Here is a 55,562-nt window from a genome sequence, read left to right on the forward strand (position 1 = left end):
CATCGAAGAGACGCGCAAACTCGCGCCGTATCAGAACGCTACCGGCCTGCAGGTGACCTCCGCCGTGCTCGGCGGCATGGTGTGGGCGCTGGAAAACCCGAACGAAGGCATCGTCGAAGCCGACGAGATGGATTTCGATCGTCTGCTGGAAATCCAGCTGCCATATCTCGGCCCGGTGAAGGGTTTCTACACCGACTGGACGCCGCTGACGGATCGTCCGGGATTATTCCCGGAAGATATCGACACGAGCGATCCCTGGCAGTTCCGGAATGTCCTGGTGCGTTGACCTCTCAGCGCTTCCGGTTGATAGCGATGCCCGGCCTTGTGCCGGGCATTTCCTTTTGCCGACCTATTTCGCCAAGTAATCGAACGCCACGCTGCCGAGCCCGAGCGTCAGGTCCGCTTTGAAATGCAGCGCGGAGACCACCTCGCGCACCGGCAGGCGGGCGACGTCGCAGAGTGCGTGGGGAAACAGGCCGAGCGCGGCAGGGCCGGTCCAAGCTTCCTTCAGCACGACGTCATCGAGATGAAACCGCACCAGCTCGCAGATCCGCGGGCTGCCGTCGACATGCGGGATGATCTTCAGGATGAAGTTCGGCGCCGCCAGCGACTTCAGCACTGTGTCGTGGTCGACCTTGCGGTGCTTGTAACCCATCGTGGCCGAGGCGCAGAGGACCGAGCCGTAATGCAGCGAGCCGACCAGGACGTCGCTCTCGATCTCGATCTTGGGCCTTGCGAGCTTCTTCGGAAAGCCCCACAGCTCGCGGCCGCCGGCGATCGGGGCCTCGTCGTCCAGATACATCGCGTGGGTGTAGCCGCCCTCCTCGCCCTTGAAGCGGACCGGGATCACCTGCCCGGTTTCGGTGTAGTCGCCGAATCCGGTCGAGTCGGGCATGCGGATGAATTCGTATTTCACCACCGGCTCGGCCACCTCAAGCGGCTCGGGCACGATGGCGGCGAGGGCTTCGGGATCGGTCCTGTAGGTGATGATGAAATATTCGCGGTCGAAGAAGCGATATGGCCCCGGCGGGAATGACGGGTTGGTGAGCGGCATCGAATAAGCGGTGCGGCGGACGTCTTCGATCTTCATGGGAGGCCCCATCTGTCGTTGGCGCGACAGATTATGGAACGGGCCGTCTGCCGAGGCGAGATCAAATGCGCGTCACAATACGCCGGCTGGCGGGCTACTTCTCCTTGATCGGCGGCGCGATCTTCTCCGCGGGCGCCGCCGGCAGTGCCGGCTTGGTCGCCGCACCCTGCGTCTGCGGGTCGGGGCGCGCGGGCTCGGGGGCCGGCGTGGTCGGCCGGTCGCCGCCGGGCTTGGCTTCCGCGGGCGTCTTGTCCTGATCGTTGGACGGCGTGCCCTGAAGCGGTTGCGTCGCCTGCGCCGTTTGCGTCCGGCTCTCGGCCCGGATCTGCGCCAGCGATAGACCTGACACCACGGCGCCTGCTGCGAACAGCGAGCAGGCGATCATCAGGTCGCGTTTCAGTCTGCGCTTGTCATTTGGGCCGGGCATGTCGATCACCGCCTTTATCCGCGGGATCAACGAACTTGCCCGACTGCGGTTCCGTGCCGGACGAGGCGGGAACCGTGCCTTCGCACGCCAAAACGCCGCGCTCAGTCTGAGGTGTTAACCTCCCAGGTGGCGTGGCGCACGCCCGGCAGGTGCTGGAGATCGGTCGCCACCGCGTTCAGCTCGTTCGGATCGACCGCGGTCGCGACCAGCTTTGCGACAATCTCGATCAGGTCATCCCCAGTCTCAACCACGTCGATATCGGCCACCGGATATTTCGCGGCCTCCAGCTTGTCGACGAGCCGGTCGCGCATGTCGGGCAGGGCGTCGGCCGCGACGGCGAGCTTGAAATAGTAGGTCGCCTCCGAGGTCTTCTCGTTCAGCGGAATGCGGTTGATGGCGTTGACCAGTGGGCGCAGCATGGTGTTGCCGGCGATGACGAACACGGTCAGCGCGGCCGCCTGTGCGACCATGTCGGCGCCGGCGCAGGAGCCGACCGCGGCCGAAGCCCACAGCGTCGCCGCGGTGTTGAGCCCGCGGACGTCCATGCCCTGCTTCATGATGACGCCGGCGCCGAGGAAGCCGATGCCCGAGACGACATAGGAGATCACGCGGACCGCGCCGTCGGCGCCGGTCAGATGCATCGCGAGATCGACGAAAGCGGCGGCGCCGACCGCGACCAGCACGTTGGTGCGCAGGCCGGCGGTGCGCTGGCGGTACTGCCGCTCGGCGCCGATCAGCGTGCCCAGCACGAAGGCCGTGAACAGGCTGACCAGCGTGTCCGCGAAGTCAGCAATCTGGAAGGTCGTCAAAAACCGCATGGTCCCTCGCACGGGTTGGCAAACGATCTATGCGAGAGTGCCGACGAGGTCAATTTGAACGGGCACCGGCTGTGGAAGCCGATGCCCGGTCGTCTTGTTTTCTCCGCTTTAGTGGGCGGCCGCGAGCAACGTCTGCTGGGGCGGCGTATAGCTCAGCACTGTGCCGCCATTGCCGTCCGCCGAGAGCGCGAAGGACGAGGCCGAGTATTGCGCCAGCAGAGCCCATGAGTAGCTCTGGCCGCCGTCGGTCGTGACCGTCAGATTGTTCGCGCCGTCGACATCGAGGCTGCTGATCACGGTGTTGCGGAAGTCGATGGTGTCATCGGCGCCGAAATTGGCGATCGAGCCGGCCAGGCCCGCCGGCGTGTCCAGCACCAGCGTTGCGCCGTCGGAGCCGCCGAAATCGACGTTCTGGAGCAGGCCGCCAGCGTAGACATGCTCGCTGCCGCCATCCAGATGCGCGTTCGAGACGTTGCCGCCCGCCCCCACATCCTGCTCGCCACCGCCGCTGACGGTCGTTGCGGTCGCAGCACCTGCGACGAACTGATAGCCGCCATTGATCGTCGCGCTGCCGTCGGTAGCGCCGGCGTCCACGTACTGGAAGCCGCCGGCTGCGATCGTCGTGCCCGTTGTCGCCCCACCGGAGCCGACATATTGCCGCCCACCGGCATTGATGACGGTGCCGGCAGCGTGGCCATTGCCGAGCACCTGCTGATTGCCGTCGAGCACGGTGTCGGTGACGGTACCTTGATAAACATCCTGGTAGCCACCCGCCGCGACCGTCGTTCCGGCGGCGCTACCGCCCTGATAGACGTGCTGGGAGCCGCCACTCGCGACGAGGACGCCATTCGCCGTGCCGTAATCGTATTGATTGCCGCCGGCGCCCACCGTCGTGCCCGTCGCCGTTCCGCTCAGATATTGCGTTCCGCCGTCGATCGTCGAGTTGACATCGCGGCCGCCGGCGGCAACGGACTGCTGTCCACCAGCCTTGATCGTGGTGTGGGCCGAGGTGCCGTTGGCGTAGACCTGCCCGAAACCATACAACAGGGTATCTGTCGCACGCCCACCGGCGCGGATGTCCTGATAGCCGCCGGCTTCGATCATCGCGCCGGTCGTGCCGGTGCCAAAAACATGCTGCTGGCCGCCGTTCTTGACCACCGACCCGGTCGAGATGCCGTAGTCTTCTTCGATTCCGTTGCGCAAAACGGTCGCCCCGACCGAGGTGCCGCGGACAACAAGGCTCGGGTTGAAGGACGAGGAGGCCGCCGCGACGATCGCGTTCTCAAGTGAGGCGCCGCTCGCTAGCGTGTAGCCAAAGGCGAGAGGGATCGATTGCGACACGCCGGTATTGCCGGCGGCGTCGCGCAGACGGGCCGTCACATAGGAAAGTCCGGTTGCCGGAGACAGATTGTCCAGCCGCCAGGTGCCGTCGGCGGCGCTGGTGACTGCGTGATCCGTTGGACCAAACGACAAGGTGAGCGCGGAGGTCGCGTCAGCCAGGTCGAGCGTGCCCCGGACGGTGATCGAAAAGGGCGTTGCATCGGAATTTTCGATGCTCGTGATCGCGAGGACGGGGGCGGTCGCATCGACCGTAAAGGTGAATGCGGGCCCGGGGTTGCTATGGTTGCCCAGGCTATCCGTGGCGGTCGCGGCGTAGCTGTAGGTCGAGCCGTCCTGGAGGCCGGACACGCCGAGGCTCCAGCTGCCGTCGCTGCCAACCGTGGTGACGCCAACGACGGAATTGTCGCCGGCATTCGTGACCGTGACGGTGTCTCCGGCATTGCCGGAGCCGGACAGGGTCGTCATCCCGCCATGGAAGTGCGCCGCGTTGATGTAATTGTTGCCGTCCGCACCCGGCGTCACGTCCGCATCGACGATCGTCAGGGCCGGAGGCGTGCGGCTGATCGTATATTGCGTGGTGGTCGAATTCGGCGCGGTGAGGAAAACATCCTCGCCGGTCGAGGAGTTGCTCGTTGTCCACTCCACCACCACGTCGGCTTTTCCGTCTCCATTGAGGTCACCGACGGTGATTCCGTTGGCGCCCGAAGCGAGCGGCAACGTCACCGCCGGGCCGAACGTGCCGTCACCGCGACTGTAGAAGGTCGAAAGCGTATTGTTGCTGCTAGCGACCACGGCGAGGTCCGTTTTACCGTCGCCATTGAAGTCCGCGGCCGCCAAGTTCCAGATGGGCGCCGGTGTCAGGAAGGTCTGTGGCGACGCGAAGGTGCCGTCGCCGTTGCCGAGCAGGATCGCAATCGAGTTGTTGGTTCCGAGTGCAAGATCAAGCTTGCCGTCGCCGTTGAAGTCGCCGCTGATCGTTCTGGATGAGGTGCCGGCCGTGATCGGGGATTGGAACGTGCCATCCCCGTTGCCAAGCCGCACGGCAACCGGCGAACTTGACGAGTCCTGCACAAGCAGATCGATCTTTCCATCGCCGTTGAAATCTCCGCTCGCGAAGGCGTTGGAGGCATTCGTGGCAATGGGCGATCCGAAAGAACCATCGCCGTTACCGAGCAGCAGCGACGTGCCGATGTTGTTCGACATGATCACGTCGGCCCTGCCGTCGCCGTTGAAGTCGGCAAACGCTTTGATATTGCCGCCAGTGCTGCCACCCGTCGCATACTTCGTCGCCGCCGCGAACGTGCCGTCGCCATTGCCCAGCCTGACGTCCAGGGTCCCGGTGAAGATGTTGCCCATCAGGACGTCCAGCTTGCCGTCGCCGTTGACGTCGCCGAGTCGAATCGACGATTCCAGCTCCGAGGCGCCGGTCAGCGAGGTTTGCGTGAACTGGCCCGTGCCGTCATTGGTCCTGACATCAAGAAAGTATGCGGAAGCGCTGACGGTTCGGATGTACACCATATCCTGCTTGCCATCGCCGTTGACGTCGCCGACCGCCGCCGTGTTGATGATGCTGAAGCGCGGACCGCTCATCTGCGTTTCGGACTGGAACGGCCCGACATAATAGCCGCTGGAATCGTGCACATTGGTGCCGGTCAGTTGCAGCCCCAGCGAACCGCTGCCCGAGCCGGTGTTGACCGTGACCGTGTAGCTCGCGCCGTTGCTGCCAGCCACCGGCGTGATGTCCGTGATGCCGGCACCATTGATGCTCCCCGTCGTGGCGAGGGTGAACTGATCGACCGTGACGCCGGACACCGGCTTCGAAAAGGTGACGGTGTAGTGCACGACGGACGCGTCGGTCGACGACGGATCGGTGCCTGTGATGCTGACGAGCGTCGGAAGAACGGGGATGAGTGGCATGGGGATTCCCTGGCGTGGCGCTTGATGCGAGGATTCGAATTGCACGCCGGCTCCGGACAGGCCGACGCCAAGCGCAACTGATCGCGCGGCAGCAATTCGAAATTGCATGCCGCGCTCTCTACATCTGCGACCCTACAGGGACTGCTTGTCGGTTATGTTACATATTAACGATAAACAACATAACGCAGGGAGCCTGTGCCTCGCAGAAACCGGTCCCTCGCAAGATCGACAGACGATCCATGCGAGAGTTGCGCCGCGGTCAATTTGAACGGGCATCGGCGCTATGGAAGCCAATGCCCGTCCGTCTTGGTTTTGCCTGCCTTAGTGAGCGGCCGCGAGCAAGGTCTGCTGTGGCGGCACATAGCTCAGCATCGTTCCGCCGTTGCCGTCGGCCGCGAGCACGAAGGACGAAGCTGCGTACTGCGCCAGCAGCGCCCAGGAGTAGCTCTGGCCGCCGTCGGTCGTGACCGTCAGATTGTTCGCGCTGTCGACATCGACACTACTGACCACCGTGTTGCGGAAGTCGATGGTGTCGTCAGCGCCGAAATTGGCGATCGCGCCAGACAGGCCCGTCGGCGCGTCGAGCACCAGCGTTGCGCCGTTCGAGCCGCCGAAATCGACGTTCTGGAGCAGGCCCCCGGCGTAGACATGCTCGCTACCGCCGTCGAGATGCGAATTCGCAGCGATGCCGGTTGCGCCGACTTCCTGCTCGCCGCCGCCGCTGACGGTGGCGCCGGTCGCCGTGCCCGCCACGAACTGGTAGCCGCCGCTGATCGTGGCACTGCCGTCGGTGGCGCCGGAGTCCACATACTGGAAGCCGCCGGTCTCGATGGTCGTGGCGGTGGTTGCGCCGCCCGAACCGACATATTGCCGCCCGCCGGCATTGATGGTGGTGCCGGTGGCATGGCCGTCCGTGAGCACCTGCTGCTCACCGTCGAGCACGGTGTTGGTGACTGTCCCCTGGGAAACGTCCTGATAGCCGCCCGCCGCAACGGTCGTGCCATCCGCACTGCCGCCCTGATAGACATGCTGGATGCCGCCGCTCTCGACAAGAACCGCGATAGACGTCCCGTAGTCGTACTGAACGCCGCCTGCGCCAACGGTCGCGCTCGTCGTTGACCCGACGATGTACTGCCGGCCACCAGCGATGGTCGCACCGCTGTCGGTGGCGCCGGCGTCGACATACTGGAAGCCGCCGATCGCGATGGTCGTATTGGTGGTCGCGCCACCGGAGCCAACATATTGCCGGCCACCGGCATTGATGACGGTGCTGGCAGCCTGGCCACCGGCAAGCACCTGCTGATTGCCGGCGAGCACGGTGTTGGTGGCCGTCCCCTGGTAGACGTCCTGATAGCCGCCCGCAGCAACGGTGGTGCCGCTGGCACTGCCGCCCTGATAGACGTGTTGGGAGCCGCCGCTCTGGACCATTGCGCCGGTCGCTGTGCCGTAATCGTATTGATTGCCACCCGAGCCGATCATAGCATTCGCGCTGCTGCCCGTCACATATTGCGTACCGAAGACAGTCGCATCGTGGTCGGCGCCGGCCGTGCTTTGGGTGCCAAGAGCCTCGATGACGGTGCCGTAGGTGCTGCCGTTAACGTAGATGTTCTGGAGTCCGCCCGACTTGATCGTGGTGTGGATCGCCGTGTTGCCGACCGTTTGCGTGCCATAAAGCACCGTGTCCTTGGCGGTCCCCTGGAAGCTCACGAGCTGAGTGGCGCCAGCCTGCACCAGGGTCCCGGTCGCCGTGCCGTATTCGAGCCCTTGGCTCCCACCATTGTATATCGTTGCCCCGGTCGAGGTCCCGCGGACGATTTCGCCCGCGCCAGAGAGAACGATCGCGCCGGTCTCCGCGGCGTTGGAATCCACGGTGAAGAAACTGTCGACAACCACCGCGTTGGCGAGCTGCGTGCTGGAGACAAGCGTATAGTTGCCCCTGATGAGCGTATAAGTCGGCGAGGCGCCGACATTGCCTGCGGCATCCGAGAATCTAGCCACGATCGTCGTCAATCCGTATGGCACGACCTGGCTATTGAACTGCCACGATCCGGTCGCGCTGGAGACGATCACGTCGGTCCCTCCGATCGAGACGGTCACCTGCGCCGGCACGTCGGTCGTCCCCTGCAGGGTGACCTTCGGGTTTGACACCGACGAGTCGGCCGACAAATTGATGCCCGTGATCCCGAGCGATGCGGTCGCATCGACCGTGAAGGTGAACGCCGGGCCGACGCTGCTGTTGCCGTGGGAGTCGGTCGCAGCCGCGACATAGCTGTAAGTGGTGCCGTCCTGCAGGCCGGACACGCCGAGGCTCCACGTGCCGTTCTGGCCGACCGTGGCCGTGCCGACGACTGCGTGAGTCATGGCGTCGGTGACCGAGATGGTGTCGCCGGCATTGCCGGTGCCGGCCAACGTCGTCGCCCCACCATGGAAATGCGCCGCGTTGATGTAATTGTTGCCGTCGGCGCCGAGGGTGACGTCCCCGTCGGTGATGGTCAGAGCCGGCGACGTCCGTACGATCGTGTACGCCGGTCCCGTCTCGCTGGATGAACCGGTCAGCAGGATATCGGTGCCCGAACTTTGAGTGAAAGGATTGGTGCCGAATTGATATCCGACCAGAACGTCGGCCTTGCCGTCGCCGTTCAGGTCACCGGCGCCGATCTGCCCGGCGGTCTTGTCGAGCGGCGAGATCCTCACTTGCCCGAACGTGCCGTCGCCGTGACCGAAGAAGGTCGAGAGCGTGTTGTTGGTTCCGACGACCACGAGATCAGCCACGCCATCGCCGTTGATGTCGGCGACCGCGCCGGATCCGATCGTACCCGCCGCCTGAAGAGTCGTCCCGGACGAGGTGAAAGTGCCGTCGCCGTTGCCGAGCAGGATCGAGATTGTGGCGCTGCTGACGGCCGCCATGTCGAGCTTGCCGTCACCGTTGAAATCGCCGGTGAGGACAGATGTCGCCGTCCCGACCGGGGACGACGGAGCCTGGAACGTGCCGTCACCATTGCCGAAGCTCAGCGCTATTGCCAGATTGGTCGAATTCCTCGTCACGAGGTCGAGCTTGCCGTCTCTATTGAAGTCGCCATAGGCGATGGAGCCGACGCCGAGATTCGTGGTGATGGCAGTCCCAAACGTACCGTTGCCATTTCCTGGCAGGACCGTGCTGCCGACGACGATGTCGAGCACGCCATCGCCGGTCACGTCGATCACTTTAGGTGTTTGATAGACGCCGCTGCCGGCGGAATAGCTCGTGTTGGCCCCGAACGTGCCGTTACCGTTGCCGAGACGAACAGTCACGGTACCGTCGAGGGTGACCTGTGCGATGTCCAGCTTGCCGTCGCCATTCAGATCGGCAAGCGCCAGCAAGGGCAATAGGCCTGGGCTCGAGGTGTTCGAGGCTGAGGAGAAGTGACCGGTGCCGTCGTTCAGCGCCACGCTGACGTAGCTCGGGTTGACGAAAAAGTTTGTCCCCATCACGACGTCCAGCTTCCCGTCTCCGTTGACGTCGCCGATCGCGAAGGACGTCGGGCTGTTTACGGTCAGCTTCGATTCGGATTGGTACGGTCCGACATAGTAACCATTGGTATCGTGGACGTTGCTTCCCGTGAACTGGAGCGCCACCGAGCCGGAGCCGAATCCGGTATTCACCGTGACCGTATAGCTCGAAAGATTGCTGCCGGCGACCGGTGTCACGTCGGTGATGCCCGCGCCGCCGATGCTGCCACTCGTTGCAAGGCTGAACTGATCAATCGTGACGCCAAGAACAAGCTTCGAGAACGTGACGGTGTAGTGCACCGTTCCGGCGTCGGTCTGGGTCGGATCGGTCGCTGTGATGCTGGTGATGGTCGGAAGATCGGGGATGACGGGCATCTGAATTCCCTGCGGTGGCGCGTGTTGATGCGAGGATTCGAAATGCACACTGGCCCCGGACAAACCGGCGCCAGGCACATTCGATCGCGCGGCAGCAATTCGAAATTGCACGCCGTGCTCTCTACATCTGCGACCCTACAGAGGCTGCTTGTCGGTTATGTTACACGATAACAAAAATAACATAACAGGGAGAGGCTGTGGATAGTCGGCCTCATAGCTCCAGTAGACCGCCGTCCCCATTTTCGTCGGCGAAGGCCAGCAGCGTGCCCTTGGCGTTCCAGGCAATCGCGGCGACCGGAGGCGTGCCATTGCGGCGAACGAGGATCTCGGCGCCGTCCTCGAGCCGTACCATCAGCACGGTGCCGTCGCTGTAACCGGCGGCGAGGATGTCGTTCTTCGGATGGCAGGCGACCACCGACACGCGCGCCTGCAGCGGCGCGAGCATCGCGGGCTCCTTGCCCATCGGGCCGTCCTTGCTGCCGAACGGCCAGATGATGACTGTGTCGGCACCCGAAGTCGCCAACCCTTTGCCGCCCGCGCTCCATGACATCGAGCGGACGCGACCGGGATAGCCGGTCATGCGCATGTGCCTGTTGTCGGCAAGCCGCCAGCCGTGCAGCGCCGCCTCGTGCATCGTGGTGACCAGGAATTTGTTGTCGGGGCTGAAGGTGACGCCGAGATGCGAGCCGGCCCAGGGCAGGAATTCGGCTGAGCCTTCCATGTTTGGAAACCACAGCGTCGCGCCGTTGTAATGGGCGATCGCGAGCCGCAGGCCCTTCGGCGCGAACGCGAGACCGCCGACGGTCGAGGGCACCTCGAGCGACTTCTCCTCGGTCTTGCCGCTCTTGACGGTGGCCGTCTTGCCGGCCGACCAGGCATAGGCCCCGTCGGGATGCAGCGCCACCGCGTCGATCCAGCGCCGCTTGGGGTCGGTGGCGAGCAGCGTCACCTCGCCCTTGGCGTCGAGCGACACGACCTTGCCGTCGTCGCCGCCCATGATGAGGCGCTTGCCATCGGAGGCGGTCGACAGAATGCCGCCGCTATGCGCGGCGACCGTCGTGATCTCGCCCTTGGCGTCGACGAACGCGACATTCTCCTCGCCGCCGACGAAGGCGGCGCGGGGCCCAAGGAAATACACCGAGGTCACGCCCATCCCGAGCGTAACAGGCTTGACGCGATCGGTGACGGAGACGATCGAGGCGGAATCGGGGGCCGGCGTAAACTCTTTCATCACGAGACGATGCAGCTCTCAAAGCCCTCGCGAATGGCCTTTTCCGGCAATTCGCGACCGATGAAGACGAGGCGGCTCTCGCGCGGCTCGCCGTCCTTCCACTTCCGCTGGTGGTTTCCCTCCAGCATCATGTGGACGCCCTGGAAGACATAGCGGTCATCATCGTCGTGGAAGGCGAGGATGCCCTTGGAGCGCAGGATCTTGCCGCCCTCCACCTGCACCAGGTTCTGGAGCCAGGGCATGAACATGTTCGGATCAAGCGGCTTGTCGGTCTTGAGCGAGAGCGACTGCATGTCCTCGTCGTGATAGTGCTTCAGGCCGTGGCCGTGATCATGGTGGTGATGGTCGTGGCCGTGATGATCATGGTCGTGGTCATGATCATCGGCATTTAAAAAGTCCGGCTCGATGTCGAGGATGCGGTCGAGGTCGAAGGCGCCGCGGTCGAGCACGTCCGCCAGGGCGACCGAGCAGCGCTCGGTGCGATGCAACTTGGCATAGGGGTTGATGGCGCGGATGCGGGCCTCGACCTCGGCAAGCTCCGGCTTGGTGACGAGATCGGTCTTGTTCAGCACGATGACGTCGGCGAACGCGATCTGGTTCTTGGCCTCGGGCGCGTCCTTGAGCCGGTCCGACAGCCATTTGGCGTCGGCGACCGTGACGACCGCGTCGAGCCGCGCGTTCTTCTGCACGTCTTCGTCGACGAAGAAGGTCTGGGCCACGGGCGCGGGATCGGCAAGGCCGGTAGTCTCGACGATGATGGCGTCGAACTTGCCCTTGCGCTTCATCAGGCCGTCCATGATGCGCACGAGGTCGCCGCGCACGGTGCAGCAGATGCAGCCGTTGTTCATCTCGAACACTTCCTCATCGGCGCCGATGATGAGGTCATTGTCGATGCCGATCTCGCCGAATTCATTGACGATGACGGCGTATTTCTTGCCGTGGTTTTCCGACAGGATGCGGTTCAGCAGCGTGGTCTTGCCGGCGCCGAGATAGCCGGTCAGCACGGTCACGGGAATTTTTTGGGACGCTTCAGACATGACAACTCCGGGTCGGGCTTTTCCGCGCGACGCGAGGCGGGGTGGCCCCCTGCCCTAGTGGTCAAGCGCGCTGGTCAGGGCCTTTATATTGTGCCTGACCATATCAATGTAAGTGGGTGCAAGCCCCTTTTCGCCGGTCAAACCGTCCGAAATCAGGGTCCCGCCGACCTTGGCCCCGGTCTCGGCCGCGATCCGCCGGATCAGGCGGTCATCGCTGATGTTTTCCAGGAACACGGCCGGGATCTTTTGGGCCTTGATCTGGCCGATGATGGCGGCGATGTCCCGCGCGCTGGGCTCGGTCTCCGTGGAGACCCCCAAGGGGGCCACGAACTGGACACCGTATTCGGCGGCGAAATAGCCGAAGGCGTCGTGGGTGGAGATCACCTTGCGCCGCTCCGGCGGGATTTTCGCCACGGCCTCCCGCACCTCGCGGTCGAGCGCTTCGAGCTTGTCCAGATAGGCCTTTGCCCGGGCGCGGAAGAACTCGGCGTCGTCAGGGTCGGCCGCGGCCAGCGCATTGGCGATGTCGCTCACGTAGATCCTGGCGTTGGGGACGGACTGCCAGGCATGCGGATCCGCGGCCGAGCCGAGCTTCAGCGGTACGATGCCGGCACTCACGGTGACCACCTGCGCCTTGCTTCCGGCGGACTGCACCAGACGGGGCAGCCAGCCTTCGAGGCCGAGCCCGTTGACGATGACGAGCTTTGCATCCGCAATCCGCTTCGCATCGCTTGGCGCGGGCGTGTAGACGTGGACGTCGCTGTCGGGGCCGACCAGCGTCGTGACGTCGACCCGATCGCCGCCAACGTTCCGGACGAAATCGCCGAGGATCGAGAAGCTCGCGACGACATTGAGCCGCTCAGCCGCGTGCAGCGGCGTGGCGATCAGCAGGAGCATACAAAGCAGGAGGCGCCGCATCGTCACGCTTCCAGATGCCGGCCGGGAAACATCTGCCGGACGATACCACCGACGCGGCCGAACAGGACCGAGACGATGTAAAGCACCGTCGCCACCAGAATGATCGCAGGACCCGACGGCACGCGGGTCTGAAACGATAGCACGAGGCCCGCATAGCCTGAGACGGCGGCAGCGACGACGGCGATGCAGATCATGACAGTGAGATCGCGCGACCAGAACCGGGCAATGCCGGCCGGCAGGATCATCAGGCCCACCGCCAGCAAGGTGCCGAGCGCCTGAAAGCCGTTGACGAGGTTGATCACGACGAGCGCGAGGAAGGCGAGATGCGCGGGGCCGCCGGCACGGCTGACGGTGCGCAGGAACAGGGGATCGACGCTCTCGATCACCAGCGGGCGATAGATCACCGCGAGCACCAGCAGCGTCACCGTGGCGTTGAAGGCCACCACCAGCAGGGTCTGGTCGTCCATCGCGAGGATGTTGCCGAACAGCACGTGCAAGAGGTCGATATTGGTGCCCTTGATCGAGACGATGGTCACACCCAGCGCCAGCGACGCCAGATAGAAGGTCGCAAGCGAAGCGTCCTCCTTGAGCCCGGTCGAGCGCGCGACCACGCCGGCGAGGATTGCGACGGCAAAGCCTGCAACCAGGCCGCCGGCCGTCATCGCGAACAGATTGAGGCCGGAGAGCAGGAAGCCGACCGCCGCGCCAGGGAGGATCGCATGCGCCATGGCATCGCCGACGAGGCTCATCCGCCGCAGCATCAGGAACACGCCGATCGGTGCCCCCGCCAGCGACAGCGCGCTCACGGCGGCAAGCGCGCGCCGCATGAACTCGAATTCGGTGAACGGGCCGATCAGCGCGTCATAGATCATCTGCGATCACGCCGCCCGCGAGTGTCCGTCCTCGGCGCAAGCCGTGGCACTATCGTCAAAAGCCTCGCACATCCGCATCGCGACCAGCAGGTTTTCCGGCGTCAGCACCTCCGCCGTCGGCCCCCAGGCCACGGGACCGCGCGCCAGCACCAGCGTTTCGGTGAAATGGTTGCGCACCATTTCCATGTCGTGCAACGCGGCGAGCACGGTGCGGCCTTCGCCGTGCCAGTGCTTTACCAGCGCGAGCAGATCGGCCGTGGTCTTGCTGTCGATGGCGTTGAAGGGCTCGTCGAGCACGATCAGGCGCGCGTCCTGGAGCAGCACGCGCGCGAACAAGATGCGCTGCATCTGCCCGCCCGAGAGCGTGCCGATGGGGCGGTTCTCGAAGCCGTTGAGGCCGACGGAGGCGATCGCGCGCAGGATCTTCTCCCGCGCAGCCTTGCCGATGCCCCCGAACAGGCCCGCGTCGCGCCACAGCCCGGTGCCGACGAAGTCGAACACCGAGATCGGGAAGCTGCGGTCGATCTCCGCGCTCTGCGGCAGATAGGCGATATCGCGGCTATCGAGCCCGCCGAGATGGATGCTGCCGTCGAGCGGCCGGAGGATGCCGACGATGCCGCGCAACAGCGTCGACTTGCCGGCGCCGTTGGGGCCGATCACGGCGACCAGCGCGCCTCGCGCGACCTCGCCATTGAGATGATGCACGGCCGGATGCCGGTCGTAGCCGAGCGTGACATTATGGAAGTGCACGGCCGCCATGGTCACCTCATCGCCAGGAAGACCACGCCCCAGAGCACGGCGCAGACGGCAAGCGCGGCCGCGAGGCGGCCGGCCATGGTCATGCGCAGGATCGACCAGGGCGCGTCCTGGGCCGGATGCGGCGAGGCCGCATCATGGACATGGGCGTGGGTATGGTCGTGCCCATGCGAATGCCCGTCGCCATGAGAATGGTCATGGGACTGGCCATGAACGTGGTCGTGGTGATGAGCGTGGGACGCGGCGGGAACCATGCCGACGACGTTATATTATAACATTACCCCTGTCCACGGCCGGCTCAGGGCTTGCCGATCACCATCGCGATGGCGGCGGCGACGAACGGGAACGGCACCGAGACGGCGCAGCGGAACCAGACGAACCGGGCCGGCATGAACGGGATTTCCCATAAAATCACCCGCTGGAAGGCAAATAAGGCCCAGGCGACGACGTAGGCAACCACCTGCGGCACCCCACCGCCCGACTTCAGCGCCACCGTGCCGATGGAGAAGCCGATCACGGGTCCGCCGGGGGTGGCGGCGCCGGCGACCACGGCGGTCGCAACCCCGAGCCAGCCGCTGTCCGGCCCGAGCCAGCCCGTGATCACCTCCTGCGGGATGATGGCGGCGATGTAGCCGGAGCCGATCACCCCGAGCGCGATGCGCGGCACGATGTTGATGAAGTCCATGGAGCCTTCGCGGAGCGAGGCCTTGAACACCGGCGGGCCACGGCGGAAGGCGATCAGGCCGACGCCGAACACCGAGCCCCACAACAGGATGTCGATCAGAAGCGCGGCGCTCAAGTCTCGTCGTCCTTCGCGGCCGGCTGCGGATAGATCCGGACATAGACGAAGCGGCCGAGCGCGCCGGCGAGCACCGGCAGCGGCAACGAGATCAGGATCCGCCACAGCGTGAAGTCGGTGCCCATGATCGGGATTTCCCAGGCCACCGCGCGGCCGTACCCGATCAGGGTCCAGCTCACGACCATAGCGATGGTGGCGCCGAAATCGGCGCCGACGGCGAGCAGCGCGCTCGCCACGGGATAGGCGGTGAAGGGTCCGCCCGGCAGGATCGCACCGAAGGCGGTGCCGATCAAAAGGCCCATCAGGCCGGATTTCGGCCCGAGCGAGCGCGAGACTTTTTCGTGCGGCAGGATTTCGGAGATGAAGGCCCCGAGCAGGCAGCCCGCCAGCACGCGCGGCAGGATGCCGCCGAACAGCGAGAGGTCATGCGTGAGAATCTCCAGGACACCGTCGGTGCCATCACGCCGCCAGACCAGGCCTGCGCTCACCGCCACCAGCGCCGCGATGATGATGGTCGACCAGCCGATCGGCTTGCGCACGCGCCCCGGCCGCGGCTCGGACTCCGCGTCCTCGGCAGGCGCCGGATTGTTCGGGGAAGGCTCTGACAACGGGCTCGGTGGGCTCGAGGGTGATGCCCATCCTGATTAAGGGCGCCGCCCATGCGATGCAAACAGTACGATGACGGGAAGCGATGCGCACCTCGCGCAGGGCCATGCGAAGCAGCAGCTGAATTCCGCACAGCAAAAAGGCGGCCGCGCATGCGACCGCCTTTTCGAGTTCGTCATCCCGGAGCGGCGACGCCGCACCCGGAAAGTGTGATGGCTCAGGCCTTGTCGAACAGGGACTCGACGTATTCCCAGTTCACGAGGTTCTCGACGAAAGCCTTCAGATAGTCCGGACGGCGGTTGCGATAGTCGATGTAGTAGGAGTGCTCCCAGACGTCCACGCCGAGGATCGGAGTGGCGCCGTGCACCAGCGGATTCTCGCCGTTCGGGGTCTTGGCGATCTCGAGCTTGCCGTTCTTGACCTGGAGCCAGGCCCAGCCGGAGCCGAACTGGCCGACACCGGCCGCCTGGAAGTCCGTCTTGAACTTCTCGAAGCCGCCGAGGTCCTCGTTGATCTTCTTCTCGAGCTTGCCCGGCAGCTTGGTGCCGCCGCCATTGGGCTTCATCCAGCTCCAGAAGTGGATGTGGTTGTAGTGCTGGCCGGCATTGTTGAACACGGCCGGGTTCTTGCCGAACGAGCCCTTGACGATCTCCTCAAGGGACTTGCCTTCCCATTCGGTGCCCTTAAGCGCGTTGTTGCCGTTGGTGACGTAGGCCTGATGATGCTTGTCGTGGTGGAATTCCAGCGTCTCCTTCGACATGAACTGGCCGAGGGCGTCATAGGCGTAAGGGAGTGGGGGCAGCGTAAAGGTCATGGGTTGTTGTCCGCGACTGATGGGGAACTGGCTTAACGGGGACTCTTATAGAAGGTTCCACCGCCGTTAAATACCGCCAATTTGCGAAATTGCGTGATGCGGCCGATTGGCCGGATTGCATAAAATCGACGCATCGTGGGGCGCGCTTCGACAGGCCGTAAAATATCATTGCCTTTGAGGCGCTTATGGCAGAACGAACGCACCACGGCGCGGAGATGCGGAAGAGAGAGCGATGAGCATCGAAATCGACATTCTGAACGGCGACGCCTCGTGGCCGATCGCAAAGCCGCTGCTCAGCGCGGTCTGGGGCCAAGACGCCGCGGAGAAGCCGTCGTGGAGCCACGTTAAATGGGCCAATGCCGACCTTCGCGTGCTGATCGAGACGCCCGAGGACGGCCTCGTCTGCCACGTCGGCATCTACTTCCGTACCGTCACCTGGAACGGGCAGAAGGTCCATGTCGGCGGCATCGGCGGCGTCTGCACGCGCGAGGACCGGCGCGGTCGCGGCTACGCGACCATGGCGATCGACGCAGCCATCCACACCATGCGCGCCAACGAGGCGGTCCGTTTCGGGCTGCTGTTCTCCGAACCGAACAATTTTGCGTTCTACGAAGCCCGCAGCTGGCTGCCCTTCAAGGGCGAGGTCTATTGCGAGCAGCCGGAGGGTCGGATCCGCTTCGACTACATGGCACCCTACGTCTTCAACATCGTCCGTGCGCCGACGCTGGGCACCATCGACCTATGCGGCCTGCCCTGGTGAGCCCTGCGTGAGGGGAGGACTGGCGCGAGGATGCTGCGCCCTATAAGATGTCGGTCATCATCCAATATTCCGCCCGGTGAACATGACGATCGACGCCTCCGCAGACGCCGCGCCGCCACGTGCACCGGTCGCTTCCATTGCGAGCCTGCTGACGGCGCCGATCCTGCCGACACTGCTGCGGCTCGCGATCCCCAACATGATCGCGATGGTCGGCAGCACGCTGGTTGCGATTGCCGAGACCTCCTATATCGGCCGGCTCGGCACCATTCCGCTGGCGGCGATCGCGCTGGTGTTTCCGTTCGCGATGCTGACGCAGATGATGAGCGCGGGCGCGATGGGCGGCGGCGTTTCGTCCGCGATCAGCCGCGCGCTCGGCGCAGGCGATCGCGACCGCGCCGCGACGCTGGCGCTGCACGCCGCCATCATCGGCCTCTGCGGCGGACTGTTCTTCACGGTGATGATGCTCGCCTTCGGCCGCAGCTTCTTCACGCTGCTCGGCGGACGCGAGCGCGTGCTCGAGGAAGCCAGCGGCTATTCGCAAATGCTGTTCTCCGGCGCGGTCGCGATCTGGCTCGTCAACACGCTGGCCTCGGTGATCCGCGGCACCGGCGACATGCGCCTGCCTTCGATGATTCTGATCGGGGCGAGCGCGCTCCAGATCGCGCTCGGCGGCACGCTGGGGCTCGGCCTGTTCGGCGTGAAGCAATTCGGCATGCCCGGTGTCGCCGCCGGCCAGCTGATCGCCTTCACCTGCGCGGCGATCTTCTTCGTCTGGTATCTCCTGTCCGGCCGCAGCCGGCTGCCGCTGAAGGTCCGCGCCTTTCATTTCGAACGCGCGATGTTCCTGGACATCCTCAAGGTCGGCGCGGTCGCCTGCCTGTCGCCGCTCCAGACCGTGCTCACGATTCTGATCTTCACAAAAATCCTCGCGACCTTCGGCACCGAGATGCTGGCCGGCTACGGCATCGGCTCGCGGCTGGAATTCCTGCTGATCCCGATCACCTTCGCCTTCGGCATCGCCTCGGTGCCGATGGTCGGCATGGCGATGGGCGCCGGACATGTGAAACGCGCGCGGCGTGTCGCCTGGACCGCAGCCGCGGCCTCGGGATTGACCGTCGGCCTGATCGGCCTCGTCATCGCGCTTGATCCGGCGTTGTGGGTATCGCTCTTCACCGGGGATCCCGGCGTCACCGCGGCGGCGCACAGCTATTTCCACTGGGCAGGGCCGGCCTTCGCGTTCTTCGGCATGGGCGTGTCGCTGTACTTCTCCTCGCAAGGCGCGGCACGCGTCGGCGGTCCGGTGCTGGCTTCCACGGCGAGGCTCCTGATCGTCGCGATCGGCGGGGTCGGCCTGATGACGGCGCAGGCGCCGACCTGGACCTTGTTCGCACTGGTCGGCGGCGCCATGGTCGTGTTCGGACTTTCGACCGCAGCCTCGATCGCCTTCGCCCGCTGGGGCAAATGAGCGCAGGCAAATAAGCGGGCAGATAAACGCAGGAATGTGATTCCATCCAGCGTTGCACTATCCTGCCGGACTGCTATTGAGGCGCCTCCATTTTCGGGGGCCTTTCCATGTTCGGCAGATTCGCCATCCTTTCCGTCATCCTGACTGCACTGTTTGGCGCGACTGCCGCCCACGCGCAGAGCGCCGATGGGACCTGGCTGACCCAGGCCGGCGATGCGCGCGTCAAGATCAGCAAATGCGGCGGCGGCATCTGCGGCCATATCGTCTGGCTGCGCGAGCCCTATGACACCGCGACCGGCCAGCCTGCGACCGACAGCAAGAATCCCAATCCCGCGCTCGCCAAACGCGCGATGATCGGGCTGCCGCTGTTCAGCGGCATGGAGCCCTCAGGGCCGAACAAATGGTCGGGCCAGATCTACAATGCCGATGACGGCAGCACCTATGCGAGCAACGTCTCCGTGACTGGTGCGGATTCGCTGCGGGTCGAAGGTTGCGTCGGCGCGCTCTGCGGCGGCGAGACCTGGACGCGCGCGGGACGCTAGCTCGCGCCCGCCATCATCGCCTTCAACGCCGTCGCCGCCGACGCGTAGCCGCCGCGCGCGCCGTCGATGAAGTGGACGTGGTCGCTGCGCAGCGCCGACGGCGTGAAACAGGTCATCATCGCGGCGTCCTGCGGGTAGAGGCCGTAGCGCACGATGCCGTCGCGCGCCGCAGCCACGAGACGGTCGCTCAACGCGCGCTCGAGCTGCGGGGTGCAGTCGAGGATCATGCGCAGGCCGTCGTCATATTTGCGGAAGTCAGAATTCTCGACCACCTGGCGCTTGTAGACGTTTGGCACGAAACCGCCGACGTTGAGGTCGAAACGCATGATCAGATAGACGAACAGCGTGTAGGCCAGCACGCGGGCGCGGCGCGCGACCAGCGGACCGCCGCGTTTGGTGCGAGCTTCGAATTCCAGCCCCTGCGGCGGCCATTTCAGCGGCGGCCCCTGCGGCGGCACCGGGCGGCCGCCATCAGGGCTGCGCTCGACGAGATGAATGATGTCCTCGATCACCTTGCGGAAGGCTTGCGGATCGCCGCCGCGGGCCGGCATCACCAGCACCGACAGGATCAGGCCGCGCGCGGACGGCATCACCTCGAAGCGGCAGGACAGGCCGGAAAGATCGGGCTGCGTGCCGGCGGGCGCCTCGGCGACCGCGAACTCGCCGCGCTTCATGGCGGCGTCGGCCCAGGCGAGACCGCCGCCGGAAAACATCGCATAGGACAGATTGGCCGACGGACCGAAGCGTGCGACGCGCACGTCGAGCCCTTGGGCGCGGATCGCACTCACCGGCACCAGCGCGACGCGCATCTCCAGATCGAGGTCTTCCCGCACCCAGGTTGCGGTCGCGGCCAGCGCCTCGCGGGCGCGTTCGACATCGGAAGGTGCGACCGCAAAGCTCGCGCCGTCGCCGCCGAACACGAAGGGGAATTCGCGTCCCTCGAGCGCGTTGGTCACCGCCGCGATCACGGCGGCACCGGCCATGTTGACCGCCTTGTAGCGCTGCGCCGCAATCGCCTTGGTGGAATCGACGATGTCGGCAACGCCGATGCTCCAGTCGTCAGGCAATGGCGAATAGAGCGCGGGGTCCATCAGGCTGGTGAAGCCGCGAAAGACGGGAATGCTGCCGTAGAAGGATTCGCCTGATGTCATCGGGTGATGCCGGATGGTTGGGAAGCGCGTCCGAGGAAGATACGAGGCAGGATCGATCCGGGTTCGCCGGCCGGCGCCCCTCTTTCGATTCCCGATCATTGGCCGAAATGCACCCGGACAACAAGATCGCGCCGCCGCGAATGGCGCGATCCGTCATTGATCAGCGTCAAAGAGCCGGCCGGAAGAGCGGCTATGGTAGGGGCATCTCCAGAGATTGATGGGATGATCGAGGTGCCCGACTTCGGCAACAAGGACTCGACGGCTCCGGTGCGCCGGCGCACGGGGCTCGATCCGCTCAGCGCGGTGAAGATGCCGGAAGCACTGACCGCGGCCGTCGACGCCTGGGCTGAAGCTCATCACTTGTCGCGTTCGGCTGCGATCTGCAAGCTGGTCGAACTGGGCCTGAAGGTCGCGCCCCCGGCATTCTCGTCGGCCCAGCCGGTCGCATCCGACGCCACCAGGATCGAGGCGCTGGCCGTGCACGAGATCGAGCGGCTGCTCGACCCCGCATTGCCAACGGACGAACGCGAACGCCGCATACGCCGCCTGACCGAAGGGCCGCCGGAATTTTCACGCGAGCGGATTGACCTGCCGAAGTGAACGCCTAGTGCAGCTTTTCGTCCTCGCGCTTGCGCAGGGCGTCGAGAGAGAGGTCGTGGCAGCCGACCAGGCGCACGAATTGCTGCGGATACATTTCATGACCGTGTCCGCCGGAATTCTGATGCGTCATCGGGGGGCAATGGACATCGTCCGGCTTCGCGCGAGGCTCCTCGATCCGGGCTTGATTTGAAGCGGTCATGTTTGAAGTGGCCATCGACTGCTCCCTCTCGATTAGGGCAGATCGATTGACGTAAGCCAATCGATTGGGGGGCATCTTACGACCAAATCCGGCTTGATGTCATCGCGACGGATCAACTCAATCGTGGCGGCGGAGTTCCGCTTACGCCGTATTCCCGGCATCGATCGTGAATACGGTGCCGGTGACGTTGCGGCCGCCCTCACCGAGCAGATATTCCACCATGCGCGCGACATCGTCGGTCTCCGGCAGGCGACGCAGCGCGCTGCGGCCGGCGATGCGCTTGCGTCCTTCGTCGGAGAGATTGTGGGTCAGCTCGGTGTCGATGAAACCGGGCGCGATCGCGTTCACGGTGATGCCGAGCTTGCCGACCTCGCGTGCGAGCGAGCGGGTGAAGCCGGTGGCGGCGGCCTTGGTCGCGCCGTAGACGGACAGGCCGTTGTAGCCCGTGGTCGCGATGATCGAGGACATGTTGATGATGCGGCCGGCGCCGTCGGCCATCATCTGGCGCGCGACATATTTGGAGAGGATGATCGGCGACAGCACGTTGAGCTGCACCAGCGCCTCGATCTCGGAATTGTGCATGGTGGCGAGCAGGCCTTCGGTGCCGAGGCCAGCATTGTTGACGAGGCCGTAGATCGGGCCGAACTCGTCGCGGATAAGCTTTGCGAACGCCGGGATCGCGTCGATCACGGCGAGATCGCAGGCGCGGAAATGCAGGCGCCCTTCGGAGGGGCCGATCGCCGCCCTGAGCTCTTCGCTCTCGCGCCGTGCCGCCGCAATCACATTATAACCGGCATCAGCCAGCCGCCTGCCGATCGCAAGGCCGATGCCGCGGCTGCCGCCGGTGACGAGGACATTATGCATCGGTGCGCGCCAGTTTTCCGGCCGGGGTGACGTCGAGCGCCTCGACGAAGCGGATCACCGCCGGCACCTTGTGGGACGCGAGCTGCGCGCGGCACTGATCCAGGATCTGGTCCCGGATCTCCTTCACCCGCACCTGATCGGTGCCGTCGGCAAGGATCACGTCCGCGACGACGATGCCGCCGGTGATCGGGCTGCGGCGCGATTTCGCCCGCGACATCCGCACGTCGGCATGGCGGTTGATGACCGCCTCGATCTCCTCGGGATGAACCTTCAGCCCGCCGATATTGATGATGCCGCCGCGGCGGCCGACGAAATAATAGCGGTCGCCGCGCAACTCGACGATGTCGCCGCTGTCGACGAACCCGTCGTCATCGGTGAGCGCGGCCGCATTGCGGCCGATGTAAGCATGCGCCGTGCGCGTCGAGCGGATGCGCAGCGAGCCGTCGACGACCTTCATCTCGACGCCGTTGCGGTTGCCGAGATAATCGGCCGGAAAGCCCTCCAGCCCGTCATTGACGGCGAAGCCGACGCCCGCCTCGGTCGAGGCATAGGCGTGACCAACGGAGGAGTTCGGGAACGCGGCCTTCAGGCCGTCGAGCACCGCCTGGTCGGCGATCTCGCCGGACAGACGGACGTATCCCGGCGCGAACTGCGCGGCCGAGCCGCTCATCAAGAGCTTGCGCCAGTGCGATGGCGTGCCGGAGATATGCGAGACGCCGCGCGTGTTCAGGCGCGCGACGTGATCGCCGAGCGCTTCATGCGGATCGGACAGCACCATCGAGCCGCCGGAGAGAACCGCGCGCAGGAAGATCTGCAGGCCACCATAACGGCGAATGTCGTAGAATGTCGCCCAGACCGGCGCGGGTCCGCGCGCAGGGCCTTCGGCGACGATGGCGCCCGTCAATGCTTCCAGCGTATGGCCGGCGATTTTTGGTACGCCCGACGTGCCGGACGTCAGCATCAGCCATTCCGTGGCGCGTTCGGTCTTGGCCGGCGTGGCGGCCTGAAGCGGCAGTTGCGCGGTGACGACGAGCGCGATTGTCTTTGTGGCCCATTGCGCGGGCTCGTCGGTGACAACAGCATCGATCTCGGCGTCCGCGATCAGCGCGTCGAGATGCGCCGGATTGAGATCGGGCGGGCACAGCAGCATGCGCCGCGCGACACCGTCGAGCTCGATCATGGCGAGGCCCGATTTGAGCTGGTCCGACAGCTTCAGCAGGACAGAGCGGCCCGCCAGCTCACGCAGGCGGCCGCCCAGAACCGTGTGCCCGAGGACGTCCGTCAGCGACACCGCATGATGGGCGTCGGAGATCGTGCGGCTCTTGAGCTCCGGGCTTAGATAGTCGCGAAGCGCGAAAATCTCACGCGGGGACATTTTCGTAGGCCCGCACGAAATCGCCCACGGTGGCGGGGAACGCTACGTCCTCGGAAATGGTGAAGGGATCGACGCCGGTCTCGTCCTCGAGGCGCGCCACCAGAATTGCGAAGGCGAGGGAATCGAAACCCGTCTCGTGCAGGGACAGATCGTCCGAGAGCGCAGGAAGCGTGACGTGCTGCTCCTTGGCGATCTGCTGGATCGCTTCGATGACCTTAGACCTTACCGACATGGCTGGCTCACTCTTGTTATTGATGGTTCGTGTTGCAGCGGCTCTTGATGACCGCCTCCCCAAGGCCTGTGTTGTTTACCCGACAGAAGTAAATGGCTTCTTGGACAATTCAGATAAAATTGGACCTATCTGGCTGATTTTCGTGCGGCTAGAGCCTGATCGCGCCATCGATGATCCCTGCGTGCACGTCCGCGTCCAAGGCAACATAGGCGCCGGATTTCGGGTCGAGCATGAACAGCGGCTCGCCTATCAGCCCCGGATCAAAGCCCTCCCGGGCCAACTCGCCCTTCTTCTGCTTGAACGTCTCGGTCGCATCGAGCTCGCGGGAGATACGGATGAAGACGGGGCGGGCATAAGCCGGCAAGCGCTGCGCGAGATGGGCGGGCAGCCCCTCGATGTCAAACCCCTCGTTTACGACGATGGCGCTCATGCCGGCGCGGCCATCGGTGCCGGGGATGCTGACGCCATAGGTGGTGGCATCGATCACGCCGGTGAAATCGCGCACGGCGTCGTTGACTTCCGATGTCGCGACGTTCTCACCCTTCCAACGAAAGGTGTCGCCGATGCGGTCGACGAAATGGAAGAAGCCCTTGTCATCGAGCCGCATCAGATCGCCGGTGCGGAACCAGGCATCGCCCTTGGCGAAGACGTCGCGCAAAATCTTCTTCTCGGTTTCGCCGGCGTCGGTATAGCCCTCGAAGCGGCCACCGCCTTCATCGGCGGCGCCGATGCGGCCGATGGCTTCGCCGGCCTCGCCCCGGGCGCAGGCAACGCAAAAGCCCTCTTCGTTGCGCAAGGGTGCACCGCTATCAGGATCGAGCTTGACGAGCCCCGCCGGAAAGCGATGCGCGAGCAATGGCGGAACGCGGCCGATCGCACCCGGCTGGCCCTCGACGTTGAACAGCGAGAAATTGCCTTCCGTCGCCGCATAGAATTCGAGGATGCGCGGAATGGCGAAGCGGTTCTGGAAATCCTCCCAGATGTCGCCGCGCAGGCCGTTGCCGCAGACGAGCCGCAGGCGGTGACGGTTCTCGTATTCGGACGGCGCCGCCTTCAGAAGGTAGCGGCAGAGCTCGCCGATGTACTGGAACAGCGTGCAGTCGTGCCGCACGATGTCGGGCCAGAAGTTCGAGGCCGAGAATTTTTCCGCGATCACCACGGAGCCGCCGGCGGCGAGCATGCTGCACGGCGCGACAATGCCGCCGACCGAGTGGAACAGCGGCAGGCAATCATAGAGCCGGTCCTGCGGGGTGGCGCCGGTAAGGCCGGCGAACCAGAAGCCCCAGTTGAGGATGCGTCGGTGGCTGATGCTCGCCGCCTTCGGCAGGCCGGTGGTCCCGGAGGTGTAGATCAGCAGGGCACGGTCGTTGATCGTCACGTCGCCATGCTCGTCCGGCGAGAGCGGCCCGTCCTCGAGCGCGGCAAGTGCGACGTCGATCGCGCGCTCGCCGCGGGCATCGCCATGGGTCCAGACTTTTGCTGCTGTCTTCAGGTGCGGCGACGCGCCGTCCAACGCTTCCATGAGCTCGTGCGCGACGATGATGTGCGACGGCCTGGCTACATCGACGCAATGCGCGAGCGACTGGCCGACCAGCCTGGTGTTGATCAGCGCGACCACGCCGCCAACCCGGCTGATGCCGAGCCACGCGGCAACATAGTCGATGCCGTTCGGCATGATCAGCGCAACGGTATCCCCCTTGGCCACGCCGACCGAGCGCGCCCAGCGCGCATAGCGGTTGATGCGCTTCGAGAGGCCTGCGTAGTCGATCGTTGTCTCATCTGCGACCAGCGCGGTGCGATCGGGCTGACGCTGCGCCCAATCGTCGACGACGTCGGCGAACAGCCGGCCCGGCAGCGTCTCGATGCGCGCGGTGAGCTCGATCGCCTTCAGCCAGATCTTTGAAGCCGACGGTGCGCGCGCGACTTTCGGTTGCTCGATGACGCCGGTGGTCATGCCGTCCATTCTTTCGGAACGTATCTGCTGTTTCCCCAAGCTTAGCTCGCACGCCCTGCCCAGGTGTTAAGAGACAAGGTAAAGCCAGGTTAGTACGTGATTAACTCTGGCCATCCGACGCGGGCGAGTTCGGCGGCATGCAGACGGCGGCGACCGACCGCCGGCGCAAGCTGGTCGAGTTGTCGGGGATCAGGAAGGAGCAGCGATCCGGCCTCGCCGACGCTAGGCGCCCCCTGGTAAACGGGCTATGCTTTTCTACCCTGCGTTGTCAGGGCTACGAAAGGGAGGCGTCCGTGGCTCTCGATCCGTCAGAGTTTCCGGTCCAGGCCGCGCCGTTCGAGCAGCGCCTGACGAATTTCGCCGACCGCGTGAAGGGTGGGCAGGCCAGGGTGGTTGCGATCGGCTCGTCGACCACGGCGGGCGAAGGAGGCATCGCGCCCTATCCGCAGCGGCTGCTGGCGGATCTTCGGATCAAATATCCAAATGTCGGAATCGAGGTGATCAACCGGGGCGTCGGCGGCGAAGACGCTCCTTTGGAGCTGAAGCGGTTCGAGCACGACGTCTTCGATCTCAATCCCGATCTCGTCATCTGGCAGGTCGGCACCAATTCGGTGTGGCAAGCCGACGGTCCCTCGTTTACGGACACCACGAAGGCCATCCGCGAAGGTGTCGACCAGCTGCTCGGCGCGAAGCGGATCGACGTGATCCTGATGGACCTTCAATATGTGCCTGCGGTGCTGACACCGGCCAAGTGCCAGAAAGCAGACGCCATGGTCGAGGCGATCAGCCAGATCGCGTACGACAAACAGGTCAACGTCTTCCGCCGCTTCGCGCTGATGAAGGCCTGGCACGAGGTCGCAAGGATCTCGTTCGACCGTCTGGTCGACCCGGGCGACGACACCAGGCTGCACGCCAGCGACTGGACCACGGACAAGATGACCTGGCAATTGACCGACGCGATCTTCGCGGCGACGCCTCACGACACCTAGTTCTGCATGCTCCGTTGGATCGGGCGCCGAACGAGCGATCGGCGCTAGCCGCCTCGCCTGTAGCGTGGGCGCGGCGGCGCAACGTTGACCGGATAATACGGATTGAGATCGCAGGTCGCGGCGCGGCCCGACGCCGTAGCGCGGCACTGCGGCAGCGAGATGAAGGAGCAATCGTACCACTCCCCGCCGCCGCCGTTCGCTCCGGAATAGACGTGCATGCAGACGGGATAGCTGGGATCAAAGGTCTGCGCATGCGACGGCGCAGCTGCGGTCAGCGCGCCGACGGTGATGATCAGGCCGGATGAGAAACGCATGAGGGATGTTGCTGCGTGCCGCATCGCGAACAACTACTGCACCTTCTTGTGACGCTTGCGCGGGGGCGGCGGCGGTTCGTTGTAGGCGTAATAGGGATTGACATCGCAGCTCGCCGCGCGGCCCGACGCCGTGGCCCGGCACTGCGGGATCGAGGTGAAGGAGCAGTCGTAATAGTCGCCGCCACCGCCCCGGCCGCCCGAAGTATAGACGTGCATGCACACCGGATAGCGCGGATCATAGGTCTGGGCGTCGGCATCTGCCGCCACGAACAGCGTGGCAATCGCGGTGAGGGTCAGGACAGGCAGGCGCATGGAGACATCCTCGAATCGATGGCGGCGTCGGATCTGATGCCGACGTCCTCCTATGGCATAACACCACGCCGGAGGCGACTGTTCCTCCGGCGGATGACGGCAAGGTGAGCAGGGTGCGCTGCGCGCCTACCCGCCCAGCCCCTGCAGGACCAGCCGGTTGAGCCTTGCCGCAAACGCGGCAGGATCTTCGGGCAATTCGCCGTCCAGGATCTGCGCCTGTTCGAGCAGGAGCAGGCTGAGATCGTCGACCGCCCTGGAGCCGGCCTGCGCCCTGGTGATCGCCGTTACCAGCGGATGGCGCAGATTGATCTCGAGGATCGGCTTGGTGCGCATGCCGCGGTTCTGCTGCGACAAGATGCGCTCGAGCTCGCGGCTTGGGCCCTGGCTGTCGGCGACGAGGCAGGAGGCAGAACTGGTGAGGCGCGTCGAGACCTTGACGTCGCTGACGCGCTCGCCGAGCGCGGCCTTGATCATCGCGATGGTGGCAGCCTCGTCTGCGGCCGGCTCGTCCTGCTTCGCCTCGTCGGCCTCGTCGGTGCGCGGGATCAGGTCGAGATTGAGATCGCCCTGGCTCAGCGATTTCAGCGGCTTGCCGTCGAACTCCGATGGCATCGAGGTCCAGAAGGCGTCGACCGGATCCGACAGCAGCAGCACCTCGATGCCACGCGCGGTCGCAGCTTCCAGCCGCGGATTGGACTTCAGCCGCTCGATGCTGTCGCCGACGAGATAATAGATCTCGGTCTGGTTCGGCTTGAAACCGGCGATGACGTCCTTCAGCGAACGCTTCTCGCCCGAGGTGGTGGTGAAGCGCGACAGGGACAGCAGCTTTTCGCGCCGCTCGAAATCCTCGTAGATGCCTTCTTTCAGCACCGCGCCGAAGGCGTCCCAGATCCTGGCAAAATTCTCCGGGTCCTTGTCGGCAAGGCTTTCGAGCTCGGACACGACCCGGGTCGCCACGGCTTTCCGGATCTGCGCGAGCTGCGGATTGTTCTGGAGCATCTCGCGCGAGATGTTGAGCGGGAGATCTTCGCTGTCGACCACGCCGCGGATGAAGCGGAGATAGCCGGGCAGCAGATCGGCATCGTCGGTGATGAAGACGCGGCGGACGTAAAGCTTCACCCGGCCCTTGCGGTTCGGCTCGAACAGGTCGAACGGCTTCGTCGACGGCGCGAACAGCAGCACGGCGTAGGAATAGCGGCCTTCCGCGCGGTAGTGCAGCGTCATCGCGGGATCGTCGAAGGCGGAGGCGATCTGCTGATAGGCCTTCTTGTAGTCCTCGGCCGTCAGCTCGGACTTGGAGCGCTGCCACAGCGCGCTCGCCGAGTTGATCTGGCGCGGCTCACCCTCTTCCGGCACCAGCTCGATGGGGAACAGGATGTTGTCGGAATAGGCACTGACGACGCGCTCGATCTCGTAGGTCTCGAGATACTTCTTGGCGTCGTCCTTCAGGTGCAGGACGATCTCGGTGCCGCGTGCCACGCGCGCCACTTCCTCATCGCTTGCGTGCGCGATCTCGAAGCCGGAGCCGCCGGAGGACGTCCAGCTCCACACGTCGCTCTCGCCGGCACGCCGGCTGACGACGACGATCTTCTCGGCGACCATGAAGGCGGAATAGAAGCCGACCCCGAACTGGCCGATCAGGCCGAGGCCGTCCTTGGCCTCCTTCAGCTTCGAGACGAACGCCTTGGTGCCGGAGCGGGCAATGGTGCCGAGATGGTCGATCAGCTCCTGGCGCTCCATGCCGATGCCGTTGTCGGCGATCGTGAGCGTTCCGGCCGTCTTGTTGGGGATGATCCGGATCTTGAGCGCGTCGCCCTCGCCCAGCAGCGCCGGGCTGGCGATGGCTTCATAGCGCAGTTTGTCGCAGGCGTCCGATGCGTTGGAGACGAGCTCGCGCAGGAAGATGTCGGTCTCGGAATAGACGGAGTGCACCATGAGGTGCAAAAGCTCGGAAACCTCGGCCTGGAAAGGCTGCGTATGCGCGGCCGTATCTGACGTCGTCATGCGTTTACCCGGTCAATCAAAGGGGAAAGAAACCCGGGATATAACGCGAGGGGATAGGGGATCAAGTGGACGTGAACTATCGCCCTCCCGGCGGGAAGGCGATTTGTCCGTGGCGGCCAAGGGCGGCGAAGACGAATCAGGTCACACAGCGGCCGGGCTGGAGCAGCTTTGCGACCTCGGTCAGGGAGCTGACCATCGGCTCGCAGGCAATCGTCGGCCTCTTGGGACCCTGCTTCCGGTTCTGGAGCAGCACCGGCGGCTTGGCGTTGCCGGTCTCGATGACCGCGCGGACCCGCAGCAGCACCGACGTCTCGGCCAGATCGTTCAGCCGCATCGACACGGTGCGGGTGGGAACCGGGGCCTGCTTGACGTCGGCGAACCGGTCGGCCTTGCCGGAACGGTTGACGTTGTGACCCGCATCTTGCGTGGGCCTGTCGGCGACCGCCTGCCAGCGGTCGGCCAGATCATGGCCAGAGGCCAGCTGGACGGCACCGACCTGGACGGCACCAAGCGTCGCGGCAATCGCGACAACACCCAAAAATACCTTTTGCATCTGCAACATGGCTGTCGATCCCTCGCCCCATGGCGATCGCGGGAACAACGCGATGGGAGGACCGGCAGTTCTCAGCCGTTAAGATCACTTAACCGTGTGCGAAATTCACTGCAGGGCGCATAAAAAGGCCGCACAAAAAAATTTTCACCCGCCTGGAACGACTCTCAGGCCCGAGAGTCGTCTCAACAGCCGGCTATTCCCCCCTGCCCCATAAGCCGGCGACGTAGGGCGCGACTGTGGTGATGCCAGTCGCGCCTTACTTTTGTCTGAGCCTCACTTCGGCTTCCCCGCGAGCCAGTCCCGCCCCTCGCCATAGAGCTTCTCGACTTCAGTGCCGATCAGGCCCGGCATGTCGCGCTTGACCTTGTAGCCGATCAGCTCCTGCATGTAGGCGAGGTGGCGGTAGCCTTCGGGCAGTGCGGCGAGCGCTTTTTGGTCGAGTTGAAGCGTCGCGGCGGGGTCGACCGGATCGATCCGGTCCTTCTCGTAGATCGGCTGGCGGCGGACGATGCCCCATTGGCCAATACCTGATTGGTCATGCCGTTCTCCAGGAAATCGTAGAAGCGTCCGGTGCAGACGACGTCGCAGAGCACGTCATGCACCAGGGCACGCTGCGAGATCGTCATCTTGGTTTGCGCGATGGCGCGCTCGCCTGCGAGATCGATGCTGGTGCCGCCGAGGAAATGCAGGATGCGCACGCCCTTGGCAAACCCCTCTTGGCTGACCCGCATGAAATCCCGCGCCGGCCCCTGAAACCAGGTGGCGGACATCCAGCCCTCGTCATGCCAGACCGTGGCGAAACGCTCCCAGTCGCCGGCTTCGCGCCACACCGCCCAGTTCTCGACGAGGTCGCGGATGGCGAGGCGGTCGAGGAGTTGCTGGTCCATGATGCGAAAATCTCCTGGCGGCTCGAGGTCGCGACTGATGTCATCGACCCGACGTATGAACGAGGCAATTTGGCCGCCGTCAAGCGGGCTTCCCGGCCCTTCGAATTGCCCACAGCCGCGTGAACGCGATACGGGCAACGAGTCTTGCAATCAACCTGACCGCGATTAGTATTCGCACCGATGCAGATGAAATTCCCCTTGTTGGCCGCGCTTCTCGGATGGTTGGCGGCGTTCCCCGCACATGCGCAGACTGAACCGCAGAGCGAGACCGTCAAAGCCTGGAAGGCGGGGCTGTCGGCACATATTGCAAGCAACAGGTTCTTTCCAGTTGGAGCACGGGGGCAAACCGGCAAGGCCAGAGTCACATTCGTCATCGACCGGTCGGGCACGTTGATCTCGTGGGCGTTGGCTGAAAGCGCCGGCTCGCGGTCGCTCGACGATGCTGCGCTGGCGATCATCGCCCGCGCCGAACCGTTTCCGGCGCCACCTTCGGAGCTCAAGGAGGACTCGTTCCCTTTCACGGTGCAGATTGTCTTCAGCGGCCGTCAATTTCAGGTGCCGCCCTTAGGGGTCGTGCTGAGCAGGCCGGATCCCGCCTCCACGGAGGCCGATCCCATGGCCGCCTGGCGCAAGACGGTCACCCAACACGTCTGGCGCCACAGGGCATTTCCTCCGGAGGCGATCGGTCAGAGGGGCGATACCGGCGTCACGTTCGTGGTCGATCGTTCAGGCAAATTGATCTCGAACGTGCTGGTAGAAAGCACAGGCTTCGCGCCGCTAGATGCCGCAACGCTCGCCATGGTCGAGCGATCCGTGCCATTCCCGAAACCGCCCGCTGAGGCGAAGGACGACCTGCAGAGAGTGACCGTCTTCATGAGCTTCGACGGGACGCGGCTAAACCTAGGGCCGTCGCCGGAACGAGAAAAATTGCTCAAATCCTGGATCGAGGACCAGGCCAGGCTGAATGCGAAGTCCCCTGGGCCAGACGATACCAAGCTGAATTCCATGCTTCGCAGCATCTGCCGCGGCTGCTGAAGCAGAGCAGAGCAACTCTCTGCCACATGCAAAAACGGCGCGCCTTGCGACGCGCCGTCTCCTTAGTCGGATAGAAGCTTCCTTACGCCGCCGGCGCCTTCGGCGCGCGATTGCGCGAGTTGCGCTGGAAGAACAGCGCCTGGCTCGCCACCGCCGACACCATCGCGGGCTGGAACGGCTTTGAGATCAGGAACGCGGGCTCGGGGCGCTCGCCGGTCAGGAAGCGCTCCGGATAGGCGGTGATGAACACCACCGGCACCTCGAAGGTGCGGAGCAGTTCGTTGACCGCGTCCAGGCCCGACGAGCCGTCGGCGAGCTGGATGTCGGCGAGGATCAGGCCCGGCCGCTTGTTCTTGGCCAGCGCCACCGCATCGGCATGGGTGCGCGCGACACCAACGACATTGTGACCGAGATTCTTCACCAGGCTCTCGAGGTCCATGGCGATGAAGGTCTCGTCCTCGATGATCAGCACGTCGGTCGCGATCTCGGCCGCCATCTCGCGTCCCGCGGCATCGGCAAGCCGCCGCGTCTCGGCGACGTCGGTGCCGAGGATGTAGCCGACTTCCTCTTCCGAGAATCCCTCGAGCGAGAGCAGCAGGAACGCCTGCCGCGGCAGCGGCGTGATGTTCGACAGCCGCCGCTCCGGCGGCATGGGCAAGGTCGTCACCTCGGCATCGTCGTTGACGGAGACCGAATTCCATATCTGGGTGAACAGCCGGAACAGGCCGGCGCGCGGACCATGGCTCTCGTCGAGCACGGACGGATCTCCGAGCATCGCTTCCAACATGGCTGCGACATAGGCGTCACCGGAGGCCTGGCTGCCCGTCAGGGCGCGCGCGTACCGGCGCAACAACGGCAAGTGTTCAGCAACAAGCTGCGAACGGGACATCCCCACTCCATTCTTCTTCGGGCCGACCTTGACGAACCACGCAACAAGCGGGGAGGCCCGGGTTCCCCTGCTGGGCTGTCTACGCCTCACGCCAAGAAAAGTTCCGCTTATCTGGGAACTTTTTGTCGAACCTGGAATTGTGCCTATTCAGGGAACGGCTCCCGGTTGAGAGAACTTCTCGATTTTACAGTTACTTAACTCGGGGAAACGTGGAACAGGTCATGAAAGATCTCAAGTCTCAAGCCAGCAAAAGCACGACCCCCGGCAAGGGAGGCCTCACTCCGGAGATTCAGTCCCGGATCGGCCACCAGCTGCGCGCCATGTACGACGACGTGGTGCGGCAGGGGGTTCCGGACCGGTTCGCGGAACTGATCAAGAAGCTTGATGCGCCGGGAGGCGCACCCCAAGTGGAACCTGACAGGGGCTCCAACGACAACAATGGGAGGGATTAATGCCTCTCACGGACTCCCTTCGTGACGACATCCTCGCGGCCGTGCCCAGTCTGCGCGCGTTCGCGATCTCGCTGAGCGGCAATGCGGATCGCGCCGACGATCTGGTGCAGGAAACGCTTCTGCGTGCGCTCGCCAACATCGACTCGTTCCAGCCCGGCTCGAACCTGCCGGCGTGGCTGTTCACGATCCTTCGCAACCTGTTCCGCTCCGACTATCGCAAGCGGCGGCGGGAGGTGGAGGATGCCGAGGGCAACTATGCCAAGACGCTGAAGACGCAGCCGTCGCAGAACGCTCATCTCGAGTTCGAGGAGTTCCGCGGCGCGCTTGAGAAGCTTCCGCAGGACCAGCGCGAGGCCTTGATCCTGGTCGGCGCCTCCGGCTTCTCCTATGAGGACGCAGCTTCGATCTGCGGCTGTGCCGTCGGCACGATCAAGAGCCGCGTCAATCGCGCGCGCTCGAAGCTCGCTGCGCTGCTTTATGTCGATGGCGCCGAGGACTTCGGGCCCGACGAGACCGTGCGCGCCGTGATCGGCGGCAGCGGCGGATAACGGCCGCGTCAACCGGACCGAGACGAATGTGAAGGCGGCCGTTTCTGCGGCCGCCTTTACGCGTGTGTGAAAACCTAATGGCAGGCGCGAGACGGGCTCATTCGTCCGCGAACGTGGCGGTGTCGGCGACGCTCGCGCGCGAGGTGCGGTAGCTGTTGACCTTGTCGGCGTCGTCGGCATAGCCGAACGAGATGCCGCAGACGACGCGGCGATCGTCGGGCAGATTAAAGTGGCGGCGGATCAGGCCGGAGTGGCGCGCCAGTGCCGCCTGCGGAATCGTGCCGAGCCCGAGCGCCTGCGCGGCCAGCATGAAATTCGAGACATAGGCGCCGCAATCGATCGCGCCGTAGATGCCGAGCGGCTCGTTGGTGTGAATGATCGCAACATGCGGCGCACCGAAGAAATTGTAATTCTCCAGCGCCTGTTTTGCGTAAGCCATCTTGTCGCCGCGGGCGATGCCGAGCGTGTTGTAGAGCTGAAACCCGCTCTCGCGGCGGCGCTCGAGATAGACGCCGACATATTCGCGAGGCGGGGTGAAGTCGTAATCGTCACCCAATCCGCCTGACGCTTCCTTGTAGATCGCCTGGCGGAAGCGCTCCTTGGCCGCGCCGCTAGCGATGATGACCTGCCAGGGCTGGCTGTTGCACCAGGACGCGGTGCGCTGCGCGGTGGCCAGCACATGCTCGATGATCGCGCGGTCGACTTGCTTGGGCAGGAAGGCGCGGACGGAGTAACGCTCGTTGAGGAGCTCCTCGAGCACGCCGATGCGGTCTTGGGTCTGACTCACTTTTGCATCCATGAATTAGCTCGCGCTCCTCGTAGGGTGGGCAAAGGCGCGATAGCGCCGTGCCCACCGACAGACTTACCCCGGCGCATCTGCATATGGTGGGCACGCTTCGCTTTGCCCACCCTACGCGATACAGCGAGAGGCTGGATCACCGACCCTTCGTCGGGATCTTGTTATACGGCACGTCCTTGTCGACGCGAATGTCGCCCGGCAATCCCAGCACGCGCTCGGCGATGATGTTGCGCAGGATCTCGTCGGTGCCGCCGGCAATGCGCATCGAGGGCGAGGACAGCAGCATCTGCTGGAACTGACCCTGCACCGTCTCCTCGTCGGTGCCGGTGAGAACACCGGCCGCGCCCTGGAGATCCATGGCGTAGGTCGCGATGTCCTGGAGCATCATGCCCGAGACGAGCTTGCCGATCGAATTCTCCGGCCCCGGCCGATCGCCTTTCGAGAGCGCCGAGATCGCGCGGTAGCTGGTGTATTTCAGCCCGCTCGACTTCACCGCCCAGCTCGCGAGTTTCGAGCGCACGGCGGGATCGTCGATGGCGAGCCCGTCCTCGAGCATCAGATTGGAGCAGAACTCGAACATTTCAGGGACGCCGGTCGCAAGCCGCGAGCCGATCGACATCCGCTCGTTCATCAGCGTCGTCAGCGACACGCTCCAGCCCTCGCCGATCGCGCCGAGGCGCTGGCTGTCTGATATCACCACATCGGTGAAATAGACCTCGTTGAACTCCTGCATGCCGTTGGCCTGCTTGATCGGGCGGACCTCGACGCCCGGGCTCTTCATGTCCAGGAAGAACATGGTGAGGCCCTTGTGCTTGGGCACGTTCGGATCGGTCCGCGCGATCAACAGACCGAAGTCGGAATAATGCGCGCCCGAGGTCCAGATCTTCTGGCCGTTGACGACCCAATTGTCGCCCTTCTTCTCCGCGCGCGTGCGCAGGCCCGCGACATCGGAGCCGGCGGACGGTTCGGAGAACAGCTGGCACCAGATCTCCTCGCCGGAGGCGAGCTTCGGCAGATAGCGGCGCTTGGCATCTTCGCTGCCGAAGGCCATCACGGTCGGACCGCACATGCCCTCGCCGATCTGGAACGGCTGCGTCAGCTTGCCGTAGACGCCCTCCTCCTGCTGCCAGATCACGCGCTCGATCGGGGTCGCACCGCGGCCGCCATATTCCTTCGGCCAGTGCAGGCAGGCCCAATTACCTTCGAACTTCTTCTTCTGCCAGGCCTTGCCGACATCGACGATGTCGTGATTGGCCAGCCGGATGCGGCCGAGCGAGGATTTTGACAGCTCGGCATGCAATTCCTTGGGCGCCTTGGCCTCGACCCATTTGCGCGCAGTCTCGCGGAAAGCGGCTTCCTGCGGGGTGTCGTCGAAATTCATGGCGAACCTCTCAATTCTTGCTCGGTGCGTAGGGTGGGCAAAGCGAAGCGTGCCCACCACCTTCCCTCGTTCTCGACAGAATTGGTGGGCACGGCGCTACGCACCTTTGCCCACCCTACGATTCTAACCTCTTCCCTTCGTCGGGATCTTGTTGAACGGCACGTCCTTGTCGACACGGATATCGCCGGGCAGGCCCAGCACCCGCTCGGCGATGATGTTGCGCATGATCTCGTCGGTGCCGCCTTCGACGCGCGTGCCCGGCGCGCGCAAGAGCATCGCCTGGAAACGGCCGGCGAGCTCGGCATCCTCGCCGCTGATCACGCCACTCGCACCCTGCAAGTCCAGTGCGTAGGTCGCGACGTCCTGGATCATCGAGCCCGCCACCAGCTTGCCGATGGAATTTTCCGGACCCGGGCGCTCGCCCTTCGACAGCGCCGAGATCGCGCGCATGCTGGTGTACTTCAGCCCGCTCGCCTTCGCCGCCCAGTTCGCAAGTTTCGAGCGCACCGCACGATCCTCGATCGCTGGGCCGTCGTCGAGCATCAGGCTGGAGCAATATTCGAACAGCTCCGGGAAACCGGTCGAGACGGCCGCGCCGATCGCGCTGCGCTCGTTCATCAACGTGGTCAGCGAGACGTTCCAGCCATCGCCGACTTCGCCAAGGCGCTGGTGGTCGGGAATGCGGACGTTGGTGAAATAGACCTCGTTGAAATCGGAGGCCCCGCTCGCCTGCTTGATCGGCCGCACCTCGACGCCCGGGCTCTTCATGTCCAGGAAGAACATGGTGAGACCCTTGTGCTTGGGCACGGTCGGATCGGTGCGGGTCAGCAGGATACCGTAGTCGGAATAATGCGCGCCCGAGGTCCAGATCTTCTGGCCGTTGATGACCCAGTCGTCGCCGTCCTTCTCTGCGCGAGTGCGCAGGCCCGCGACGTCGGAGCCGCCGGCCGGCTCGGAGAACAGCTGGCACCAGACCTTTTCGCCGGAAGCGAGCGGCGGGAGGTAGGTGCGCTTATGCTCCTCGCGCGCGAACGCCATCATGGTCGGCCCGCACATGCCGTGGCCGATGATGAACATGCGGGAGAGCTGGCCGAACGGCCCCTCTTCCTGCTGCCAGATCACGCGCTCGATCGGCGACGAGCCGCGGCCGCCATATTCCTTCGGCCAGTGCAGGCAGGCCCAGCCGGCATCGGCCTTCTTCTTCTGCCAGGCCTTGGCGACCTCGAGAATATTGGCGTTCTTGAGCTGGGTGCGGCCGAGCGAGGATTTGCGCAGATCCTCCTCATATTGCTTGGGCGCGTTGGCGCCGATCCAGGCGCGTGCGATGGCGCGGAATTCGGCTTCCTGCGGGGTGTCGTCGAAATTCATGGTCTGTCATCCTTCGCCGGCGTCGTAGGATGGGTAGAGCGAAGCGAAACCCATCTGTCAGACCACCCGCGTCATGATGGGTTTCGCTACGCTCTACCCATCCTACAAATCACCTGTCGTTACGCCGCGTTCTTCTTCCGCATGCGGTCGATCAACTGGTCTTCCCAATAGGACAGGCTGCCGAGCCCCAGCGCCATGGCGTTGGCGCGGCGGTAGTACATGTGGCAGTCGAACTCCCAGGTGAAGCCCATGCCGCCGTGAACCTGGATGTTGTTCTTGGCGCAGTGCTGGAACGCCTGCGTCGCGCTGATGCGCGCGGCGGCGGCGGCTTCCGGCAGCTCGGCCGCGTTGGTCGAGAGCGCCCAGGCGCCGTAATAGCTGTTGGAGCGCGCCAGCGTCGCCGACACATACATGTCCGCGAGCATATGCTTGACCGCCTGGAACGAGCCGATCTGGCGGCCAAAGGCGATGCGGTCGAGCGCGTAGTCGCGGCCCATTTCAAGCGCGCGGTCGGAGCCACCGACCTGCTCGAATGCGCACAGCACCGCGGCGCGGTCGAGCACTTGGGTCAAAATGCTCCAGCCTTCGCCGGCAGCTCCCAGCGGCTCGGCCTTGCAGTCTTTGAAGGTGATCTCGGCCTGCCCGCGGGTCGGATCGAGATTGGTGAGGCTTTTCACCTCGACGCTACCGGCCTTGAGGTCGACGAGGAACAGCGAGATGTCGCCGTCGCGACCGCTCGATCCGGTGCGTGCGGCGACGACAGCGAAGTCGGCGATCGCACCATCCGCGACCGGCTTCTTCACGCCGTTGAGCACGCCATTCGCCGCGGTGAGCTTGACGTTCTTCGGCGACGGATTGCCCTTGCCCTCGAACAGCGCCAGCGTGCCGATCGCCTCGCCCGAGGCAATCGCCGGCAGCCATTTCTTCTTCTGCACGTCGCTGCCGGCAATCAGGAGCGCTTCCGCGGCAAGATACACCGTAGAGGAGAACGGCACCGGCGCATTCGCCCGCCCCATCTCCTCCGCGATCACGCAAAGCTCGAGATGGCCCGCGCCAGCGCCGCCAAATTCCTCGGGGATCGCGACGCCGAGAAAGCCCATCTCGGCGAGGCCTTTCCAGAGGTCCTTGTCGTAGGGTGCCTTGCCGTCGAGCACGACGCGCACCGCCTTCGGCGAGCATTTTTCGGTGAGGAATTTGCGCGCCTGGTCGCGAAGCTGCTTCTGGTCGTCAGAGAAATCGAAATTCATGGCGGGCTACCCTTGTTTATTCGTTGTCATTTATTTGCGCCGTCATTCCGGGGTGCGCGGAGCGCGAGCCCGGAATCCATATCCACCAGCCGGGGTTATGGATTCCGGGCCTGGCCCTTCGGGCCATCCCGAAATGACGAGTTGAGAGAGTTGCGCATTCATCGCAGCACGATCACGTCCTGATCAGGCTTATCCGCATAGAGCCGCTCCACCAGCGCCGCACGGCGCTCCAGGCCGGCGCGCTGGTTGATGTAGCCCTTGTCGGTGAGTTCATTGCCGTCGATGGAGGGCGGCTCGGGCATCAGCATTGCGCGCGCGATAGCGCGGCTGCTGGCGCCGCCACATTCCGTGTTGTGCGCTTCGAGGCCACGTCTGAAGCAGGCGATCACCTCGGGATGTTTCACCGCGTCCTCGAAGCTCAGCTCGAAATTGCCGACGAGTTGGCGACAGGCGTGCAGGTTCGGCCATGCCAGCAGACCGATCGAGCATTGATCCTGCCCGGCAACCAGCGCGTCATGCACAACGGGCGTCGCCGCGGCGATCGCGTCAGTACGGAGCGATCCGACATGGACGAAGGTGCCGGTGGTGAGCTTGAAGTCCTCTACGACGCGGCCGGCGAAGATGATGCCCTTCACCGGATCGGCATCGTCGACGAAGATGCCGGCATCGCCGATGCAGTAAAAACCTTCCTCGTCGAACATCTTCTTCGTCAGGTCCGGCTGGCCGAAATAGCCGGGCGTGACGTTGACGCCGCGCAGGCGCAATTCGTATTTCGAGCCGCACGGCACCATCTTCAATTCGACGCCGGGGAACGGCAGGCCGATCAGGCCGACGCGCTCGGTGTCCCAATAGGTGCCGGTCGAGGTCGGCGCCGTCTCGGTCGAGCCCCAGCCGGTGTAGAACACGATGCGCTCGCCGGTCGTCTTCACGGCGAGGGCCTGCATGCGCTCATAGAGATCGTCAGGCAGCCGCGCGCCGCCATAGGCCATGATCGACAGGTTCTTGAAGAACGAGCAGCACAGCGCATCGTCCTTCTCCATGGCCGCGGCGAGCGCGGCATAGCCGGCCGGCACGTTGGCATAATAGGTCGGCGAGATCTCGCGCAGATTGCGCAGCGTCTCCTCGAACTGGCCCGGCATCGGCCGGCCGTCATCGATATAGAGGGCGCCGCCGTCAACCAGGACCGGATGAAACGCCGCATTGCCGCCCATGGTGTGGTTCCATGGCATCCAGTCCAGCATGGTCGAGATCGGACCGCCGGGATCGCGCGGTCGCACCTGCATCATCATCGCCGCATTGGCGCACATCATTTCTTGCGTGTTGATGACCGCCTTGGGCATGCCGGTCGAGCCGGAGGTGAACAACAGCTTGCCCACGGTCTGCGGCGTGATCTTCGCGATCGATGCTTCGACATCGGCGGTCACGGACGTTGCCGCGAGCTCGGCAAAGCTGACGCTCTTGATGCCGTCGCAGGGACGCACGACGTGAACGACGGTGACGCCGGTGAGGTCGAGTGCGTTCAGCGCCTTCTCGAAGGTCGGGCCGTCCTGAACCATCACCACGGCCGGCTTGATCAGGTCGAACAGATATTTCAGCTTGACGTGATCATGGCTCATCAAGGAGTAGGCCGGCGACACCGGAGCCGCCGGCGAGCGCGCCTGCATCGCGGCCTGCGTCATCAGCGCGTGCTCGATCGAATTGCCGGAGAGAATCGTGACCGGGCGTCCGTCGAGCCTTAGATTGAGCAGCGCCTGCGTCAGCGCATCCACGGTACGCTTGGCTTCGCCATAGGAGACCTTGCGCCATTCGCGGTTCGCTCCGCCGCGCTGCGCGAGCCAGATGCGCTCAGGCGCTTGCGTGGCCCATTTCGCCAGCGAGGCCGGAAGATGCGTCTCGTAGGCTTGCAGCGGAATGCGCGACTTCAGCACCACCGTGCCGTCATCGCGCCGCTCGACGTCGATGTCGCGCGCGAGCCACTCGACCTTGCGAAAGGCGGGCTTCGTCATCACTGCCGCCGCACTTCCACTCATTTTGAGTCTCCCGGAATTATCGTCCTTTGCGGATCGTTCTCGTTCAGCGCCTGATATAGACAGGCTTTCGCTTCTCAAGGAAGGCCCTGATGCCTTCCGAAAATTCCTCGGAGCGACTGCACAGGACCTGGTTGCGGTCCTCTATCGCGATAACGGTTTCCAGCGATCCCGCATCGACGCTCATGTTGAGACATTCTTTTGACAGGCGCAGCCCCACGGGTGAGGCCGTCATCATCGCATCGACGTAAGGTTCAGCGGCTTCGTCGAGCTTGTCTTCGTCGACGACTTCCGAGACGAGCCCGACCGCGAGCGCACGCTCGGCGCCGATGAAGCGTCCGGTGAGGATCAGCTCGGATGCGACTGAGACGCCGACGAGCCGCGGCAGAAAGTAGCTGGTGCCGATATCGCAGCCGCCAAGGCCGAGCTTGATGAAGGCGCAGTTCATGCGCGCCGACTTGGTCGCGATGCGGATGTCGGAGGCAAGCGCCAGCGCAAAGCCGCCGCCAGCCGCCGCGCCCTGCACCAGAGCGATGATCGGCTGCGGACAACGCCGCATCAACATCACGATGTCGGCGATGCGGCGCTGCGAGTCGAGCGACTCGGTGACGCCGGGCGGCTCCTGCTGCCCGGCGCGGCGGGCCATCGCCGCCTTGAGGTCGAGGCCGGCGCAAAAATTCTTGCCGGCGCCTTTCAGCACGACGACGCGCGTGTCGCGGTTGCGCTGGAGGCCCTGGAAGTAGGTATTGAGTGCATCAATCAGCGCAGGATCGAGCGCGTTGAGGTTTTCGGGCCGATTGAGCGTCACCGTATCGACGCCGTCGTTGTGCTCGATCAGCAGCGGTTGGGACATGTGGCGCTCCTGCATCCGCTCTTCGAGTGGCGGTTATTGCGCCCTCTCCCCTTGTGGGAGAGGGCATGTACGTCGCTGACCAAGAACTCGCTTGGGTGAGGGGTCTGTCTCCGCGGATAGAGACCCCTCATCCGGCGCCATAGCCGATGCGAAGCATCGGCGTCCTTTTAAGGACGGCGGCCAAAGGCCGCCTATGCCACCTTCTCCCACAAGGGGAGAAGGAAGAGCATCGCCTACCGCGGAGCCATGCGAATTGCGCCGTCGAGACGGATGGTCTCGCCGTTGAGCATCGCATTCTCGACGATGTGCACCGCGAGCGAGCCGTATTCCTTGGCATCGCCGAGGCGCGAGGGATGCGGCACCTGGGCGCCGAGGCTCTTGCGGGCCTCCTCGTTCAGGCCCATCAGCAACGGCGTGAAGAACAGGCCGGGCGCGATGGTGTTGACGCGGATCTTCTGGCTCGCAAGGTCGCGCGCGGCCGGCAGTGTCAGGCCGACGACGCCGCCCTTCGAGGCCGAGTAGGCGATCTGGCCGATCTGGCCTTCATAGGCGGCCACCGAGGCAGTGTTGATGATGACGCCGCGCTCTTCTCCGACGGGCTCGATCGTGACGAGGCGCTCGGCGAACAGACGCAGGCAGTTGAAGGTGCCGATCAGATTGACGTTGATGATGCGCGCAAACTTTTCGAGCGGATAGATGCCGTCGCGGCCGACGATGCGCTGCGAGCCGCCGATGCCGGCGCAGTTCATCAGCACGCGCGCGACGCCGTGCGCGGCTTCCGCCTTCGCGATTGCTGCCTTGATCTGCTCCTCGCTGGTGACGTCGGCATGAAGCGCGACGCCCTTCACTTCGGCAGCGACCTTCTCTGCATTGTCCTTGTTCTGATCGATCACACCAATCTTAGCGCCCTTGGCGGCCATGGCGCGCGCGGTCGCTTCACCAAGACCCGAACCACCACCGGTGATGAGAACGGCTACGTCTTTCAATTCCATGACAGGCTACCTTTCCTTGGGCGTTTCTTCTCTAGACTTGTACGTCTCGGCCGGATTATCCGGCCGCGGCAGCTTCCTCGGCTTGCGTGAGGATGCCACCGCAGATCAGCGTTTCCATGTGCTTGATGTATTGCCGGCAGACGTCATCGGTGACCGGACCGACGCCGGTCGCGCGAGACATCGCGTGCCGGCCAAAGAACAGGTGATCGCAGGCGCCGATCAGGCTGGTGTAGAACAGCACCGGATCGGTGGCGCGGAACTCACCGCGGCTGACGCCCTCAGTGAGCAGGCGACGATGGAAATCCAGCAGCGGCGCCACGAAGAATTTTGAGACTTCGTCGGCAGAGCCGGCATTGGTCTCATGCAGCAGATAATGAATCAGCCGGTTCATGTAGGGGAACCGGTAATAGGCGCGGATGATGCCGGCGATATGCAGCTTCAGCTTCGCCGTCGATGTGATCGGTTGCGCCAGCAGATATTCCAGATTGGACATCTCGGTCGCGGCATCGCGCGCGAGCAGCGCCAGCAAGAGGCCGTCCTTGTTGCCGAAATGATATTTGACCAGCGCGGCATTGGCGCCCGACTTCTGGGCGATGTCGGACAGCGAGATCTCGATCGACGAGCGTTCGATCATCAGGTCGCTCGCGGCCACGAGCAATTTCTCTGCCGTGGAATTCTTTCCGCTCGGGAGCCTGTTCGGTACGCTGGTAGTCACGGAGTTCCCTGTTCTCGCCGCTTGAAGCGGCCGCAGATAAGCCGAAGCAGCGCCTCATCACAAGAGTTAATTGATCGATTGACTAAACGATATCGCGCCCATTAAATCCGCGCCGACAATCCAACTCGATAGAGAACAATCCAGGGAGAGACCGACATGGCCGAGGCTTACATCGTCGCCGCTGCGCGTACCGCGGGCGGGCGCAAGGGGGGCCGCCTCGCCGGCTGGCATCCGGCCGATCTCGCCGCAAAAGTGCTGAACGAACTGGTCGATCGCACCAAGATCGATCCCGCCCTGGTCGAGGACGTGATCATGGGCTGCGTGATGCAGGTCGGTGAGCAGTCCAACAACGTCGCGCGCAACGCGATCATGGCCTCGAAGCTGCCGGAGAGCGTTCCGGGCACTTCGATCGATCGGCAGTGCGGCTCCTCGCAGCAGGCGTTGCACTTTGCGGCTCAAGCCGTGATGTCGGGCACGATGGACGTCGTGATCGCCGCCGGCGTGGAATCGATGACGCGCGTGCCGATGGGCCTGTCCTCGCAGCTTCCCGCCAAGAACGGCTTTGGCAATTACAAGAGCCCGGGCATCGAGCACCGTTATCCGAACATCGTGTTCAGCCAGTTCACCGGCGCCGAGATGATGGCCGAGAAGTACGGCCTCTCCAAGGACGAGCTCGATGAGTACTCCTACAACAGCCATCAGCGCGCGATCGCGGCGACCCAAGCCGGCCACTTCAAGAAGGAGATCGTACCGCTCGAGATCACCCGCGCCGACGGCTCCAAGGACACCCACCACATCGACGAGGGCATCCGCTTCGACGCCACACTCGACGGCATCAAGGGCGTCAAGCTGATCGCCGAGAACGGCAAGCTCTCCGCGGCCAGCGCCAGCCAGATCTGCGACGGCGCCTCCGGTGTGATGGTGGTGAACGAGCGCGGCCTCAAGCAGCTCGGCCTCACGCCGCTGGCGCGCATCCATCACATGACTATGACCGGCGGCGATCCCGTCATCATGCTCGATGCTCCGCTGCACGCCACCAAGCGCGCGCTGGAGAAGGCCGGCATGAAGGTCGACGACATCGACCTGTTCGAGGTCAACGAGGCCTTCGCCTCGGTGCCGACCGGCTGGCTCAAGACCACCGGCGCCGATCCGTCCCGCCTGAACGTCAATGGCGGCGCCATCGCCCTCGGCCATCCGCTCGGCGGCTCCGGCACCAAGCTGATGACGACCCTGGTCCACGCCCTGCACCAGCGCGGCAAGCGCTACGGCCTGCAGACCATGTGCGAAGGCGGCGGCATGGCGAATGTGACGATCGTGGAGCGGCTGTAAACTGCTGCTGCCACACTAACGGTGTCGTCCCGGCGAAAGCCGGGACCCATACCGCGAAATCTATCGATTGTGGTTGGTCGCAGTACCGAACGACGATCCTCTGCCAAACGACGCCCTGTGGTTATGGGTGCCGGCTTTCGCCGGGACGACATCTCGTGTGCCTTGGGACCTACGCTTATGACCCATCCGTCCGTCTACGCCAAAACCACGCCCGACAAGATCGCCTACCAGATGGCCGGGACCGGCAAGGCGATCACCTATCGCGAGCTCGACGAGCTCTCGAACCAGGGCGCAAACCTGTTCCGCTCGCTCGGCCTGAAGGCCGGCGACCACATTGCGCTCTTGATGGAAAACCGTCTCGCGTTCATGGAGATCTGCTGGGCGGCGCAACGCAGCGGGCTCTATTACACCGCGATCAGCCGCTATCTGAAGCAGGACGAGATCGACTACATCATCGGCGATTGCGGCGCCAAGGTCGTGATCACCACGACGAAATGCGCCGACCAGATCAAGGCCCTGATCAAGGGGACCGCGGGCGAGCCGATCTTCTACATGGTCGACGAGCCCCAGCCCGGCTTCCGCTCCTACGACAAGGAAGCGTCCGCACAGCCGACAACGCCGATTGCGGACGAGGTCGCCGGCTACGACATGCTGTATTCGTCCGGCACCACCGGCCGACCGAAGGGCATCAAGAGGGCCTTCGAAGGCAACAAGATCGACGTGCCGAACGCCTTCCTGCGCGTACTCTGCGCCGACATGTGCGGCATGAATGCGGAGAGCACCTACCTCTCGCCGGCGCCGCTCTATCACGCGGCCCCTTTGCGCTTCAACATGATGGCGATCGTTCTCGGAGGCACCTCCATCATCATGGAGCATTTTGACGCCGAGGATTTTCTCAAGCTCGTCGAAAAGTACAAGGTCACGCAGTCGCAACTCGTGCCGACCATGTTCGTGCGCATGCTGAAGCTGCCCGACGAGGTCCGCGCCCAGTACAACGTCTCGACGCTGAAAGGCGCGATCCACGCCGCTGCCCCCTGCCCTGTCGACGTCAAGGCAAAAATGATCGAATGGTGGGGACCGATCCTGATCGAGTATTACGCCGGCTCGGAAGGCAACGGCGTCACCGTCTGCAATTCGCAGCAATGGCTGGAGCATCGCGGCAGCGTCGGCCGCGCCGTGGTCGGCAAGATCAAGATCCTGGACGAGAACGACGAGGAGCAGCCGGTGGGCGAGATCGGCACGGTCTATTTCGCCGATGCGCCGGTTTTCACCTATCACAATGATCCAGAGAAAACGAGGAAGGCCTACAACGCCAAGGGTTGGTCGACGCTTGGCGACGTCGGCTATCTCGACAAGGACGGTTTTCTGTTCCTCACCGACCGCAAGTCCTACATGATCATCTCCGGCGGGGTGAACATCTACCCGCAGGAGACCGAGGACGTGCTCATCACCCACCCTGAGATCGCCGACGTCGCCGTGTTCGGCGTCCCGAACGAGGAGATGGGCGAAGAGGTGAAGGCAGTGGTGCAGCCGCACGACATGAGCCGCGCCGGCAAGGCGCTCGAGGCGGACCTGATCGCCTACTGCAAGACGCGTCTCTCGGCGATCAAATGCCCGCGCTCGATCGATTTCGAAGCCGAGCTGCCGCGCACGCCGACGGGCAAGCTGGTGAAGCGGCATCTGCGCGACCGGTATTGGCCGAAGACGACGGCAAAGATTTAGCGCCCGCTCTTTCTTACCCTCCCCTGGAGGGGGAGGGTCGCTGCGCATGAAGCGAAGCGGAATGCGCAGCGGGGTGGGGTGACGGTCTATCCCAAGCGCACACTGCCCGAGTGGAGAGATCACCCCACCCCGCTCGCGCTGCGCGCGATCGACCCTCCCCCTCCAGGGGAGGGTAAGAGCAGCCATCAATCGAACAAACTCGGCGTGTGGTTCACCAGCGCGCCTTCGATCTCGAGCATCTTCAGCTTCGTCACCACGCCGCCATTGGCCGAGAAGCCGCCGGGCTTGTTGCCGGCAGCCAGCACGCGATGGCAGGGCACGACGATCGGGCACGGGTTGCGGCCGAGCGCCTGGCCGACATCGCGCGACAGCTGGACGCCGCCGAGCTGCTTGGCGATGTCGCCATAGGTGATGGTCTTGCCGGGCGGGATGGCGCGGGCGATCTCGTAGACGCCGCGGTTGAAGTCGGGCACGCCGTCGAGATCGAGCGGAATGTCGGTGAGATCGTCAGGCTCGCCCGCGAGCAGTTTTGTGATGCGGTCGATCGCCTCTCGCACCTCGGCGGTCGGTTCGGCCTCGGTGGCGTCGGCATGGCGCTGGCTGATGCGGGTGCGGATCTTCTCCTCGCCGCCCATGGGCAGTTGCGTGCCGTTGATACCACGCGGACCCCAGGCGATGGCGCAGAGGCCGATCCTGGTATCGAACAGGGCAAAATGCTGGTCGGTCATGGCTTGGTTCCTGGCTTGCGCCCTCGTCGCATGCCCCCATTGTGATCCATGCCTAAATCTAGGCTTGGAAATAGTTGCGATCCACCCGGTTTCCGGGAATCTTGCACAGGAGTTCCTGCCCCCTTCCCGCGAGCCCCGAATGCAAAGCCTCCACGTCAACGGATACGACATGACCTATCTCGACGTGGGTGAAGACCGAGGCCGGCCGCCGCTGGTCTGCGTGCATGGCTCGCTCAATGACTTTCGCGTCTGGAGCTGCGTGCTCGGACCGCTGACGCAGCGGCACCGGGTGATCGCTGTCAGCTTGCGGCATTTCTTCCCCGACCGCTGGGACGGCGTCGGCGACACCTATTCGATCGCCCAGCATGTCCAGGACGTCATCGCCTTCATCGAGAAGCTCGACCTCGGCCCGGTCGATCTGATGGGCCACTCCCGCGGCGGCCACATCTGCTTCCGCGTGGCACAGACGCGCCCCGACCTGTTGCGGCGGCTGATCCTGGCCGAACCCGGCGGCGAGCTCGATGCGAGCCTCGATCCCGATTACGTCGGCGGCCCCTCGCCACTGTTGGCGCGGTTCACGGCCTCGGCCGCGAAAATCGCGGCCGGCGATGTCGACGGCGGCCTTGCCGTCTTCGTGGACACGCTGGAGGGAGCCGGCACCTGGCCGCGGCTGCCGGCGATGGTGAAGCAGAATCTGCGCGACAACGCCTATACCCTGATCGGGCAGGTCCGCGACAACCGCCCGCCGTTCTCGAAGGCGGATGCAGAATCGATCAAGATGCCGACGCTGTTCATCCTGGGCGCGCGGACCAAGGGCCTGCTGCCAAAGGTACTGCATGCGCTGGCTGCGCACGTGCCCTATTCCAAGACGGCGATCATCCCGAACGCGACCCATCCGATGTTCGAGCAGGCGCCGCAAAAATACTCCGAACTGGTTCTGGATTTCCTGGCGAGCTGATCATGCAGAGCTTTCGCGTCAACGGTTACGACATGGCCTATCTTGAAGTCGGAGAGGGCCATCCGCTGGTCTGCGTGCATGGCACGCTAGGTGATTTCCGCACCTGGTACTCGGTGCTCGGCCCACTGTCGAAGTCGCATCGCGTGATCTCGGTCAGCCTGCGGCACTTCTTTCCCGAGCATTGGGACGCCATCGGCGACGACTACAAGATGGCGCAGCATGTGGCCGACACGATCGCCTTCATCGAGCAGGTCAAACCCGGGCCGGTCGACCTGATGGGCCATTCGCGCGGCGGCCACATCGCGTTTCGCGTCGCGCAAGCGCGGCCTGACCTCCTGCGCAAGCTGGTGCTGGCCGAGCCGGGCGGCGATCTCGACGCCAGCCTGCCGGTGCCCGAAGGCACGCCCGCGCATCCGCCGCTCGCTGCGAAGACGATACGCTCGGTCGAGATGATCCGCGCCGGCGATCTCGACGGCGCGCTGCAGAATTTCTACGAGGGCATCGAAGGCGAAGGCTCGTGGCGGCGCGTGCCGGCGGCGGCGAAGCAACAGCTGCGCGACAACACGCTCACCTTCCTCGGCCAGATCAACGAGCAGCGCCGGTCCTACACGCTCGCTGATGCGCAAGCGATCAGGACGCCGACGCTGCTGATCGGCGGCGGCGCGACCACCGGCAGCCTGTCGGTGATGTGGCGCGTGCTGGCCGAGCACATCGCGGGCAGCAAGACCGCGGTGATCGAGAATGCCGGCCACTGGATGTTCGAGCAGGCGCCGCTTGAGTTCGGCGAGGTGGTGAACAGGTTTCTGGCGGAGTAGCTTTCTTTTTTCCTTCTCCCCTCTTGTCCGCCGAAGCCTTCAGGCGAAGGCGGATGTGGGAGAAGAATCACATCTGCAAATGAGTCTGCGGAGAAATACCCCTCACCCAAGTGAGTTTGTGTCTCCCAGCGGCGCTGCCCTCTCCCGCAAGGGGAGAGGGCACAGAAACTCACACCTTCCACACGCCGACCGGCATCTTGATCGTCGCGTTCAGCCGGTTCCAGACGTTGATGGTCGCGATCGAGAGGATCAGCGTTGCGAGCTCGCGCTCGTCAAAATGCTTGGCGGCCTCGTTCCAGATCGCATCCGGCACCGGGTCCTCGCGATCGGCAAGGCGGGTGACGGCCTCGGTCAGCGCCAGCGCGGCGCGTTCGGCGTCGCTGAAATAGGGCGCATCGCGCCAGGCCGAGACGGCGAACAGGCGCTCGTCGGTCTCACCCAGCTTGCGGGCGATCTTCGGATGCATGTCGACACAGACGCTGCAGCCATTGATCTGGCTGGCGCGCAGGTGCACCAGTTCGAGGAGTTTTTCCGGCAGGCCCTGCTTGGTCAAATTGCCAAGGGACTGAAGGACATTCATGGCCTCGGGAAGGACCATGACGGGGTGGTTCATGCGGGCGTGCATCATCTTGCGTCTCCGTTTGAAAATTTCGACGGTTCCGGTCACATCGACCGGATTGGCTTCGTCATGGGCATGACGGATCGCGACGAGGGAATGTGACCGATGAGCGAAGAAAATTTTCTCGGCCGCCAGTTCGAGGCCAGCAGGGACCATCTGCGCGCGGTCGCCTACCGGATGCTGGGCTCCAGTGCCGAGGTCGACGATGCCGTGCAGGAGGCCTGGCTGCGGGTCAGCCGCTACGACACGTCCGATGTCGCGAACCTGCGCGGCTGGCTGACCACCGTGGTCGCGCGCATCTGCCTCGACATGCTGCGCGCGCGCAAATCGCGCCGCGAGGACCCGATGGGCCCGCATGTGCCCGAGCCGGTCGACGAGACGCGGGAGCGCGAGGCCGAGATGGCTGATTCCGTCGGCGCGGCCCTTCTCGTCGTGCTCGAGACATTGCAGCCGGCAGAGCGGCTCGCCTTCGTGCTGCACGACATGTTCGCAGTCCCGTTCGAGGAGATCGCGCCGATCGTCGGACGCTCGGTCGACGCCTCGCGGCAGCTTGCGAGCCGCGCACGTCGGCGCGTCCAGGGTGCGCCGGTGCCCGAGGCGGACATCTCGCACCAGCGCACGATCGTCGATGCCTTCCTCAGGGCTTCGCGCGAAGGCAATTTCGAGGGCCTGCTGGCCCTGCTCGATCCCGACGTCGTGTTCCGTGCCGACCAGGCTGCGGTGCGGCTCGGCACGCTGCCGGAGATCCGCGGCGCGGATGCGGTCGCACAGCTCTACAAGGGCCGTGCGCAGGCTGCACGGACGGCGCTGGTCGATGGCGAGATCGGCGTCGCCGTCATCTTCGGCGGACGTCTGCGCATCGCGCTGCGCGTGACGTTCACCGGCGACCGGATCGCGGGGATCGAGGCGGTAGCCGATGCGGACCAGATCGCGACGATGGAGGTGGAGGTGCTGGAGCGCTAGCGGGACGTGGCATCCGGACAGCCCGGATGTTACGCTGAAGTCCAATCGCGCGCGATGCGCTCAAGACGCGAAAGGACGATTCCATGACAGCCCGCTTCATTCCCCTGCTCGCCTTGTCCCTGCTCGGCCTCGCCGCCGGCAGCACCATCGCGCTTGCGGCCGCCGACGAGAAGCTCAAGGCCGCGGCCGAGCAGGAGAAGGCGCCGCTGATCGAGACCCTGCACGACATGGTGATGATCGAGAGCGGCAGCAGCGATGCCGAGGGCCTGAAGAAGATGGCCGAATTCACCGAGGCGCGCCTGAAGGCGCTGGGCGCCACCATCGAGCGTCGCAAGACCACCGCGGGTACCGGCGCCGACATGGTGATCGCCACCTTCCAGGGCACCGGGTCGCGCAAGCTGATGCTGATCGCGCATATGGACACGGTCTATCAGCGCGGCATCCTCGCAAGCGAGCCGTACCGTATCGACGGCAACCGCATCTACGGCCCCGGCATCGCCGACGACAAGGGCGGCATCGCCGTGGTCCTGCATGCGCTCAAGATCCTGAAGGACGCCGGCTGGCAGGATTACGCCAGGCTCACCGTGTCCTTCAATCCGGATGAAGAGGTCGGCTCGATCGGGTCGGGCGAGATCATCGCCGAGCTCGCCGACCAGCACGACGTCGTGCTCTCCTGCGAACCGACTGTGGCCGCGCCGATCGCCAAGAATGACGGGCTGCTGCTGGGCGCGGCCGGCACTGCGACAGCGAAGATGGAGGTGAAGGGCCGCGCCTCGCATGCCGGCGCCGCGCCCGATCTCGGCCGCAACGCACTGATCGAGCTCGCGCACCAATTGCAGCAGACGAAGGACGTCGCCAAGTCGATCCCGGGCACGCAGCTGAACTGGACCACGGCGCAGGCCGGCACGGTGCGCAACCAGATTCCGGAAAAGGCCGAGGCCGGCGCCGACATCCGCCTGACCATCCCCGATGGCATCGCCAAATTGCAGGCGGCGCTCGACGCGAAGGTGAAGGACAAGTTCGTGCCCGACACCGAGACCACGGTGACGATCATTGCGGGCCGCCCGCCCTTCGTCGCCAGCGATCGCGGCCGCGCGCTCGCGCAGGAGGGGCAGGCGATCTATGCCGAGATCGACCGCAAGCTCGACATCGCCGAGATGACCGGCGGCGCCACCGATGCCGGCTATGCCAACCGCAGCGGCAAGGCGGTCGTGGTCGAGAGCTTTGGCCTCGCCGGCTTCGGCTATCACGCGCGGGACGAATTCATCGACACCAACTCGATCGTGCCGCGGCTCTATCTGATGAGCCGGATACTGATCGAGCAGGGCAAGAAGAAGTAGGCGCCGGGGCCGGCCAAGCCATTTTGGCGAAAACAACCCCATGCACAGTAGACGGCTCTAGCGATATCAATGGCTTAGCGAGGCCAAAAACGGCGACTTGAGGTCCGCCTTGACGCCCTCCCCCTCCCGCAGTACCTTCGAATACGGAATTCTGTATTCCCTCTTATGTCTCGGAGCTGCCGGCGTGATCCCTCTCGACCCGCTCCCGAACCTGATCGACCAGGTCTATGCGCGGATCCTGGAGGCGATCTCCGACCGCACACTTCAACCCGGTCAGCGCATCCGGCAGAACGAACTCGCCGACAAGCTCGGCGTGTCGCGCCAGCCGGTGTCGCATGCGCTGCATCTGCTGCACCGGCAGGGTCTCGTCGCCGAGAGCGGCCGTCGCGGCTTTGAAGTCACCCAGCTCGACCCTTCGCGCATCCGCCAGCTCTACGAGGTGCGCGGCGCCATCGACGCGCTGGCCGCGCGGCTCGCTGCTCAGCGCGCTGCAAGCGACGCGGCGGGACGCGCGCGGCTGGACGCAGCCCTCGCGGCCGGACGCCGCATCGACCGCAAGACTTCGCTCGCCGAGCTGATCGTGCTCGACGTCGATTTTCACCGCGCGATCTATCAGCTCGCGGGCAATCCCGTGATCGAGGAGACGATCGCGCCGCAATGGCCGCATATGCGCCGCTCGATGGCGACCGTGCTCTCCGAGCTCGATTATCGCGGCAGCGCGTGGGCCGAGCACGCGACGATTGCCGGACACATTCTCGCAGGCGATGCGAAAGCCGCCGAGCGCGCAGCGCTGGCCCATGCGCAGACGGCGGGACGGATGACCGAGGAGAAATTGAGGGCGACGGACGAGGCGGCGGCGTAGCCATTTGCGCGCCCGCCGTCATGCCCGGGCTTGTCCCGGGCATCCACGTTCTTCTCGCGAACGTGGAGCAAAGACGTGGATGGCCGGGTCAAGCCCGGGCATGACGAGAGAGAAAACAAATAAACAAAACAAGAGGAAGCGACCCATGAAACTGTCTCAGGAGCAATTGGAGTTCTTCCATCGCGAGGGCTGGCTGTTCCTCCCCGAATTGTTCAGCCAGGAGGAAGTCGACTTCCTCGCGCGCGAGGCGATCGGCATCTATGACGCGAACCGGCCCGAGGTCTGGCGCGAGAAGAGCGGCGCGCCGCGCACGGCCTTTGCCGCGCATCTCTACAACGAGGCCTTCGGCATCCTGGGTGCGCATCCGCGCATGATCGACCCGGTCGAGCAATTGTTCGGCGAGCCGGTCTACATGCACCAGTTCAAGATCAACGCGAAATCGGCCTTCACCGGCGACGTCTGGCAATGGCACCAGGATTACGGCACCTGGAAGCGCGACGACGGCATGCCGGAGCCGCGCGCGATGAACATCGCGATCTTCCTCGACGAGGTGATGCCGATCAACGGCCCCCTGATGCTGGTGCCGCAGAGCCAGAATGCCGGCGATCTCCAGGCCTCGCATGACCTTGCGACGACCTCCTACCCGCTGTGGACGCTGGACGAAGAGACCGTGACGCGGCTGGTCAAGCAGGGCGGCATCGTCGCACCCACCGGCAAGCCGGGCGGCATGCTGATGTTCCACGGCAATCTCGTGCACGGCTCGGCCGGCAACATCACGCCCTACCCGCGCAAGATCGTGTACCTGACCCTGAACGCGGTCTCGAACTACATCCGCACACCGACGCGGCCCGAGTACATCGCGCATCGCGATTTTGCGCCGATCAAGACGGTGAACGACGATGCGCTGGTGCGGCTCGCACGTGCGCCGCGACAGGCGGCGGAGTAAGTTCTCACTGTCATTCCGGGGCGCGCCTTCTTGGGCGCGAGCCCGGAATCCATACTCCCGATCGTGGTTATGGATTCCGGGCTCGACGCTGCGCGTCTCCCCGGAATGACGAGATTTGATTGTTGCACTCAGGACATCCCCCATGAACCTCTTCCGCCTCCTCCAGGCCCACGCGTCCGCCGGCAAGCCTGTCCGTGTCGCGCTGATCGGCGCCGGCAAGTTCGGCTCGATGTTTCTGGCGCAGGTGCCGCACACGCCGGGGCTGGAAGTGCCCATCATCGTCGATATCGATCGCGACCGTGCGCGCGAAGCCTGCCGCACCGTGGGCTGGGATGCGGAGCGCATCGCGGCCACTGTGTTTACCGACGACGGCGCACGCGCCATTGCGGGCGGCGCGATGGATGTTGTCGTTGAAGCGACCGGCAATCCGGCCGTCGGCATCAAGCACGCGCGCGCTGCGATTGCGGCGGGCAAGCATATCGTGATGGTGAATGTCGAGGCCGACGTGCTGGCGGGCCCCTTGCTTGCCGAGGAAGCACGGAAGGCGGGCGTGGTCTATTCGCTCGCTTATGGCGACCAGCCGGCGCTGACGGCCGAGATGGTCGACTGGGCGCGCGCCACTGGTTTTCGCGTGGTCGCGGCCGGCAAGGGCACGAAGTATCTGCCGGCCTATCACGACGTGACGCCCGACGGCGTCTGGCAGCACTATGGTCTCACCGCGGGCGAGGCACAGTCGGCCGGCATGAATCCGCAGATGTTCAACTCCTTCCTCGACGGCACCAAATCCGCGATCGAGATGGCCGCGATCGCCAATGCCTGTGCGCTCGACGTACCCGCGAACGGTTTGCTGTTTCCACCCTGCGGCGTCGACGATTTGCCACACATCATGCGGCCGCGCGAACGCGGCGGCGTGCTGGAGCGGTCGGGCGTGGTGGAAGTCGTCTCCTCGCTCGAGCGCGACGGCCGGCCGGTGTTTCGCGATTTGCGGTGGGGCGTCTATGTCGTGCTGGAGGCGCCGAACGACTATGCCGCCGACTGCTTCAGGCAATACGGCCTGAAGACCGACGGCAGCGGACGCTTCGCGGCGATGTACAAGCCGTACCATCTGATCGGGCTCGAGCTGAACATCTCGATCCTGTCGGCGGCGCTGCGGGGCGAGCCGACCGGCCAGCCCTATGGCTTCCGCGGCGACGTTGCCGCCGTGGCCAAGCGCAATCTGCGCGCCGGCGAGATGCTGGACGGCGAAGGCGGCTACACCGTGTGGGGCAAGCTGGTGCCGGCGGCCGCGAGCCTGAAGGCAGGCGCCCTGCCGATCGGTCTCGCACATCGCCTGAAGCTGAAGCACGACGTCGCCCATGGCGAGATCGTGCGCTGGAGCGACGTCGAGTTCGACGCTAACAACGAGACGATCAAGACGCGAAAGGTAATGGAGACGGCATTCGCGAAATAACGGCTAGAACGGCCCCGGTTGAGCGGGTGGACTGGGCCAATCCGATCGCAAATTGTTCGGATTATTCCTTGCGAACAAGTCCTGCCTTATAACGCCGCTCGGGCCCGCATCAATTGATGGTGGCATTCCGCGAACATCACGGGTTGGCGCGACCATGACGCCGGTCCGAACGCCACAATTGGCGGGATAGCCAACGTGTCGGCAGTAAGTTGCAGCACTCGCGCCTGCATTGCTTCCAATTGAGAAGCCAATAATTAGCGACGCTGACAAGGCAATTGATCGCTTCATTCTTGCCTCCTGTAGCTGATCCACGGGAGAGAATTATAGATGAAGTGTAGCTATGCCAAAGCGGTGAATGTTGAACCATGAGTTCGGCTTCTCGATCAAAAGCCGGCATCGGCCGCAGCCCGCGCCATGTCCAACCGTATGCGGACTCATGATCGCAGCAGGTTGCGTCCTATTCGACCACGATGGCCTTGGCTTCGGCCTCCTCGAAATTCTTGCGATGGTCACAGCGATTGATAGCCCCGAGAAGCCAATGGCCGGGCCGAGCAGTGTCGGGATGGTCGCGAAGGATGACACCGGGATGCTCGTTCTGTTCGTGCCCGCCCAACGTGTCACGTCGATTTGATGTTTTGCGCGCAAAAAAAACGGGTACTGACACACGTGGCATCTTGCACCACGGTCCAACCGTAAGGAGCAATCCATGATAAATCTGAAAATTCTTGGTGCGGTCGTTGTTGTGGCATCTGCCCTGTCCAGCTCTGCTGCACAGGCGCAGTGGTACAACTCCAATCCGGACGCATGCCAAGCTGAATTCGCCAGCTGCACGG

The 55,562-nt window shown here is 64.5% G+C and carries 55 protein-coding genes and 1 pseudogene (2 of these 56 cut by a window edge); 20 read left to right on the plus strand and 36 right to left on the minus strand.

The features are described 5' to 3' along the window. Positions 1-286: the 3' end of a homospermidine synthase gene (locus ABIA90_RS33845; RefSeq protein ID WP_354120754.1), read on the plus strand. 1,157 nt of this gene lie to the left of the window's left edge; the window shows 286 of its 1,443 coding nt (coding positions 1,158-1,443); its start codon lies beyond the left edge, outside the window; it ends in the stop codon at positions 284-286. A 63-nt stretch (positions 287-349) separates the two neighbouring features. Here the strand turns inward: ABIA90_RS33845 and ABIA90_RS33850 are convergent, their stop codons facing one another. The 14 genes from ABIA90_RS33850 to ABIA90_RS33915 form a co-directional block, all read right to left on the minus strand. Then, a complete protein-coding gene (locus ABIA90_RS33850; protein WP_354120753.1) occupies positions 350-1,090 on the minus strand; it encodes an acetoacetate decarboxylase in 741 nt (246 codons plus the stop codon). A gap of 94 nt (positions 1,091-1,184) precedes the next feature. After that, positions 1,185-1,517, minus strand: coding sequence for a hypothetical protein (locus tag ABIA90_RS33855; protein ID WP_354120752.1), 333 nt, complete (start codon positions 1,515-1,517; stop codon positions 1,185-1,187). A gap of 101 nt (positions 1,518-1,618) precedes the next feature. After that, positions 1,619-2,335: an MgtC/SapB family protein gene (locus tag ABIA90_RS33860; RefSeq protein WP_063985720.1), complete on the minus strand. Its 717-nt coding sequence runs from the start codon at positions 2,333-2,335 to the stop codon at positions 1,619-1,621. 108 nt (positions 2,336-2,443) lie between these two features. Next, the gene (locus tag ABIA90_RS33865; protein WP_354120751.1) at positions 2,444-5,593 is read right to left on the minus strand and encodes a beta strand repeat-containing protein; all 3,150 of its coding nucleotides are present in this window, start codon (positions 5,591-5,593) and stop codon (positions 2,444-2,446) included. Between the two features lie 321 nt (positions 5,594-5,914). Next, a complete protein-coding gene (locus ABIA90_RS33870) occupies positions 5,915-9,457 on the minus strand; it encodes an FG-GAP-like repeat-containing protein (RefSeq protein WP_354120750.1) in 3,543 nt (1,180 codons plus the stop codon). 211 nt (positions 9,458-9,668) lie between these two features. Beyond that, positions 9,669-10,688 carry a WD40 repeat domain-containing protein gene (locus ABIA90_RS33875; RefSeq protein ID WP_354120943.1) on the minus strand — a complete coding sequence of 340 codons (1,020 nt, stop codon included), beginning with the start codon at positions 10,686-10,688 and terminating at the stop codon, positions 9,669-9,671. Further along, the gene (locus tag ABIA90_RS33880; protein ID WP_247315797.1) at positions 10,688-11,725 is read right to left on the minus strand and encodes a CobW family GTP-binding protein; all 1,038 of its coding nucleotides are present in this window, start codon (positions 11,723-11,725) and stop codon (positions 10,688-10,690) included. Before ABIA90_RS33880 ends, ABIA90_RS33875 begins: the two co-directional genes overlap by 1 nt. Before the next feature lie 54 nt (positions 11,726-11,779). Beyond that, the gene (locus tag ABIA90_RS33885; protein WP_354120749.1) at positions 11,780-12,643 is read right to left on the minus strand and encodes a metal ABC transporter solute-binding protein, Zn/Mn family; all 864 of its coding nucleotides are present in this window, start codon (positions 12,641-12,643) and stop codon (positions 11,780-11,782) included. Positions 12,644-12,645: 2 nt separating this feature from the next. Further along, on the minus strand, positions 12,646-13,515 hold the full coding sequence (locus ABIA90_RS33890) for a metal ABC transporter permease (protein ID WP_354120748.1): 870 nt from the start codon (positions 13,513-13,515) through the stop codon (positions 12,646-12,648). Positions 13,516-13,521: 6 nt separating this feature from the next. Next, positions 13,522-14,274 (minus strand): metal ABC transporter ATP-binding protein, encoded by a 753-nt coding sequence (locus ABIA90_RS33895; protein WP_354120747.1) that lies wholly within the window; start codon positions 14,272-14,274, stop codon positions 13,522-13,524. 2 nt (positions 14,275-14,276) lie between these two features. Beyond that, positions 14,277-14,525: a hypothetical protein gene (locus ABIA90_RS33900; protein ID WP_063985728.1), complete on the minus strand. Its 249-nt coding sequence runs from the start codon at positions 14,523-14,525 to the stop codon at positions 14,277-14,279. A 44-nt stretch (positions 14,526-14,569) separates the two neighbouring features. Then, a complete protein-coding gene (locus tag ABIA90_RS33905; RefSeq protein ID WP_008138982.1) occupies positions 14,570-15,070 on the minus strand; it encodes a hypothetical protein in 501 nt (166 codons plus the stop codon). Next, the gene (locus tag ABIA90_RS33910) at positions 15,067-15,678 is read right to left on the minus strand and encodes a permease (RefSeq protein ID WP_354120746.1); all 612 of its coding nucleotides are present in this window, start codon (positions 15,676-15,678) and stop codon (positions 15,067-15,069) included. Before ABIA90_RS33910 ends, ABIA90_RS33905 begins: the two co-directional genes overlap by 4 nt. A 215-nt stretch (positions 15,679-15,893) precedes the next feature. Next, positions 15,894-16,490: a superoxide dismutase gene (locus ABIA90_RS33915; protein ID WP_063985730.1), complete on the minus strand. Its 597-nt coding sequence runs from the start codon at positions 16,488-16,490 to the stop codon at positions 15,894-15,896. 232 nt (positions 16,491-16,722) lie between these two features. Here ABIA90_RS33915 and ABIA90_RS33920 point away from each other — a divergent pair, with 232 nt between their 5' ends. The 3 genes from ABIA90_RS33920 (at position 16,723) to ABIA90_RS33930 (ending at position 19,257) form a co-directional block, all read left to right on the plus strand. Continuing rightward, positions 16,723-17,250: a GNAT family N-acetyltransferase gene (locus tag ABIA90_RS33920; RefSeq protein WP_354120745.1), complete on the plus strand. Its 528-nt coding sequence runs from the start codon at positions 16,723-16,725 to the stop codon at positions 17,248-17,250. 82 nt (positions 17,251-17,332) lie between these two features. Continuing rightward, positions 17,333-18,715 (plus strand): MATE family efflux transporter, encoded by a 1,383-nt coding sequence (locus tag ABIA90_RS33925; RefSeq protein ID WP_354120744.1) that lies wholly within the window; start codon positions 17,333-17,335, stop codon positions 18,713-18,715. 107 nt (positions 18,716-18,822) lie between these two features. After that, a complete protein-coding gene (locus ABIA90_RS33930; protein ID WP_028148128.1) occupies positions 18,823-19,257 on the plus strand; it encodes a DUF2147 domain-containing protein in 435 nt (144 codons plus the stop codon). Here ABIA90_RS33930 and ABIA90_RS33935 read toward each other — a convergent pair. Further along, positions 19,254-20,408, minus strand: coding sequence for a DUF3095 domain-containing protein (locus tag ABIA90_RS33935; protein WP_354120743.1), 1,155 nt, complete (start codon positions 20,406-20,408; stop codon positions 19,254-19,256). The two genes, ABIA90_RS33930 and ABIA90_RS33935, sit on opposite strands and share 4 nt — an antisense overlap. Positions 20,409-20,630: 222 nt before the next feature. On the opposite strand from ABIA90_RS33935, the gene ABIA90_RS33940 reads away from it, so the two are divergent. After that, positions 20,631-21,008, plus strand: a complete 378-nt coding sequence (locus ABIA90_RS33940) for a hypothetical protein (protein ID WP_166349001.1) — start codon at positions 20,631-20,633, stop codon at positions 21,006-21,008. 4 nt (positions 21,009-21,012) lie between these two features. Here the strand turns inward: ABIA90_RS33940 and ABIA90_RS33945 are convergent, their stop codons facing one another. From ABIA90_RS33945 to ABIA90_RS33965, 5 genes are all read right to left on the minus strand, one after another. Further along, positions 21,013-21,222 (minus strand): hypothetical protein, encoded by a 210-nt coding sequence (locus ABIA90_RS33945; RefSeq protein WP_155794867.1) that lies wholly within the window; start codon positions 21,220-21,222, stop codon positions 21,013-21,015. Positions 21,223-21,348: 126 nt separating this feature from the next. After that, positions 21,349-22,071, minus strand: coding sequence for an SDR family NAD(P)-dependent oxidoreductase (locus ABIA90_RS33950; protein ID WP_354120742.1), 723 nt, complete (start codon positions 22,069-22,071; stop codon positions 21,349-21,351). Then, positions 22,064-23,446: a class I adenylate-forming enzyme family protein gene (locus ABIA90_RS33955; RefSeq protein WP_354120741.1), complete on the minus strand. Its 1,383-nt coding sequence runs from the start codon at positions 23,444-23,446 to the stop codon at positions 22,064-22,066. Before ABIA90_RS33955 ends, ABIA90_RS33950 begins: the two co-directional genes overlap by 8 nt. Continuing rightward, complete coding sequence (locus tag ABIA90_RS33960; RefSeq protein WP_014491754.1) at positions 23,433-23,678, minus strand: acyl carrier protein; 246 nt, start codon at positions 23,676-23,678, stop codon at positions 23,433-23,435. Before ABIA90_RS33960 ends, ABIA90_RS33955 begins: the two co-directional genes overlap by 14 nt. Positions 23,679-23,826: 148 nt before the next feature. Further along, positions 23,827-25,641 carry a long-chain-acyl-CoA synthetase gene (locus ABIA90_RS33965; RefSeq protein ID WP_354120740.1) on the minus strand — a complete coding sequence of 605 codons (1,815 nt, stop codon included), beginning with the start codon at positions 25,639-25,641 and terminating at the stop codon, positions 23,827-23,829. A 284-nt stretch (positions 25,642-25,925) separates the two neighbouring features. Here ABIA90_RS33965 and ABIA90_RS33970 point away from each other — a divergent pair, with 284 nt between their 5' ends. Beyond that, positions 25,926-26,621 (plus strand): SGNH/GDSL hydrolase family protein, encoded by a 696-nt coding sequence (locus tag ABIA90_RS33970; RefSeq protein ID WP_208084372.1) that lies wholly within the window; start codon positions 25,926-25,928, stop codon positions 26,619-26,621. A gap of 44 nt (positions 26,622-26,665) precedes the next feature. On the opposite strand, the gene ABIA90_RS33975 is transcribed toward ABIA90_RS33970, so the two are convergent. The 5 genes and pseudogenes from ABIA90_RS33975 to ABIA90_RS33995 all read right to left on the minus strand — a co-directional run bounded on the left by ABIA90_RS33975 (position 26,666) and on the right by ABIA90_RS33995 (position 30,691). Next, positions 26,666-26,935 (minus strand): DUF3551 domain-containing protein, encoded by a 270-nt coding sequence (locus ABIA90_RS33975; protein ID WP_208084371.1) that lies wholly within the window; start codon positions 26,933-26,935, stop codon positions 26,666-26,668. A 33-nt stretch (positions 26,936-26,968) separates the two neighbouring features. Further along, positions 26,969-27,247: a DUF3551 domain-containing protein gene (locus tag ABIA90_RS33980; protein ID WP_063985742.1), complete on the minus strand. Its 279-nt coding sequence runs from the start codon at positions 27,245-27,247 to the stop codon at positions 26,969-26,971. 126 nt (positions 27,248-27,373) lie between these two features. Beyond that, positions 27,374-29,251: a molecular chaperone HtpG gene (htpG, locus tag ABIA90_RS33985; RefSeq protein WP_354120739.1), complete on the minus strand. Its 1,878-nt coding sequence runs from the start codon at positions 29,249-29,251 to the stop codon at positions 27,374-27,376. A gap of 136 nt (positions 29,252-29,387) precedes the next feature. After that, the gene (locus ABIA90_RS33990) at positions 29,388-29,813 is read right to left on the minus strand and encodes a hypothetical protein (RefSeq protein ID WP_071909388.1); all 426 of its coding nucleotides are present in this window, start codon (positions 29,811-29,813) and stop codon (positions 29,388-29,390) included. Between the two features lie 264 nt (positions 29,814-30,077). Continuing rightward, positions 30,078-30,691, minus strand: a pseudogene (locus ABIA90_RS33995) (nuclear transport factor 2 family protein). Between the two features lie 180 nt (positions 30,692-30,871). Between ABIA90_RS33995 and ABIA90_RS34000 the strand changes: the two are divergent. Continuing rightward, complete coding sequence (locus tag ABIA90_RS34000) at positions 30,872-31,726, plus strand: energy transducer TonB family protein (RefSeq protein WP_354120738.1); 855 nt, start codon at positions 30,872-30,874, stop codon at positions 31,724-31,726. Positions 31,727-31,808: 82 nt separating this feature from the next. Here ABIA90_RS34000 and ABIA90_RS34005 read toward each other — a convergent pair whose 3' ends face one another. Further along, positions 31,809-32,615: a response regulator gene (locus ABIA90_RS34005; protein ID WP_014491706.1), complete on the minus strand. Its 807-nt coding sequence runs from the start codon at positions 32,613-32,615 to the stop codon at positions 31,809-31,811. A gap of 221 nt (positions 32,616-32,836) precedes the next feature. On the opposite strand from ABIA90_RS34005, the gene ABIA90_RS34010 reads away from it, so the two are divergent. Next, on the plus strand, positions 32,837-33,067 hold the full coding sequence (locus tag ABIA90_RS34010; protein ID WP_063986724.1) for a NepR family anti-sigma factor: 231 nt from the start codon (positions 32,837-32,839) through the stop codon (positions 33,065-33,067). Next, positions 33,067-33,615, plus strand: a complete 549-nt coding sequence (locus ABIA90_RS34015) for a sigma-70 family RNA polymerase sigma factor (protein WP_014491704.1) — start codon at positions 33,067-33,069, stop codon at positions 33,613-33,615. Before ABIA90_RS34010 ends, ABIA90_RS34015 begins: the two co-directional genes overlap by 1 nt. Before the next feature lie 97 nt (positions 33,616-33,712). Here the strand turns inward: ABIA90_RS34015 and ABIA90_RS34020 are convergent, their stop codons facing one another. From ABIA90_RS34020 to ABIA90_RS34055, 8 genes are all read right to left on the minus strand, one after another. Next, on the minus strand, positions 33,713-34,414 hold the full coding sequence (locus ABIA90_RS34020; protein WP_354120737.1) for a nitroreductase: 702 nt from the start codon (positions 34,412-34,414) through the stop codon (positions 33,713-33,715). A gap of 136 nt (positions 34,415-34,550) precedes the next feature. Further along, on the minus strand, positions 34,551-35,795 hold the full coding sequence (locus ABIA90_RS34025; RefSeq protein WP_354120736.1) for an acyl-CoA dehydrogenase: 1,245 nt from the start codon (positions 35,793-35,795) through the stop codon (positions 34,551-34,553). A 123-nt stretch (positions 35,796-35,918) separates the two neighbouring features. Beyond that, entirely contained in the window at positions 35,919-37,163 is a 1,245-nt protein-coding gene (locus ABIA90_RS34030) for an acyl-CoA dehydrogenase (protein ID WP_354120735.1), read from the minus strand. A 119-nt stretch (positions 37,164-37,282) separates the two neighbouring features. Then, the gene (locus tag ABIA90_RS34035; RefSeq protein ID WP_354120734.1) at positions 37,283-38,410 is read right to left on the minus strand and encodes an acyl-CoA dehydrogenase family protein; all 1,128 of its coding nucleotides are present in this window, start codon (positions 38,408-38,410) and stop codon (positions 37,283-37,285) included. Between the two features lie 158 nt (positions 38,411-38,568). After that, positions 38,569-40,440: an AMP-binding protein gene (locus ABIA90_RS34040; RefSeq protein ID WP_354120733.1), complete on the minus strand. Its 1,872-nt coding sequence runs from the start codon at positions 40,438-40,440 to the stop codon at positions 38,569-38,571. A gap of 43 nt (positions 40,441-40,483) precedes the next feature. Beyond that, a complete protein-coding gene (locus ABIA90_RS34045; RefSeq protein WP_071917105.1) occupies positions 40,484-41,290 on the minus strand; it encodes an enoyl-CoA hydratase/isomerase family protein in 807 nt (268 codons plus the stop codon). Between the two features lie 233 nt (positions 41,291-41,523). Beyond that, positions 41,524-42,282 (minus strand): SDR family NAD(P)-dependent oxidoreductase, encoded by a 759-nt coding sequence (locus tag ABIA90_RS34050; RefSeq protein ID WP_166082383.1) that lies wholly within the window; start codon positions 42,280-42,282, stop codon positions 41,524-41,526. A gap of 55 nt (positions 42,283-42,337) precedes the next feature. After that, positions 42,338-42,940, minus strand: a complete 603-nt coding sequence (locus ABIA90_RS34055) for a TetR family transcriptional regulator (RefSeq protein ID WP_166082377.1) — start codon at positions 42,938-42,940, stop codon at positions 42,338-42,340. A gap of 213 nt (positions 42,941-43,153) precedes the next feature. On the opposite strand from ABIA90_RS34055, the gene ABIA90_RS34060 reads away from it, so the two are divergent. Next, positions 43,154-44,326, plus strand: a complete 1,173-nt coding sequence (locus ABIA90_RS34060) for an acetyl-CoA C-acetyltransferase (RefSeq protein WP_354120732.1) — start codon at positions 43,154-43,156, stop codon at positions 44,324-44,326. Between the two features lie 177 nt (positions 44,327-44,503). Continuing rightward, positions 44,504-46,048, plus strand: a complete 1,545-nt coding sequence (locus tag ABIA90_RS34065) for an acyl-CoA synthetase (RefSeq protein WP_354120731.1) — start codon at positions 44,504-44,506, stop codon at positions 46,046-46,048. Between the two features lie 185 nt (positions 46,049-46,233). Here ABIA90_RS34065 and ABIA90_RS34070 read toward each other — a convergent pair whose 3' ends face one another. Beyond that, complete coding sequence (locus ABIA90_RS34070; protein WP_063985757.1) at positions 46,234-46,776, minus strand: methylated-DNA--[protein]-cysteine S-methyltransferase; 543 nt, start codon at positions 46,774-46,776, stop codon at positions 46,234-46,236. 139 nt (positions 46,777-46,915) lie between these two features. On the opposite strand from ABIA90_RS34070, the gene ABIA90_RS34075 reads away from it, so the two are divergent. Together ABIA90_RS34075 and ABIA90_RS34080 are read left to right on the plus strand one after the other, a co-directional pair. Beyond that, a complete protein-coding gene (locus ABIA90_RS34075) occupies positions 46,916-47,734 on the plus strand; it encodes an alpha/beta fold hydrolase (RefSeq protein ID WP_354120730.1) in 819 nt (272 codons plus the stop codon). A gap of 2 nt (positions 47,735-47,736) precedes the next feature. Beyond that, positions 47,737-48,549 carry an alpha/beta fold hydrolase gene (locus ABIA90_RS34080; protein WP_354120729.1) on the plus strand — a complete coding sequence of 271 codons (813 nt, stop codon included), beginning with the start codon at positions 47,737-47,739 and terminating at the stop codon, positions 48,547-48,549. Positions 48,550-48,718: 169 nt separating this feature from the next. On the opposite strand, the gene ABIA90_RS34085 is transcribed toward ABIA90_RS34080, so the two are convergent. After that, complete coding sequence (locus ABIA90_RS34085; RefSeq protein WP_166105549.1) at positions 48,719-49,174, minus strand: carboxymuconolactone decarboxylase family protein; 456 nt, start codon at positions 49,172-49,174, stop codon at positions 48,719-48,721. A 99-nt stretch (positions 49,175-49,273) separates the two neighbouring features. Between ABIA90_RS34085 and ABIA90_RS34090 the strand changes: the two genes are divergently transcribed. The 7 genes from ABIA90_RS34090 to ABIA90_RS34120 form a co-directional block, all read left to right on the plus strand. Next, the gene (locus ABIA90_RS34090) at positions 49,274-50,131 is read left to right on the plus strand and encodes a sigma-70 family RNA polymerase sigma factor (protein WP_354120728.1); all 858 of its coding nucleotides are present in this window, start codon (positions 49,274-49,276) and stop codon (positions 50,129-50,131) included. An 83-nt stretch (positions 50,132-50,214) separates the two neighbouring features. Continuing rightward, positions 50,215-51,471 carry a M20/M25/M40 family metallo-hydrolase gene (locus ABIA90_RS34095; RefSeq protein WP_354120727.1) on the plus strand — a complete coding sequence of 419 codons (1,257 nt, stop codon included), beginning with the start codon at positions 50,215-50,217 and terminating at the stop codon, positions 51,469-51,471. A gap of 184 nt (positions 51,472-51,655) precedes the next feature. After that, positions 51,656-52,333: a GntR family transcriptional regulator gene (locus ABIA90_RS34100; protein ID WP_063985762.1), complete on the plus strand. Its 678-nt coding sequence runs from the start codon at positions 51,656-51,658 to the stop codon at positions 52,331-52,333. 145 nt (positions 52,334-52,478) lie between these two features. Beyond that, on the plus strand, positions 52,479-53,279 hold the full coding sequence (locus ABIA90_RS34105) for a phytanoyl-CoA dioxygenase family protein (RefSeq protein ID WP_354120726.1): 801 nt from the start codon (positions 52,479-52,481) through the stop codon (positions 53,277-53,279). Between the two features lie 142 nt (positions 53,280-53,421). Beyond that, a complete protein-coding gene (locus ABIA90_RS34110) occupies positions 53,422-54,729 on the plus strand; it encodes an NAD(P)H-dependent oxidoreductase (RefSeq protein WP_354120725.1) in 1,308 nt (435 codons plus the stop codon). A 436-nt stretch (positions 54,730-55,165) separates the two neighbouring features. Further along, positions 55,166-55,360, plus strand: a complete 195-nt coding sequence (locus ABIA90_RS34115; protein WP_354122492.1) for a hypothetical protein — start codon at positions 55,166-55,168, stop codon at positions 55,358-55,360. Between the two features lie 75 nt (positions 55,361-55,435). Then, on the plus strand, positions 55,436-55,562 hold the 5' portion of the coding sequence (locus ABIA90_RS34120) for a hypothetical protein (RefSeq protein ID WP_354120723.1). 251 nt of this gene lie beyond the right edge of the window; only the first 127 of its 378 coding nucleotides appear in the window; it begins with the start codon at positions 55,436-55,438; its stop codon lies off the right edge, out of view.

The sequence above is a fragment of the Bradyrhizobium sp. LA6.8 genome (assembly GCF_040547935.1).
Lineage (GTDB): Bacteria > Pseudomonadota > Alphaproteobacteria > Rhizobiales > Xanthobacteraceae > Bradyrhizobium > Bradyrhizobium barranii.

Excerpts from the sequence above, each read along its gene's own strand:
- ABIA90_RS33850 (WP_354120753.1), bottom strand. The coding sequence starts at position 1,090 with ATGAAGATCGAAGACGTCCGCCGCACCGCTTATTCGATGCCGCTCACC.
- ABIA90_RS33855 (WP_354120752.1), bottom strand. The coding sequence starts at position 1,517 with ATGCCCGGCCCAAATGACAAGCGCAGACTGAAACGCGACCTGATGATC.
- ABIA90_RS33860 (WP_063985720.1), bottom strand. The coding sequence starts at position 2,335 with ATGCGGTTTTTGACGACCTTCCAGATTGCTGACTTCGCGGACACGCTG.
- ABIA90_RS33865 (WP_354120751.1), bottom strand. The coding sequence starts at position 5,593 with ATGCCACTCATCCCCGTTCTTCCGACGCTCGTCAGCATCACAGGCACC.
- ABIA90_RS33870 (WP_354120750.1), bottom strand. The coding sequence starts at position 9,457 with ATGCCCGTCATCCCCGATCTTCCGACCATCACCAGCATCACAGCGACC.
- ABIA90_RS33875 (WP_354120943.1), bottom strand. The coding sequence starts at position 10,688 with ATGAAAGAGTTTACGCCGGCCCCCGATTCCGCCTCGATCGTCTCCGTC.
- ABIA90_RS33880 (WP_247315797.1), bottom strand. The coding sequence starts at position 11,725 with ATGTCTGAAGCGTCCCAAAAAATTCCCGTGACCGTGCTGACCGGCTAT.
- ABIA90_RS33885 (WP_354120749.1), bottom strand. The coding sequence starts at position 12,643 with ATGCGGCGCCTCCTGCTTTGTATGCTCCTGCTGATCGCCACGCCGCTG.
- ABIA90_RS33890 (WP_354120748.1), bottom strand. The coding sequence starts at position 13,515 with ATGATCTATGACGCGCTGATCGGCCCGTTCACCGAATTCGAGTTCATG.
- ABIA90_RS33895 (WP_354120747.1), bottom strand. The coding sequence starts at position 14,274 with ATGGCGGCCGTGCACTTCCATAATGTCACGCTCGGCTACGACCGGCAT.
- ABIA90_RS33900 (WP_063985728.1), bottom strand. The coding sequence starts at position 14,525 with ATGGTTCCCGCCGCGTCCCACGCTCATCACCACGACCACGTTCATGGC.
- ABIA90_RS33915 (WP_063985730.1), bottom strand. The coding sequence starts at position 16,490 with ATGACCTTTACGCTGCCCCCACTCCCTTACGCCTATGACGCCCTCGGC.
- ABIA90_RS33920 (WP_354120745.1), top strand. The coding sequence starts at position 16,723 with ATGAGCATCGAAATCGACATTCTGAACGGCGACGCCTCGTGGCCGATC.
- ABIA90_RS33925 (WP_354120744.1), top strand. The coding sequence starts at position 17,333 with ATGACGATCGACGCCTCCGCAGACGCCGCGCCGCCACGTGCACCGGTC.
- ABIA90_RS33930 (WP_028148128.1), top strand. The coding sequence starts at position 18,823 with ATGTTCGGCAGATTCGCCATCCTTTCCGTCATCCTGACTGCACTGTTT.
- ABIA90_RS33935 (WP_354120743.1), bottom strand. The coding sequence starts at position 20,408 with ATGACATCAGGCGAATCCTTCTACGGCAGCATTCCCGTCTTTCGCGGC.
- ABIA90_RS33940 (WP_166349001.1), top strand. The coding sequence starts at position 20,631 with ATGATCGAGGTGCCCGACTTCGGCAACAAGGACTCGACGGCTCCGGTG.
- ABIA90_RS33945 (WP_155794867.1), bottom strand. The coding sequence starts at position 21,222 with ATGGCCACTTCAAACATGACCGCTTCAAATCAAGCCCGGATCGAGGAG.
- ABIA90_RS33950 (WP_354120742.1), bottom strand. The coding sequence starts at position 22,071 with ATGCATAATGTCCTCGTCACCGGCGGCAGCCGCGGCATCGGCCTTGCG.
- ABIA90_RS33955 (WP_354120741.1), bottom strand. The coding sequence starts at position 23,446 with ATGTCCCCGCGTGAGATTTTCGCGCTTCGCGACTATCTAAGCCCGGAG.
- ABIA90_RS33960 (WP_014491754.1), bottom strand. The coding sequence starts at position 23,678 with ATGTCGGTAAGGTCTAAGGTCATCGAAGCGATCCAGCAGATCGCCAAG.
- ABIA90_RS33965 (WP_354120740.1), bottom strand. The coding sequence starts at position 25,641 with ATGGACGGCATGACCACCGGCGTCATCGAGCAACCGAAAGTCGCGCGC.
- ABIA90_RS33975 (WP_208084371.1), bottom strand. The coding sequence starts at position 26,935 with ATGCGTTTCTCATCCGGCCTGATCATCACCGTCGGCGCGCTGACCGCA.
- ABIA90_RS33980 (WP_063985742.1), bottom strand. The coding sequence starts at position 27,247 with ATGCGCCTGCCTGTCCTGACCCTCACCGCGATTGCCACGCTGTTCGTG.
- htpG (WP_354120739.1), bottom strand. The coding sequence starts at position 29,251 with ATGACGACGTCAGATACGGCCGCGCATACGCAGCCTTTCCAGGCCGAG.
- ABIA90_RS33990 (WP_071909388.1), bottom strand. The coding sequence starts at position 29,813 with ATGTTGCAGATGCAAAAGGTATTTTTGGGTGTTGTCGCGATTGCCGCG.
- ABIA90_RS34000 (WP_354120738.1), top strand. The coding sequence starts at position 30,872 with ATGCAGATGAAATTCCCCTTGTTGGCCGCGCTTCTCGGATGGTTGGCG.
- ABIA90_RS34005 (WP_014491706.1), bottom strand. The coding sequence starts at position 32,615 with ATGTCCCGTTCGCAGCTTGTTGCTGAACACTTGCCGTTGTTGCGCCGG.
- ABIA90_RS34010 (WP_063986724.1), top strand. The coding sequence starts at position 32,837 with ATGAAAGATCTCAAGTCTCAAGCCAGCAAAAGCACGACCCCCGGCAAG.
- ABIA90_RS34015 (WP_014491704.1), top strand. The coding sequence starts at position 33,067 with ATGCCTCTCACGGACTCCCTTCGTGACGACATCCTCGCGGCCGTGCCC.
- ABIA90_RS34020 (WP_354120737.1), bottom strand. The coding sequence starts at position 34,414 with ATGGATGCAAAAGTGAGTCAGACCCAAGACCGCATCGGCGTGCTCGAG.
- ABIA90_RS34025 (WP_354120736.1), bottom strand. The coding sequence starts at position 35,795 with ATGAATTTCGACGACACCCCGCAGGAAGCCGCTTTCCGCGAGACTGCG.
- ABIA90_RS34030 (WP_354120735.1), bottom strand. The coding sequence starts at position 37,163 with ATGAATTTCGACGACACCCCGCAGGAAGCCGAATTCCGCGCCATCGCA.
- ABIA90_RS34035 (WP_354120734.1), bottom strand. The coding sequence starts at position 38,410 with ATGAATTTCGATTTCTCTGACGACCAGAAGCAGCTTCGCGACCAGGCG.
- ABIA90_RS34040 (WP_354120733.1), bottom strand. The coding sequence starts at position 40,440 with ATGAGTGGAAGTGCGGCGGCAGTGATGACGAAGCCCGCCTTTCGCAAG.
- ABIA90_RS34045 (WP_071917105.1), bottom strand. The coding sequence starts at position 41,290 with ATGTCCCAACCGCTGCTGATCGAGCACAACGACGGCGTCGATACGGTG.
- ABIA90_RS34050 (WP_166082383.1), bottom strand. The coding sequence starts at position 42,282 with ATGGAATTGAAAGACGTAGCCGTTCTCATCACCGGTGGTGGTTCGGGT.
- ABIA90_RS34060 (WP_354120732.1), top strand. The coding sequence starts at position 43,154 with ATGGCCGAGGCTTACATCGTCGCCGCTGCGCGTACCGCGGGCGGGCGC.
- ABIA90_RS34065 (WP_354120731.1), top strand. The coding sequence starts at position 44,504 with ATGACCCATCCGTCCGTCTACGCCAAAACCACGCCCGACAAGATCGCC.
- ABIA90_RS34070 (WP_063985757.1), bottom strand. The coding sequence starts at position 46,776 with ATGACCGACCAGCATTTTGCCCTGTTCGATACCAGGATCGGCCTCTGC.
- ABIA90_RS34075 (WP_354120730.1), top strand. The coding sequence starts at position 46,916 with ATGCAAAGCCTCCACGTCAACGGATACGACATGACCTATCTCGACGTG.
- ABIA90_RS34080 (WP_354120729.1), top strand. The coding sequence starts at position 47,737 with ATGCAGAGCTTTCGCGTCAACGGTTACGACATGGCCTATCTTGAAGTC.
- ABIA90_RS34085 (WP_166105549.1), bottom strand. The coding sequence starts at position 49,174 with ATGCACGCCCGCATGAACCACCCCGTCATGGTCCTTCCCGAGGCCATG.
- ABIA90_RS34090 (WP_354120728.1), top strand. The coding sequence starts at position 49,274 with ATGAGCGAAGAAAATTTTCTCGGCCGCCAGTTCGAGGCCAGCAGGGAC.
- ABIA90_RS34095 (WP_354120727.1), top strand. The coding sequence starts at position 50,215 with ATGACAGCCCGCTTCATTCCCCTGCTCGCCTTGTCCCTGCTCGGCCTC.
- ABIA90_RS34105 (WP_354120726.1), top strand. The coding sequence starts at position 52,479 with ATGAAACTGTCTCAGGAGCAATTGGAGTTCTTCCATCGCGAGGGCTGG.
- ABIA90_RS34110 (WP_354120725.1), top strand. The coding sequence starts at position 53,422 with ATGAACCTCTTCCGCCTCCTCCAGGCCCACGCGTCCGCCGGCAAGCCT.
- ABIA90_RS34115 (WP_354122492.1), top strand. The coding sequence starts at position 55,166 with ATGATCGCAGCAGGTTGCGTCCTATTCGACCACGATGGCCTTGGCTTC.